Here is a 57,671-nt window from a genome sequence, read left to right as displayed (position 1 = left end):
GACGGCCGGTGGCGCCAGTACGGCACCGAGCCCGGCCAGGCCCCCGAACTTCGCGTCCACGAGCTGCCCGCCGCCGAGGGCGAGGAACGCGAGCGCGCCCTGCGCGACCTCGGCGAACGCCTCGCCGAGGGCTTCGACCTGGCCGCCGGACCGCTGCTGCGCGCCGCGCTCTGCCGCTTCGCCGGCGACCCCCGCCCGGTGCTGCTGCTGGCCGCGCACCACCTGGTGGTCGACGCGGTGTCCTGGCGGATCCTGCTGGAGGACCTGGAGCGCGCCCACCGTGCGGCGGCCGCGGGCCGGCGGCCCGACCTCGGCGCCAAGAGCACCTCCTTCCGGGCGTGGGCCGAACGCCTCGCCGCGCACACCGCGGCCGGCGGCTTCGACGCGGAACTCCCGTACTGGCAGCGCCTGGCGGACGGTGCGGCCGCCGCGCTGCCCACCGACCTCGACGGCGCCAACACGGCCGGGGCCGAGGAGTCGCTGACCTTCGCCCTGGACACCGAGGACACCCGCCGGCTGCTCCAGGACGTCCCGGCGGCCTACCGCACCCGGGTCAACGACGTCCTGCTCTGCGCCCTCGGCCGGGTGCTGGCCCGCTGGACCGGACGGAACCGGGTCCTGGTCACCCTGGAGGGCCACGGCCGCGAGGAACTCCTCGACGGCGTCGACCTGTCCCGCACCGTCGGCTGGTTCACCGCGATGTACCCCGTCGCCCTGGACGTGCCCCCGGACACGGACACCGGCACCGCCCTGAAGGCCGTCAAGGAGAGCCTGCGCGCCGTCCCGAACGGCGGCCTCGGCCACGGCGCCCTGCGCCACCTCAAGCCGGAGCCCGGCCTCGCGCTGCCGCAGATCGGCTTCAACTACCTGGGCCGGCAGGACCGGGACGCCACCCCCGGCGGCCTGCTGCACGCCCCGGCCGGCCCGCTCACCGGCGGCATGGACCGCACCGCCCACCGCCCCCACCTGCTGGACGTGCTCGGCCTGGTCGCCGAGGGCCGGCTCTCCTTCACCTGGTCCTACTCCCGCGAGGTGCACCACAGCGGGACAGTCGCCGGGCTGGCCGCCGAACTGCTGGACGAGCTGCGGGAGATCGTCCGCCACTGCGCCGAACCCGGCGCCGGCGGCCGCACCCCCTCCGACTTCCCGCTGGCCGGCCTGGACCAGGCCGCCGTCGACCGGCTGGCCGGCACCGGCCGGGACGTGACGGAGATCCAGCCCCTCACCCCTACCCAGACCGGCATGGTGGTGCACGGCCTCGACGAGGCCGAAGCCGGCCTGTACGTCGAGCAGATCACCTTCGTCCTGGACGGCGCCCGCGACCCCGGCCTGCTGGCCGCCGCCTGGCAGCACGTCGTCGACCGCACACCGGTGCTGCGCACCTCGGTGGTGCTGCGGGACGTTCCCGTGCCGCTCCAGACGGTCCACCGGCAGGCGACGCTTCCGGTCACCGAACACGACTGGAGCGATCTGGGCGCGGCCGAGCGCGACGCCCGGCTGGAGGACCTGCTCGCCGAACGGCGGGCCCACCCCCTGGCCCTGGACCGGGCCCCGCTGCTGCGGCTCGACCTGATCCGGATCGGGCCGAACCGGGTCCGGGTGGTCTGGGCCTTCCACCACGTGCTGCTGGACGGCTGGAGCGTCTTCCACGTCCTCGCGGACGTGCTGGCCGCCCACGCCGCCCTCGCCCGCGGCGAGCGGCCCCGACTGCCCGAGCGCCGGCCCTTCGCGGACTACGTCGGCTGGCTCGCGGAGCGCGACACCGGCGCCGCCGTCGAGCACTGGCGCGCCGTGCTGGCCGACCTCACCGCCCCCACCCCGCTGCCCTACGACCGCCGCCCCGCCCCGGGCGACACGGCCCGCTCCGGGGACTGGCTCTCGCACCGGCTGGACGAGGCGGACACCGAGCGGCTCCAGGAGTTCGCCCGCCGCCACCGGCTCACCCTCAACACCGTGGTGCAGGGCGCCTGGGCGCTGCTGCTGTCGCGCTGGAGCGGGGAACAGCGCGTCTGCTTCGGCACCACCGTCTCCGGCCGGCCCGCCGACCTGGCCGGCTCCGACGGCATCGTCGGCCTGTTCATCACCACCCTGCCCGCCCGGGTCGCCGTCGACGGCCGCCGGCCCTGCGCCGACTGGCTGCGCACCCTCCAGGAGGAGCAGGCCGAGGACCGCCGCTTCGACCACCTGCCGCTGGCCCGGATGCACGGGCTCAGCCAGGTCCCGCCGGGCACCGAGCTGTTCGACAGCCTGGTGGTCTTCGAGAACTACCCGGTCGGCGACGCCACGGCCGGCGCGCACGGCCTGCTGGTGCGCGAACTGGACGCCCGGGAGGCCACCAACTACCCGCTCACCGTGGTGGTCTCGCCCGGCGAGCGGCTCGCCGTGGAACTCGGCCACGACCCGCGCTTCCTCGACCGGGAGACCGCCCGGCGCCTCGCCGACCAGCTGCTGCACACCCTGTCCGCGCTGGCCGACTCGGACGGCACCACCCCGCTGGACGGGCTCGACCCGCTGCCGCCCGGCGAACGCGAGCGGCTGCTGCGCGGCCCGGCCCGCCCGGAGACCGGCCCGGTGTCCCCGACGACCCTGCCCGCCCTCGTCGAGGCCGCCGTGGACCGGTGGCCGCAGGCCGTCGCGCTGAGCGCGGCCGGCCTGGAGCTGACCTTCGCCGAGGCCGAGGTCCTCGCCAACCGGCTGGCCCACCGGCTGATCGCCCGCGGCGCCGGCCCCGGGCGGCTCGTCGCCCTGCTGCTGCCCCGCTCGGCCGACACCGTGCTCGCCGAACTCGCGGTGGCCAAGACCGGCGCCGCCTTCCTGCCCGTCGACCCGCACTACCCCGAGGAACGGATCGAGGCGATGCTGCGCGACGCGGCCCCCGCCCTGACCCTGGACGCCAAGGAGGTCGCCGAACTCCTCGCCGCCGAGCCGGCCGGAGCCCCCGGCCACCGGCCCACCGACGCCGACCGGACCCGCCCGCTCGACCCGGACGACCCCGCCTACGTCATCTTCACCTCCGGCTCCACCGGCACCCCCAAGGGCGTCGTCGTCACCCACCGCGGGCTCGCGGCCTTCGCCGCCGCCGAGGCCGCGCACTACCGGGCCGCCCCCGGGGACCGGGTGCTGGCCTTCGCCACCCCCAGCTTCGACGCCTCGGTGCTCGAACTGTGCCTGGCCCTGCCGCACGGCGCCCGGCTGGTGGTGCCCGAGCCCGGCCCCCTGCTCGGCGACCGGCTGGCCGGGCTGCTGCGGGCGGAGCGGATCACCCACACCCTGCTGCCGCCCGCCGCCCTGGCCACCCTGCCGGCCGACACCCCCGGCAGCCTGCCCGACCTCAGGACGCTGATCGTCGGGGCCGAGGCCTGCGGCGCCGACCTGGTCGCCCGCTGGGCCCCGCACCACCGGATGATCAACTCCTACGGCCCCACCGAGGCCACCGTGGTCGCCACCTGGTCCGCGCCGCTGACCGCGGACGGCGCCGCCCCGCCGATCGGCCGCCCGCTGCCCGCCACCGGCGCGTACGTCCTCGACGACCGGCTGCGGCCGGTGCCCGACGGCGTCCCCGGCGAACTGTGGCTCAGCGGACCGGCCCTGGCCCGCGGCTACCTCGGCCGCCCCGGCCTGACCGCCGCCCGCTTCACCGCCGACCCGTACGGGCCGCCCGGCGGCCGGATGTACCGCACCGGGGACCTGGTGCGCCGCGACCGCCACGGCGAACTGCACTACCTGGGCCGCACCGACCACCAGCTCAAACTGCGCGGCCACCGGATCGAGGCGGGCGAGGTGGAGGCCGTGCTGACGCGCCACCCGGCCGTGCTGGACGCCGTGGTGAGCATCCGGGAGGACGAGCCCGGGCTGCCCCGGCTGGTCGCCCACCTGCTGGCCGCCCCCGGCGCCGAACCGCCCACCGGCGCCGAACTGCGCGCCCTCGCCGCCCGCTCGCTGCCCGGCCCCATGGTGCCCGCCGCCTTCGCGGTGCTGGAGCGCTTCCCGCTCACCGCGAGCGGCAAGACCGACCGCGCCGCCCTGCCCGCCCCCGGACCGGAGGAGGCCGGGCCGGCCGAGCGGGTCGCGCCCCGCACCCCCACCGAGGAGGCGGTGGCGGAGATCTGGGCCGAGACCCTGCACACCGACGTCGGCGCCACCGACGACTTCTTCCAGCTCGGCGGCGACTCCGTGCGCGCCCTGCTGATCGCCTCCCGGGCCAACGACGCCTTCGGCGTCACGCTCACCCCCCGCGACGTGCTGGTCTCCCGCACCGTGGCCGCCCTGGCGGACCTGGTCGAGGACCTGGTGCTGAGCGAACTCGAAGCCGCCGCCCTGGGCGGACCCGACGAAGCCGCCACCTCCGGCCGCCCCGACGACGACGAACGGTGAGGAGCCGACCATGACGACTTCGAAGCGAGACCGCGCCGCCGCCCTGCCCGCCGACCTGCGCGAGGCCCTGCGCAGGCGGCTGGCCGGCCGGGCCGGCACCGCGCAGACCGCCGCCGACCGGGCCATCCCGCGCGCCGACCGCAGCCGGCCGCTGCCGCCCTCCTTCGTCCAGCAGCGGCTCTGGTTCCTGGACCGGCTGCGCCCCGGCGACCCGCGCTACAACAGCGCCGTCGCCCTGCGCTTCACCGGCGCGCTGGACCGCGCGGCCCTCGCCGCGGCGCTGACCGCCGTGGTGGCGCGCCACGAGGCGCTGCGCACCACCTTCGCGGAGAGCGACGGCCGGCCGGTGCAGACCGTCCTTCCGGCCGGGCCGGTGGAGCTGCCGGTGCGCACACCGGCCGACGGCGAGAGCCTGGACGCGATCCTGCTCCAGGAGTACTCCCGGCCCTTCGACCTCGCCGGCGGGCCGCTGCTGCGCGCCCTGCTGGTGGCCGAGGCACCGCACGCCCACGTGCTGCAGCTGACCGCCCACCACATCGTCACCGACGGCTGGTCCATGGGCGTCGTCCTGGACGAACTCTGCACCGCCTACGACGCCCTGGCCCGCGGCGCCGAACCCGGGCTGCCCGAGGTCGCCGCCCAGTACCCCGACTTCGCGGTGTGGCAGCGCGAGCAGCTCTCCGGCGACCGGCTGGAGAAGCAACTCGCCCACTGGAAGGAGAAGCTGGCCGGCGCGGTGCCGCCGGAACTGCCGCTGGACCACCCCCGGCGCGGCGAGGAGGCCGGCCCCGGCGCCCTGCACACCTTCACCGTCCCCGCGCCGCTCACCGCCCGGCTGCGCGAACTCGCCGCCGAACGGCAGGGCACCCTCAACACCGCGCTGGTGGCCGGCACCCAGGCGCTGCTGGCCCGCTGGTCCGGCCAGGAGGACGTCACCGTCGGCTCCCTGATGGCCGGCCGCACCCGCACCGAGCTGGAACGGGCCGTCGGCTGCTTCGTCAACACGGTGGTCCTGCGCACCCGGGTGGCGCCCGACGCCTCCTTCCGCGAGCTGCTCGCCGCCGCCACCGAGACCGGCAACGACGCCCTCGCCCACGGCGACACGCCGTTCGAGCGGATCGTCGAGGCGGTCGGCGCGCCCCGCGAGGCCGGCCGCAACCCGCTGTTCGACGTGCTGGTGCTGCTGCACCCCGCCCCGGCCGCGGCCGGGGCCGGCGACCCGCACGGACTCGCCACCGTCCCGGTCACCGTGCCCCGGCAGGCCGCCACCTTCGACCTCAGCGTGGAGTTCGTCCCCGACGGCGAGGCGCTCACCGGCGTCCTGGAGTACCGGGCCGACCTCTTCGACGCCCCCACCGCCCGCCGGACGGCCGACCAACTGCTGCGGCTGCTGGAGGGCGCCGCCGCCGAACCGGACCGCCCGCTCGCCACCCTGCCGCTGCTCTCCGCGCGGGAGACCGAGCGGATCACCCGGGACTGGAACGCCACCGCGCTGCCCGTCGAAGCGGTGAGCCACCCCGAACTGTTCCGCCGCCGGGCCGCCCTGACCCCGCACGCCCTCGCCCTGGTCGCCGGGGAGGAGCGGCTCGACTACGCGACCCTCGACGCCCGCGCCGAACGGCTCGCCCGCCACCTGATCGCCCGCGGCGCCGGCCCCGAACGGCTGGTCGCGCTGCGGCTGCCGCGCACCGCCGACCTGGTGGTGGCCGTCCTCGCGGTCTGGAAGGCCGGCGCCGGCTACCTGCCGCTGGACCCGGCGCTGCCCGAGGAGCGCGTCCAGTACCTGTTGGAGGACGCCCGCCCGGCCCTGCTGCTGGACGAGGAGACCCTGCGCGCCCTGGCGGACACCGACCCCGGCGACACGGACACCGGCGACGACACCGGCGGCACCGGGCCGCTCGCCCCGCCGGACCTGTCGACCACCGCGTACGTGCTCTACACCTCCGGCTCCACCGGCCGCCCCAAGGGCGTCACCGTCCCGCACCGCGCCCTGGCCCACCTGCTCGCCGCCCACCGGGCCGGCTTCGTCGCCGACGCCGGCGGCGGGCCGCTGAACGTCGCGCTGACCGCCTCCCTCTCCTTCGACACCTCGCTGGAGGGCCTGCTGCTGCTGGCCGACGGCCACCCGCTGCACCTGGTCGACGAGACCACCCGGATGGACCCGGCCGCCCTGGTCGAGTACGTCGTGCGCCACCGGATCGACTTCCTCGACCTCACCCCCTCCTACCTGCGCCAGCTGCTGCCCGCCGGACTGCTCGACGACCCCCGCCACCGCCCCCGGGTGCTGATGCTCGGCGGCGAGGCGGTCGCCCCCAGGCTCTGGCGCGAGCTCGCCGCCCGCCCCGAGGTGGCCGCCTACAACTACTACGGCCCCACCGAGTGCACCGTCGACGCGCTCGCCTGCCGGATCGACGGCGGGGACCGGCCGCTGGTGGGCCGCCCGCTGCCCAACGTCCGCGCCTACGTCCTGGACGGGCGGCTCCGGCCGGTGCCGCCCGGGGTGAGCGGCGAACTCCACCTGGCCGGCGCGCAGGTCGCCCGCGGCTACGCCGGCCGCCCCGGCCTGACCGCCGCCCGCTTCACCGCCGACCCGTACGGGCCGCCCGGCAGCCGGATGTACCGCACCGGCGACCTCGCCCGGTGGACCGCCGACGGGCGCCTGGAGTACCTCGGGCGTGCCGACGACCAGGTCAAGGTGCGCGGCCACCGGATCGAACCCGGCGAGATCGAGGCCGCCCTGCTCGACCTGCCGGAGGTCGCCGCGGCCGCCGTGGTCGCCGTCCCCGACGCCCACGGACAGAACCGGCTGGCCGCCTACCTGGTGTTCGCCGACGGTACCGCCCGCCCCTTCGCCGAACTGCGCGCCGCCCTGCGCCGGGTGCTGCCCGACCACCTGGTGCCGTCCTCCTTCACCGTGCTCGACGCGCTGCCGCTCGGCACCAGCGGCAAGCTCGACCGCCGCGCCCTGCCCGCCCCCGAAACCGAGGCCCGGGAAGGGGAGTTCGTCGCCCCGCGGACCCCGGAGGAGGAGACCCTCGCCGCCATCTGGGCCGAGGTGCTCGGCGTGCCCCGGGTCGGCGTCACCGACAACTTCTTCGAACTCGGCGGCGACTCGATCCTGAGCATCCAGGCCGTCTCCCGGGCCCGCGCCGAAGGCCTGCGGATCGGCTCCCAGGACGTCTTCCGCCACCAGACCGTCGCCGACCTGGCCGCCGCCGCCCGCACCGCCGGCGCCGGGGCCGCCGTCGAGCGGCACCGGGAGGAGGGGCCCGCCCCGCTCACCCCCGTCCAGGAATGGTTCTTCGCCGCCCACGGCCCGCTGCGCCACTTCACCATGTCGATGCTGCTCGACCTGCCGCACGATCTGGACGAACCGGCCCTGGAACGGGCGCTGACCGCCCTGGTGGCCGCCCACCCCGCGCTGCGCACCCGCTTCACCCGCACCGGGGCCGGCCGGCGCCAGGAACCGGTCGCCGACGCCGCAGGACCGCTGACCGCCCTCGACCCGGGCGCGGACCGGACCGCGGCCGCCGAGGCCGCCCGCGCCGAACTGGACCCGGCCACCGGCGCCCTGCTGCGCGCCGTCCTGTTCCGCCCCGCCGGCGGGGAGCGGCCCCAGCTCTTCCTGACCGCCCACCACCTCGCCGTGGACAGCGTCTCCTGGCGGGTGCTGCTCGCCGAGCTGCCCGAGGCCTACCGGCGGGCCGCCGCGGGCGCCGCCCCCGAGCCCGCGCCCGAGCCCACCGCGTTCACCGACTGGGCCCACCGGCTCGCCGCACTCGTCCGGGCCGGCGGCCTGGACGCGGACCTGCCGTACTGGAGCGCCGAGACCGCCGCCCCCGTCGAGCCGCTGCCCGTCGACCTGCCCGGCACCCCCACGGCCGGCACGGTGCGCACCCTGCGCAGCCGGCTCGACCGGGCCACCACCGCGGCGCTGCTGCGCAAGGTCCCCGAGGTCTACCGCACCCAGGTCAACGACGTGCTGCTCAGCGCGCTGGGCCGGGCCCTCGCCGACTGGACCGGCACCGGGCGGGTCACCGTCGCCCTGGAGGGCCACGGCCGCGAGGACCTCTTCGACGACCTCGACCTGTCCCGCACCGTCGGCTGGTTCACCACCCAGTACCCCGTCACCCTCGCCCCGGCCGGCCCCGCCGACGCCCCCGACTGGGCCGCCACCCTCAAGCAGGTCAAGGAGCGGCTGCGCGCCGTGCCCCGCCGCGGCCTGGGCTACGAGGCCCTCGCCCGGCTCGGCTCGCCCGCCGAGGGCGCCGGGGCCCTGCGGGACGTCCCGCTGCCGCAGGTCTGCTTCAACTACCACGGCCAGTGGACCGCCCCCGAGGCCGGCGACTTCGCCCCCGCCGGGCCGGCCCCCGGCCCGGACCTCGCCCCGGACGAGCCGCCGGCCCACCTGCTCGACGTCTCCGCCGTGGTCGCCGACGGCGAACTCGAACTCACCTGGCACTACAGCGACGTGGTCCACGAGGCCGACACCGTCCGGCGGCTGGCCGAGGCCGTGACCACCGCCCTGGGCGCCATCGTCGAGCACTGCGCCCGCCCCGGCGCCGGCGGTCGCACCCCCTCCGACTTCCCGCTCGCCGGGCTCGACCAGGAGACGCTGGACCGGCTGGTCGGCGACGGCCGGGACGTGACGGACCTGCTGCCGCTCACCCCGCTCCAGGAGGGCATGCTCTTCCATCGCCTGGTCGGCGGCGAGGACGACGTCTACCTGGACCAGGCCGCCCTGCTGCTGGAGGGCGTCGCCGACCCGCACGCCCTCGCCCTGGCCTGGCAGCGGGTCGCCGACCGCACGCCCGCGCTGCGCACCTCGGTGGTCTGGGAGGGCGTCCCCGCCCCGCTCCAGGTGGTGCGCCGGGGCGTCCGGCTGCCGGTGACCCACCTGGACCTGCGGGCCGCCGACCCGGCCGAGCGCGCCGAACGGCTGGCCCGGCTGCGCGCCGAGGACCTCGCCCTCGGCCTGGACATCGCCACCGCCCCGCTCACCCGGCTCACCCTGGTCCGGCTGCCCGAGGCCCGGGTCCAACTGCTGTGGACCTCCCACCACCTGATCCTGGACGGCTGGAGCCTCGCCCAGGTGCTCACCGACGTGTTCGCCGAGTACGCGGCGCTCACCACCGGCGCGGCGCCCGCCCCGGAGGTGCGCCGGCCCTTCGCCGACTACGTCCACTGGCTCGCCGGGCAGGACGCCGGGGCCGCCCGGGCCCACTGGCGGTCCGTCCTGGACGGCTTCGCCACCGCCACCCCGCTGCCCGCCGACCGGGTGCGGCACGAGGCCCACCGGGCCCGCTCGGCCGGCAGCCACAGCGCGGCCCTGTCCGAGGAGGTCTCCGAGCGGCTCGCCCGCACCGCCCGCCACGCCGGGCTGACCCTGGGCACCGTGGTCCAGGGCGCCTGGGCGCTGCTGCTCTCCCGCTACAGCGGCGAACCGGACGTGCTGTTCGGCACCACCGTCTCCGGCCGGCCCGAGGAACTGCCCGGCGTCGAGTCGATGATCGGCATGTTCATCAACACCCTGCCCACCCGGGTCCGGGTGGACGGCGCCCGCACCGCCGCCCACTGGCTGCGGGAACTCCAGGACGACCAGGCCGAGGCCCGCCGGCACTCGGCGGTCTCGCTCGCCGAACTCACCGGCTGCAGCGACGTCCCGTCCGGCAGCGCGCTGTTCGACAGCATCGTCGCCTTCGAGAACTACCCCTTCGACGACGCCCGGGCCGCCGGCACCGGGGTGCGCCTGGCCGAGGTCTCCTCCCGGGACGCCACCAGCTTCCCGCTGGTGCTGCGCGCCTACCAGGGCGGGCAGGTCGGCTTCGACCTCGGCTACGACCCCGGCCTGTTCGACGCCGCGACCGTGCGCGCCCTCGCCGAGCGGCTCTGCCTGCTGCTCACCGAGCTGGCCGCCGGACTGGACCGCCCGCTGCGCGCGCTGGCCTGGACCACCGCCGAGGAGCGGCGCCGGCTGCTGGTCGACTGGAACGGCACCGCGCAGGGCCGGCCCGGGCGCAGCCTGGTCGAGCTCTTCGAGGAGCAGGCCGCCCGCACCCCGGACGCCGAGGCCGTCACCTGCGGCGAGGAGCACCTCGACTACGCCGAACTGGACGCCCGGGCCGACCGGCTCGCCCACCGGCTGGCCGGGTTCGGCGCCGGCCCCGAGCGGTACGTCGCCCTCGCGCTGCCCCGCACCGCCGAGCTGGTGGTGGCCGTCCTCGCCGTCCTCAAGACCGGCGCGGCCTACCTGCCGCTCGACCCGGGCCTGCCCGCCGAACGCAGAGCCGAACTGCTGCGCGACGCCGCCCCGGTGGCGCTGGTGACCCAGGAGGTCCCGGACGGGCCGACCGGCGTCGACGTGCCCGTCCTCGCCCTGGCCGACCCCGGGGTGCGCGCCGACCTGGCCCGGCGCCCGGCCGGCCCGCTCGGCCCGCGGGGAGGCCCCGGCCACCGCCCGCTGCCCGACAGCCCCGCCTACGCCATCTACACCTCCGGCTCCACCGGCCGCCCCAAGGGCGTCGTGGTGCCGCACGCCAACGTGGTACGGCTCTTCGAGCGGACCCGGGAGCTGTTCGGCTTCGGCGCCGAGGACGTCTGGACGCTCTTCCACTCCTACACCTTCGACTTCTCCGTCTGGGAGCTGTGGGGCCCGCTGCTGCACGGCGGCCGGCTCGTGGTGGTACCCGAGGACACCGCCCGCTCCCCGGAGGACTTCCTGCGGCTGCTCGCCGACGAGCGGGTCACCGTCCTCAACCAGACCCCGTCCGCCTTCCACCAGTTGGCCCGCGCCGACGCCCGGCTCCCGGACGTCTCCGCCCGGCTGGCACTGCGCACGGTGGTCTTCGGCGGCGAGGCGCTGGACGTCACCCGGCTCGCCGACTGGTACCGGCGCCACCCCGAGGACGCGCCGCGCCTGGTGAACATGTACGGCATCACCGAGACCACCGTGCACGTCACCCACACCGCGCTGGACCTCGCCACCGCCACCGCCGGCGGCCCCGGCCCGATCGGCACCGGCATCGCCGACCTGCGGCTGTACGTGCTCGACGACGACCTGGCTTTGCTGCCCCCGGGCGCGGTCGGCGAACTGTACGTGGCGGGCGAGGGGCTGGCCCGCGGCTACCTCAACCGGCCCGGCCTGACCGCCACCCGCTTCCTCGCCGACCCGTTCGGCGCCCCCGGCACCCGGATGTACCGCACCGGCGACCGGGCCCGCCGGCAGGCCGACGGCACCCTGCGCTACCTGGGCCGCGCCGACCAGCAGGTCAAGATCCGCGGCTACCGGATCGAACCCGGCGAGATCGAGGCCGCCCTCCAGACCCACCCCGGCGTGGGCCTGGCCACCGTCGGCGTCCACGAGGACACCGCCGGCACCCGCCGGCTGGTCGCCCACGTCGTCGGCGCGGACCCGCGGCGGCCCCCGGGCGCCGCCGAGCTGCGCGCCCACCTGGAACGGCTGCTGCCCGCCTACCTGGTGCCCGCCGCCTACGTGCCGCTGGCCGCCCTGCCGCTCACCCCCAACGGCAAGCTCGACCGGCGCGCCCTGCCGGCGCCCGGACCGGACGGCTACGCCGCCGGCCGCGAGCGCACCGCGCCGCGCACCCCCGCCGAGCGGCTGGTCGCCCAGGCCTGGACGGAGGTCCTGGACGCCGGCCCGATCGGCGCCGAGGACGACTTCTTCGCCCTCGGAGGGGACTCCATCCTCGCCGTGCGGGTCACCGCCCGGCTGCGCGCCGCCTTCGGCTCCGCCGACCTCTCGCCCCGGCTGCTGTTCACCCACCCCGTGCTCGCCGACCTCGCCGAGGCGCTCGGCGAGCCGGGCCCGGGCGCCGCACGGACCGCCGTCCCCGCCATCCCCGCCGCCGACCCGGGCAGCGAACCGCCGCTCTCCTACGCCCAGCAGCGGCTCTGGTTCCTCGACCGCTTCGAGCCCGGCAGCACCGAGTACACCTCGCTGTCCGTCCTGCGGCTGCGCGGCACCCTCGACCGGGCCGCGCTGGGCGGCGCCCTGGACGCCCTGGTCGAGCGGCACGAGGCACTGCGGACCACCTACGCCGAACGCGACGGCCGGGCCCGGCAGGTGGTGCGCCCGCCCCACCCCGTCGAACTGCCCCGCGAGGACGTCCCGCCGGCCGACCTGGACGCCCGCCTGGAGCGGATCGCCGCCACCCCCTTCGACCTCGAAGCCGGCCCGGTGCTGCGCGCCCGCCTGCTGCGCACCGCCCCCGACGAGCACGTCCTCGCCCTGGCGGTGCACCACATCGCCACCGACGGCTGGTCGATGGGCGTGCTCGGCCGCGACCTCGGCGAGCTGTACGCCGCCGCCCTCGAAGGCCGCCGCCCGCGGCTGCCCGCGCCGCCCGTCCGGTACACCGACTACGCGGCCTGGCAGCGCACCCGCACCGCCGCCGCCGAGGCCGACCTCGACCACTGGCGCCGGACCCTGGACGGCCTGGCCCCGCTGGAGCTGCCCACCGACCGGCCGCGCCCGGCGGAGCGCACCCGGGAGGGCGCGCTGGTCACCTTCACCCTGCCCGCCGGGCTGACCGCCCGGCTGCGCGAGCGCGGCCGGGAGGCCGACGGCACCCTCTACACCGTCCTGCTGGCCGCCTGCCAGGTGCTGCTGGCCCGCTGGACCGGGCAGACGGACATCGCCGTCGGCACCGTCACCTCCGGCCGCGAACAGGGCGAACTCCACGACGTGGTCGGCATGTTCGTCAACACCCTGGTGCTGCGCGGCGACATCCGCCCCGAGCTGTCCTTCCACGAGCTGCTGACCGCCACGCGGGCCACCGTCCTGGACGCCCTGGCCCACCAGGAGGTGCCCTTCGAACGGCTGGTGGACGTCCTCCAGCCGGAGCGCGACACCAGCCGCACCCCGCTGTTCCAGGTGATGGTGGCGCTGCACAACCTCGGCGCCGAGGCGCCCCGGCTGCCCGGCCTGACGGTGGAACCCCTCACGCCGCCCGTCCGCAACGCCACCTTCGACCTCTCCTTCGACTTCGCCGAGCACGACGGCGGCCTGACCGGCTACCTGGAGTACAGCACCGGGCTCTTCGACGCCCGTACCGCCCGGCAGCTCGCCGACCGGCTGACCACCCTGCTGGCGGCCGCCGCCGACGCGCCCGACACGGCCGTCGGGGCGCTGCCGCTGATGACCGGGGAGGAGCGGGAGCAGGTGCTGCGGCAGGGGCGCGGCGAGCCGCTGCCCGGGCCCGACACCACCTTCACCGCCCTGTTCGAGGAGCAGGCCGCCCGCACCCCGGACGCCACCGCGCTGGTCGCCCGCGACGCCACCCTGGACTTCGCCGCGCTCAACACCCGGGCCAACCGCCTCGCCCGCCACCTGGCCGCCCTCGGCGCCGGCCCGGAGCAGGTGGTCGCCGTCCGGCTGCCGCGCACCTCCGACCTGCTGGTGGCGCTGTTCGCGGTGCTCAAGGCCGGCGCCGTCCTCCAGTTCGTCGACCCGGACCTGCCCGAGGAGCGGGCCGCCCTGCTGCTCGACGACACCCGGCCGCGCACGGTGCTGACCGAGCACACCCTGCGCGAGGTGCCGTGGGAGGCCCTGCCCGGCCACGACCTCACCGACGCCGAACGGACCGCCCCGCTGCTGCCCGGGAACGCCGCCTACCTGATCCACACCTCCGGCTCCACCGGCCGCCCCAAGGGCGTGGTCGTCGAGCACCGCCAGCTGGTCAACCTCTGCCGCGACCACCGGGAGGGGATGCTCGCCCCGCACACCGCCGACGGCGGCCGGCTGAAGGTCGCCCTCAGCGCCTCCCTCTCCTTCGACACCAGCTGGGAGGGCCCGCTGCTGCTGGTCTCCGGCCAGGAACTCCACCTGATCGACGAGGACGTCCGGCTGGACCCGCAGGCCTTCCTCACCCGGATCGTCGACCGGCGGCTCGACGTCGTCAACGTCACTCCCTCCCTGCTGCGCGAACTCGCCACCGCCGGACTGTTCGCCCCCGCCCCCCACCACCCCCGGCTGCTGCAGCTCGGCGGCGAGGCGATCCCCGCCGCCACCTGGCGGGACCTGTGCGCGGCCCAGGCCGAGTACGGCATCAGCACCTACAACCTGTACGGGCCCACCGAGTGCACCGTCGACGCCGCCTACGCCCGCTGCGCGGACCACCCCGGACGCCCGGTGATCGGCCGTCCGGGCCGCGGCGTCACCGCCCACGTGCTGGACGGCGCGCTGCGCCCGGTACCGCCCGGCATGCCCGGGGAGCTGTACCTGGCCGGGGAACAGGTCGCCCGCGGCTACCTGAACCGGCCCGGGCTGACCGCCGCCCGCTTCCTCGCCGACCCGTACGGGCCGGCCGGCACCCGGATGTACCGCACCGGCGACCTGGCCCGCTGGACCGTCGACGGGGAGCTGGAGTTCCTCGGCCGGGCCGACGAGCAGGTCAAGATCCGCGGGTTCCGGATCGAACCCGGCGAGGTGGAGGCCGCCCTGCTGACCCACCCCGACCTCGCGGACTGCGCCGTCGCCGCCCGCGAACAGGGCGGCCGGACCCTGCTGGTCGGCTACCCGGTGCCGGCCGGCGACCGGGTGCCGCCCGCCGAGGAACTGCGGGCCTGGCTGCGGCGCACCCTGCCCGACCACCTGGTGCCCACCGCGTTCGTCCCGCTGGCCCGCGTCCCGCGCACCGTCAGCGGCAAGACCGACCGGCGGGCCCTGCCCGCCCCGCCCGCCCAGCCGGACCGCACCACCCCGTACGTCGCCCCGCGGCCCGGCACCGAGCAGCGGCTCGCCGCGATCTGGGCCGAGGTGCTTGGCATGGAGCGGGTCGGCGCCCGGGACAACTTCTTCGCCCTCGGCGGCGACTCCATCCTCAGCATCCAGATCGTCTCCCGGGCCCGCGCCGCCGGCCTCGCCCTCACCACCAAGGACGTCTTCCGCTACCAGAACGTCGCCGAACTCGCCCTGTGCGCCGGTGAGTCGTCGGTACGGACGGAGGTGGACGAGGCCGAGCCCGCCGAGGCGCCGCTCACCCCGATCCAGCACTGGTACCTCGACGGCCGCCGGGCGGGCGAGGCGCTGCGCTTCACCATGACCCAGCGGCTGGCCCTGGCCCCGGGCACCGACCCGGCCGCCCTGCGGACCGCGGTGCTCGCCCTGGCGGAGCACCACCCGGCGCTGCGCACCCGCTTCCGCCGGGGCGGGTCCGGCTGGCACCAGGAGGTCCTGGCGCAGGCACCGGACGGCGTCTTCACCCACCACCCGGCCGGCACGGAAGCGCAGGTGCAGCGCGCCGCCGACGAGGCGCAGCGCTCCCTCGACCCGGTCGAGGGCCGGATGCTGCGCGCCCTGTTCTTCGACGGCGGCCCGCACCGTGACGAGGGCCGGCAGCCCGACCAGCCCGACCAGCCCGACCAGCTCGTCCTGACCATCCACCACCTGGCCGTCGACGGCGTCTCCTGGCGCATCCTGCTCGCCGACCTCGAAGCGGCCTACCGCGCCGCCCGCACCGGCGCACCCGTCCGGCTGCCGGAGCCGGGCACCTCCTACACCCGCTGGGCCGCCCGGCTGGAGCGGCACACCCGCTCCGGCGCCCTGGACGGCGACAGCGCGTACTGGACCCGCACCGGCGAGGCCCCGGCCGGGCTGCCCGAGGGGCGGCCCGGCCCCAACACCCACGGCACCGCCGCCACCGTCACCGTCACCCTGGACGAACGGACCACCGAGGCGCTGCTGCGGCACGTCCCGGAGGTCTACCGCACCCAGGTCAACGACGTCCTGCTCAGCGCGCTGGGCCGCACCCTGGCCCGCTGGTGCGGCCGCGACTCCGTACTGATCGGGGTGGAGGGCCACGGCCGCGAGGACCTCTTCGCCGACCAGGACCTCTCCCGGACGGTCGGCTGGTTCACCGCCGAGTTCCCGCTCGCCCTGCACGTCGACCCCGGGGCCGGCTGGCACGACACCCTGCGCTCGGTCAAGGAGCAGCTGCGCGCCGTCCCGCTGCGCGGACTCAGCCACGGCGCCCTGCGCCACCTGCACCCGTCCGCCCTGCCGGCCGGCGCGGCCGCGCCGCTGATCGGCTTCAACTACCACGGCCAGTGGGACAGCCGCAGCACCGCCGCCGACGGGCTGCTGCGCGGCTCGCTGCCCCCGGCCGGACGCGACACCGACCCCGACGAGCCCCGCCCCTACCTGCTGGACGTCATCGGGGCGGTCCAGGACGGCCGGCTCGAACTGGGCTGGACCTACCCCGCGGCCCGCTACGACGAGGCCACCGTCCGCGCCCTCGCCGAGCAGACCCTCCAGGCGCTGCGCGAGCTGGCCGAACACTGCGCGAGCCCCGGCGCCGGCGGCCGCACCCCGTCCGACTTCCCGCTGGCCGGCCTCGACCAGGAGCGGCTGGACGCCCTGGTCGGCGACGGCCGCGACACCGAGGACGTGCTGCCGCTCACCCCCCTGCAGTCCGGCATGCTCTTCCACGGCCTGGTCGACGAGGACGGCGCCTACGTGGACCGGATCGCCGTACGGCTGGCCGGCGTCGCCGACCCGGCGGCCTTCGCCGCGGCCTGGCAGCAGGTCGCCGACCGCACCCCGGCGCTGCGTACCTCCGTGCACTGGCGCGGCCTGCCGCACCCCGTCCAGCTGGTCGCGCGCCGCGCCGCCCTGCCCGTCCGCCACCTGGACTGGCGCGCGCTGACGGCCGAACAGCGCGCCGAGGGGACCGAACGGCTGCTCGCCGAGGAGCGGGCCGCCGGGCTGGACCTGGGCACCGCGCCGCTCAGCCGGCTGGCCCTGGCCGCGCTGCCGGGAGAGGAGGTGCTGCTGCTCTGGTCCACCCACCACGTGATCCTGGACGGCTGGAGCACCGGACAGCTGCTCACCGAGGTGTGCGAGGAGTACGCCGCGCTCACCGGCGGACCGCAGGCGCCCCGCCCGGTCCGGCGCCCGTTCGCCGACTTCCTGGCCTGGCTGCGCGACCAGGACGGACAGGCCGCCGAGGACCACTGGAGCGGCGCCCTGGCCGGGTTCACCGAACGGACCGCGCTGCCCTACGACCGCCGGCCCGCCGGAGCGCACCGGGCCCGGGCCACCGCCGCCGTCCACCGCGTCCTCGACGAGGCGCTCTCCGCCCGGCTGCGGGAGAACGCCGCCGCCGCCGGACTGACCGTCAACACCCTGGTCGAGGGAGCGTGGGCGCTGCTGCTGGCCCGCTACGGCGGCACCGCGGACGTCGTCTTCGGCACCACCGTCTCCGGACGGCCGGCCGAACTGCCCGGCGTCGAGACGATGATCGGCCTGTTCATCAACACCGTGCCGGCCCGGGTCCGGCCGCCCGCCACCGGCGGCGTGCTGCCCTGGCTGCGGGACCTCCAGGACCGGCAGAGCGACGGCCGCCGCCACGACCACCTGGCGCTGCCCCGCATCCAGGCCCTGAGCGAACTGCCCGCCGGGGAACCGCTGTTCGACAGCATGCTGGTGTTCGAGAACTACCCCGTCGACGAGTCGGCCGCGGACCGCACCGGCGTGCGGGTGGTCGAGGTGCGCGCCGAAGACGCCACCACCTTCCCCTGGTGCCTGCGCGCCCACCTCAGCGGGCAGCTCGCCCTCGACCTGGCCTACGACCCCGCCCTGTTCGACGACGGCACCGTCCGGGACGCCGCCGAACGCCTCGCCCTGTTGCTGACCGGCCTCGCCGACGGCCTGGACGGAGACCTCGCCGCGCTGGACCCACTCACCGCGGCCGACCGCGAACTGCTGGCCTCCTGGCACACCACCGCCCGCCCGCCGGCGCCGCGCAGCCCGCTGGGGATCTTCGCCGAACAGGCCCGCCGCACCCCCGACGCCCCCGCCGTGCGCGACGGCGAGCACGAACTGACGTACCGCGGGCTCGCCGACTGGTCCGACCGGCTGGCCGCCCGGCTGCTCGCCGACGGCCTGGCCCCCGAGGACCGGGTGGCGCTGGCGATGGACCGCGGCACCGAACTTGTCGTCGCCCAGCTGGCCGTCCTCAAGGCGGGCGGCGCCTACCTGCCCGTCGACCCGCGCGCCCCCGAGGAGCGCCGCCGCACCCTGCTCGACCGGGCCGGCGCCGCCCACCGGCTGACCGCCGAGCAGGTCGCCGCCGCACGGACCGGTGCGGCCGCCCCGCACCTGCCGCCCGCCGACCCCGACCGGCTGGCGTACGTGATGTACACCTCCGGCTCCACCGGCGAACCCAAGGCCGTCGCCGTCCGGCACCGCGACGTGGCCTCGCTCGCCACCGACAGCCGCTTCACCGACGGCAGCTGCGCCCGGGTGCTGCTGCACTCGCCGGTCGCCTTCGACGCCGCCACCTTCGAGGTGTGGGCACCGCTGCTGAACGGCGGCTGCGTGCTCGTCGCCCCCGCCGGCCCGGTGGACGCCGCACTGCTGCGCCGCCTCTCCGGACCGGACGGACCGACGGCGCTGTGGCTCACCGCCGGACTGTTCCGGCTGCTCGCCCAGGACGCGCCGGACTGCTTCACCGGCCTGCGGTCCCTGTGGACCGGCGGCGACGTGGTGCCCGCCGCCGCCGTACGCCGCGTCCTGGCGGCCTGCCCCGGACTGACCGTCACGGACGGCTACGGTCCGACCGAGACCACCACCTTCGCCACCGCCCACGCCCTCCCGGACGCCGCGGCCGTACCCGACACCGTCCCGATCGGCCGCCCGCTGGACGACCGGCGGGCGCACGTCCTGGACGGCCGGCTGCGGCCCGTCCCGCCGGGCTGCGCGGGCGAGCTCTACCTGGCCGGCGAGGGCCTGGCCCGCGGCTACCTCGGCCGCCCCGGCGCCACCGCCGCCCGCTTCCTCGCCGACCCCTCCGGCCCGCCCGGTGCCCGGATGTACCGCACCGGGGACCTCGCCCGGCGCCGCCCCGACGGCACCGTCGAATTCCTCGGCCGCGCCGACGACCAGGTGAAGATCCGCGGCTTCCGGGTCGAGCCCGCCGAGGTGGAGGCGGCCCTCGCCGCCCACCCGCGGGTCACCGACGTCGCCGTGGTCGTCCGGGAGGACCGGCCCGGCGCCCGCCGGCTGGTCGCCTACCCGGTCGGCGCCGTCGACCCCGAGGAGCTGCGGGCCTTCGCCGCCCGCACCCTGCCCGACTACCTCGTCCCGGCCGCCGTCGTCCCGCTCCCCGCCCTCCCGCTGAGCCGCAACGGCAAGGTCGACCGCGCCGCCCTCCCGGCTCCCGAGGAACGGCCCGGCCACGGGCGCCGCGCCCGCGTCGAACCGCGCACCGCCGCCGAACACCGCACCGCCGAGGTCTTCGCCGAGGTCCTCGGCATCCGCCCGCCCGGCACGGACGAGGACTTCTTCGCCCTGGGCGGCGACTCCATCCTCAGCATCCGGCTCGCCGCCCGCCTCACCGAGGCCTTCGGCGCCGACCTCGGCCCCCGCGCGGTCTTCGACCACCCCACCCCGGCCGGCCTGGCCCGGCTGCTCACCGAGGCGTCCGGCACCCCGGCCCGCCCGCCCGTCGTGCCGGTGCCCCGCACGGGCGCGGCCCCGATGTCCCACGCCCAGCAACGCCTCTGGTTCCTGGAGGAGTTCACCCCCGGCGTCGCCGAGAACGTCGCGCTCGCGCTGCGACTGCGCGGCACCCTCGACCCCGGCGCCCTCGGCGCGGCCCTGGACGCCCTGACGGCCCGGCACGAGTCGCTGCGCACCACCTTCGACAGCATCGACGGCCACGGCGTGCAACTGGTCAACCCGCCGCACGTCGTACCGCTGCCGCTGCACGACCTCTCCGGCCGTCCCGCCGGCGAACGGCCGCAGGCCCTGCGCGACCTGCTCGCCGCCGAACGCGCCCGCCCCTTCGACCTGCGCCGCGGACCCCTGCTGCGCGCCACCCTGGCCCGGCTCGCCGACCACGACCACGTGCTGGCGCTGACCCTGCACCACATGGTCACCGACGGCTGGTCCAGCGGCGTGCTGCTGACCGACCTGGCCCACCTCTACCGTCTCGAACTCGACTCCGCGGAAACCGAGTTGGCGCCACTACCGGTGCAGTACGCCGACTACGCCCACTGGCAGCGCACCGAAGGCGCCCCCACCGGGGAACAGCTCGCCTACTGGAAGCGCCAACTGACCGGCGTGGTACCGCCGCGGCTGCCCACCGACCGGCCCCGACCCGCGGTGCGCGCCGCCAACGCCGCCAACGCCGCCACCGTCCGCCTGGAGCTGCCCGCCGACACCGCCCGCCGGCTGGCCGAGGTCGGCCGGGAACGCGGCGCCACCCTGTTCACCACCCTGGTCGCCGCGGCCCAGGCCTACCTGGCCCGGCTCAGCGGGGACACCGACATCACCGTCGGCACCATCACCTCCGGCCGGCACCGGCCCGAGATCCAGCAGCTGGTCGGATTCTTCGTCAACACCCTGGTGCTGCGCTCCCGGGTGGAACCCGGCCAGTCCTTCGACGCCCTCCTCGGCGAGGTGCGGCAGACTGTCCTGGACGCCTTCGCCCACCAGGACGTGCCCTTCGAGAAGGTGGTCGACGAGGTCCAGCCGGTGCGCGACACCAGCCGCAGCCCGCTCTTCCAGGTCCACGTGGTGCTCCAGAACGCGCCGTCCGCCGAACTCGACCTGCCGGGCCTCGACGTGACCGGCATCGAGCCCGACGCCGTACGGACGGCCTTCGAGCTGGTGCTGGAGTTCGTCGAGACCGGGAGCGGCGCGCTGCACGGCCTGCTCACCTACAACACCGACCTGTTCGACCCGGCCACCGTCGAGCGGATGGCCGGCCAGCTCGCCACCCTGCTGACCGCCGTCGCCCAGGATCCGGCCCGCGCCGTCGGCGCGCTGCCGCTGGCCGGACCGGACACGCCGCCCGCCGAGACCGGCGGCACCTTCCGCCCGGTGCCCGAAGCCACCCTGCCCGAGCTGTTCGAACGCCGGGCCGCCGCCACCCCCGACGCACCCGCCCTGCACGACGGCGAGCGCGAACTCAGCTACGCCGAACTGGACCGGGCCGCCAACCGGCTGGCCCACCACCTCATCGGGCGCGGCGTCGGGCCCGAGCGGCTGGTCGCCCTCGCCCTGCCCCGCTCGGCGGCCATGGTGGTCGCCCAGCTCGCCGTCGCCAAGGCCGGCGGCGCCTTCCTCCCGGTCGACCCGGACTACCCGGAGCCCCGGCGGGCGTTCATGGTCCGCGACGCCGCCGCCCACCTGGTGCTCGACGACCCGGCCGGGGTCTGGACCGCCGAAGGCCCGGACACCGCACCCACCGACGCCGACCGCACCACCGCCCTCACCCCCGCCCACCCGGCCTACGTCGTCTACACCTCCGGCTCCACCGGCACCCCCAAGGGCGTCCTGGTGACCCACGCCGGCCTCGCCGTCTTCGCGGCCGCCGCCGCCGAGCAGTACGCCGTCGGCCCCGGCGACCGGGTGCTCCAGTTCGCCTCGCCCAGCTTCGACGCCTCCGTGCTGGAACTGTGCATCTCCCTGCTCTCCGGGGCCGCCCTGGTCACCGGCGAGGAAGGACCGCTGGTCGGCGAACGGCTCGCCGAGGTCCTCGCCGCCCGCCGGATCAGCCACACCCTGATCCCCCCGGCGGCCCTGGCCACCGTGGAACCCGCAACCGCCGCCGCCCTGCCCGACCTGCGCACCCTGGTGGTCGGCGCCGAGGCCTGCCCGGCCGACCTGGTCGACACCTGGGCCCCCGGCCGACGGATGATCAACTCCTACGGCCCCACCGAGGCCACCGTCGTCGCCAGCTGGACCGGCCCGCTCACCCCCGGCACCGGCACCCCCGCGATCGGCCGGCCCAGCGGCGCCACCCGCGCGTACGTCCTGGACACCGCCCTGCGGCCGGTGCCGCCCGGCGTCACCGGGGAGCTCCACCTGGCCGGCCCCGGCCTCGCCCGCGGCTACCTCGGCCGCCCCGGCCTCACCGCCCAGCGCTTCCTGCCCGACCCGTACGGCGCCCCCGGCGACCGGATGTACCGCACCGGGGACCTCGCCCGCCGCGACGCCGACGGCCAACTCCGGTTCGCCGGCCGCGCCGACGAACAGATCAAGCTGCGCGGCTTCCGCATCGAACCCGGGGAGATCGAGAGCGCCCTGCGCCGCAGCCCCCTGGTGCGCGACGCCGTCGTCACCGTCCGCGCCGACGGCCCCGGCGGCGGACGGCTCGTCGGCTACGTCGTGCCCACCGACGCCGCCACGGGCGCGCCCGCCCTCGAACTCCGCCTCCACCTGGCCGAAACCCTGCCGCCCCACCTGGTCCCCGCGGCCTTCGTCCCGCTGGCCGCCCTGCCGCTCACCCCCAACGGCAAACTCGACCGCCGGGCCCTGCCCGACCCCGGGCCCGCCCACGCCACCGCCGGCCCGGGCCGGGCACCGGAGACCGACCTCGAACGCCGGATCGCCCGGATCTGGGCCGACGTCCTCGGCCTCGACGAGGTCGGCGCCGACGACAACTTCTTCCTGCTCGGCGGCGACTCCATCCTCAGCATGCAGGTGGTGTCCCGGCTGCGCCGCGACGGCCTCCACCTGGCCACCCGGGACCTGTTCAGCCACCAGACCGTGGCCGAACTCGCCACCGTCGTGCGCACCGCCACCGAACGCGCGGACGACGGCCCGGTGACCGGCGGCCTGCCGCTCACCCCCATCCAGGAATGGTTCCTGACCACCCCGCGCGCCGCCCACCACCACTTCAACCAGTCCACCCTGCTCGAACTCGGCGCCGACCCCGACCCGACGGCACTGCGCGCCGCCCTCGACGCCCTGCTGGAACACCACGACGCGCTGCGCATGCGCTTCACCCGCGACGCGACCGGCTGGCACCAGTTCAACCCGCCGCCCGCCCCCGCCGAGGACCTCCTGATCCGCTACGACCTGACCGGGCAGAGCGCCGAGGCCGCCGACGCGGCCATGGCCAAGGCCGCCGACGAACTCCACGCCGGCTTCGACCTGGCCCGCGGCCCGCTGCTGCGCGCCGCCCTGTTCACCGGCCACCCGGAGCACCCCGCCCTGCTGCTCCTGGTCGCCCACCACCTGGTCGTCGACGCCGTCTCCTGGCGGGTGCTGCGCGACGACCTGGAGAGCGCCCACCGGCAGGCCGTCCGCGGCGGGGCGATCACCCTGGGGGAGCGCGGCACCTCCTTCCGGGACTGGGCGCACCGGCTCGCCGGCCATGTCGCCGAGGGCGGCCTGGACCACGAACTCCCGTACTGGGAGGAGGCGGTGAGCGCCCGGACGGCCCTGCCCGGCGGCCCGGCCGACCTCGGCGAAACCGCCGACGGAGACGGAGACGGCGACGGCGACGGCGACGGCGCCGAGAGCGCGGCGGTCACCGTCGAACTCGACGAGGCGGACACCGAGGCACTGCTGCGCGCCGCCCCCGCCGCCTACCGCACCCGGGTCAACGACGTACTGCTCGCCGCGCTCGCCCTCGCCCTGGCCCGCTGGAGCGGACAGCAGCGGATCGCCCTGGACCTGGAAGGACACGGCCGGGAGGACCTGGTGGAGGGCGTCGACCTGTCCCGCACCGTCGGCTGGTTCACCACCGTCCACCCCGTCACCTTCCACGTCCCCGACGCCGACCGGCCCGATCCGGACCGCGACTGGCGCGCCCTGGTGAAGTCCGTGCGCCGACAGCTGCGCGCGGTGCCCGGCAACGGCCTGGGCTTCGGCGCCCTGCGCACCTTCGGCACCCCCGAGATCCGCGAGCGCCTCGCCGCCGGCGGGCACGGCCAGATCGTCTTCAACTACCTCGGCCAGTGGGACGCCCGGCCCGAGACCGCCGGCGACGGCCTGGTCCGCGCCGAACTCGGCTCCTTCGGCCAGGACCACGACCCCCGGGACGGCGGCTCCCACCCGCTGGAGGTGGTCGGCGCGGCCCAGCACGGACGCCTCGCCTTCACCTGGCACCACCGGCCCGCCGTGCACGACACCGGGGCCGTCCGCCGGGCGGCCGAGGACTTCGCCGCCGCCCTGCGGCAGATCGCCCGGCACGCCCGGGAAGGACGGTGACCACACCACCCACCCACCCACCCACCCACCCGCACCGACCGACCGACCGATTGACCGACCGATTGACCGACCGGCGGACCGACCGACGGACCGACCGACGATGACGAAGGAGCCCGACATGGACGAGAACACCCGCTACCAGGTGCTGCGCAACGACGAGGAGCAGTACTCCCTCTGGCCGGCCGACCTCGACGTACCGGCCGGCTGGCAGCCCGTCGGAACCGAGGGCACCGAGGCCGAGTGCACCGCCTACGTCGACGAGGTCTGGACCGACATGCGCCCGAAGAGCCTGCGCGAGCGCATGGAGAACGCCGGAGCCTGACCGCCGCGGGACGGGCAGCCGGTCGTGCCCACGCCGACCGGCCCCGTCCCGGCCGCCGCACCACCCCACCACCGCACCACCGCACCACCGCGCCGCTTCACCGCTGCACGACCGCACCACCGAGCCGCCGCACCACCACGACCCGAGGAGAGCACCATGACCCCTCCGCTGCGCACCGAGCACCTGGACTTCATCCCCTACCGGACCGAGGACGAGGACGCCTTCGTCTCCCTGCTGCGCAACGCGGACGTGTGCCGCTGGATGGGCCAGGACCTCGTGCCCGAGCCGGACATCCGAACGCTGTTCCGCGCGATCCTGACCGACGTCTACCCGCGGAACCTCTTCGACGTCTGGGGCCTCTGGCTGGACGGGGCGTACGCGGGCCACGCCGAGGTCAAGCGCGCCGGGAACGTCGACGGCCACGAGCTGGTCACCGCGCTCGCCCCGGAGTTCTGGGGCCGGGGCCTGGGCGCCGAGGTGGTGCGCGGCCTGATCCGCTACGCCGGTGACGAGCTGGGGCTCAAGGAGGTCTACGGCATGGTCGGCGCCGAGAACACCCCGAGCCTGACGATGTGCCACCGGCTCGGCTTCCGGCACCTGCGCGACGTCGTCGGCGACGACGGCTCGGTGACGAAGCTGCTGGCCATCTCCACCACCGACGAGGCCTGACCCCTTCCCCGCCCGGGCCGAGCCCGACGGGGCGGTGGGGCCAGGCCCCGGGGGCCGGCCCCGGCCCGGGGCCCCACCGGGGGGGGGTGGTCAGGCGGGGTTTTAAACCGCGCGACCTGACCCCTGCCCCGCCCGGGCCGAGCCCGTCGGGGCGGTCGCGCCGGCCCGGGCCGGCGCGACCGGTCCAGGGCCGACTCCGCGTCCTGGGGATCAGCGGTTCTTGAACTCCTCGATGGCGGTCCGGGTCGCCCGGTGCATCGCCTCGCTGCCGGCGTGCCCGGAATCCTCGATGATGTGGAGCCGCGCGCCCGGCCACGCCTTCGCGAGCTCCCAGGCGGTCTGTACCGGGCAGCCCATGTCGTGCCGGCCGTGGACGAGCACTCCCGGGATCCCCGCCAGTACGTGGGCGTTGCGCAGCAGTTGGTCCTCCTCCAGCCAGGCGCCGTTGCCGAAGAAGTGGGAGCAGATCCGGACGAAGGCGATCCGCGCGTCCACCTCGCGGTCGCTGTACATGCCGGGCGAACCGTTGGGCTCGTTCGAGACGACCGCGTCCTCCCAGGCGAGCCAGTCGGCGGCGGCCTTCTCCCGGACGGCACGGTCGGGGTGCTCCATCAGCCGCGCGTACGCCGCCGGCAGGTCGCCGGCCCGCTCGTCCGCGGGGACACCGTCGCGGAACCGGTCCCATGCCTCCGGGTGGAACCGCCCGGCACCCCGGTAGAGCCAGTCGATCTCGGCTCGTCGGGCCGTCGTCACGGCCTGGACGACGACCTCGCCGACCCGTTCGGGATGCTGCTGCGCATAGGCCAGGACGAGGGTCGATCCCCAGGAGGCACCGTTCAGCAACCACCGCTCGACGCCGAGGTGATCGCGCAGCCGCTCCATGTCGTCGATCAGGTGCTGCGTGGTGTTCAGGCTCATGTCCGCCGCCGGGTCGCCGGCGTGCGGGGTGCTGCGGCCGCAGTTGCGCTGGTCGAAGCGGACGACACGGTAGCGCTCGGGGTCCCAGGCCCGTGTCGGCCGTTGCGGCGCGCCCGCCCCCGGGCCGCCGTGGACGTTCAGCGCCGGCTTGCCGTCGGGGCTGCCGAGCTGCTCGTAGTAGATGCGGTTGCCGTCGCCGGTGTCGAGGAATCCGGTGTCGTAAGGGGCGGTCGGAGGATAGAGCTCAACCATGACCGTCGATCGTACGGGGGCTGCCACAACGGGCGGAAGGCTCCGTCGCGCCGTCCCGGGACGGTTCGCCCACGGACCTGCTCCAACACCGAGGGGCGGCTCGGCGACGGCACCACCGCCCGCTACGAGGACATCCTCGGCAAGGGCTTCACCGCCGTCACCACCGGCCTCGGCGGTGATACCGCCCACGCCTTCCGATCTCCCCGGTTCGCCGGCGCCCCGCGTCCGTGGCCGAGCGCCACGCACGCGGGGCGGCGCCGTCCGCCGGCCGTGCCGATACGGCGGCGAGCCTCCCCGCGCACCGCTCGCCGGTCGCCGACCCGAAGGCGCCGGCCGGGAGCGGCCGCCCGGCCGTTCGGGCCGAACGCCGGGCCGGTCAGGCCTCCGCGGCGCCGACCAGCGGGCGGTGGCAGGCCACCGTGCGGCCGGGTGTCACCTCCCGCGGCCGGGGCTCCTCGGTGGCGCAGCGGCTGTCCGCCAGCGGGCAGCGGGTGCGGAAGCGGCAGCCGCTGGGCGGGGCGAGGGGGGAGGGCGGGTCGGCGGGGAGCAGGCCGGTGTCGCGCAGCGGGCGGCCGGGTTCGGGGACGGCGGCGAGCAGGGCGGCGGTGTAGGGGTGGGCCGGGGCGGCGAGGACGGCCTCGGTGGGGCCGCGCTCGCAGATCCGGCCGAGCTGGAGCACGGCCACCTCGTCGCTCACCGCCCGGACCACGCCGAGGTCGTGGGAGATGAAGAGGCCGGCCAGTCCGCGCTCCTCGGTGAGGTCGCGCAGCAGGTTGAGCACGGTGGCCTGGGCCGAGACGTCGAGGGCGGAGACCGCCTCGTCGGCGATCAGGACGCGAGGTCCGGCGGCCAGCGCCCGGGCGATGGCGACCCGTTGGGCCTGTCCGCCGGAGAGCTGGTGGGGCCGGCGGTCGCCGAACAGGGCGGGCGGCAGGCCGACGGCCTCCAGCTGCCGGGTCACGATCTCCTCCCGGTCCCGCTCCCGGTCCCGGCTCCGGTCGCGGGCCGGGCCGGGGTGGGCGTCGAGGGGTTCGGCGACGAGGTCGCGAACCCGGCGGCGCGGGTTGAGGGAGGAGAGCGGGTCCTGGAAGACCATCTGGAGGCGGGGCCGGACCGCCCGCAGGGCCCGCGGGGAGAGCGTGGCGAGGTCGGTGCCGTCGAGGGTGACGGTGCCGGAGGTGGGTGGGGGCAGGCGGAGCAGGGCCTTGGCGATGCTGCTCTTGCCGGAGCCGGACTCGCCGACCAGGGCGAGGGTGCGGCGCGGGTACAGGGCCAGGTCGACGCCGCTGACGGCGTGCAGCGGGCCGGAGCGGGTGCGGTGGACGACGCCGAGGCCGGTGGCCTCCAGGACGGCCGTACCGGTGTCGGCGGTTCCGGCGCCGGCGGTGTCGGGTGCGGCGGTGTCGGGCGCGGTGGTCATGCCGCGGACTCCAGTTCCTCGGGAGCGGTGCTGTCGGCCGCGGTGAGCGGGAAGTGGCAGTCGGCGGTGTGTCCGTCCGCCGCCGTGCGGGTGGGTGGCGCGGTCGTGGTGCAGAGTTCGGTCGCCCGCTCGCAGCGCGGGGCGAAGGGGCAGCCGGGGATGGGCCGGGTGAGGTCGGGCGGTGAGCCGGGGATGGCGGGCAGGGCGCGGCGCAGCGGGCCGGTGACGCGCGGGACGGAGCGCAGCAGCGCCGCCGTGTAGGGGTGCCGGGGGTGCCGGGTGACGGCTTCGGTGGGGCCGGTCTCGACGATCCGGCCGCCGTACATGACGGCGATGCGGCGGGCCCGCCCGTACAGCAGGCCGATGTCGTGGGTGATCAGCAGGGTGGCCAGGCCCCGGTCGACCCGGTGCTGGTCGAGCAGGTCGAGGACGGTGCGCTGGACGGTGACGTCGAGGGCGGTGGTGGGTTCGTCGGCGAGCAGCAGGGCGGGTTCGCCGGCCAGGGCGGCGGCGATCCCGACGCGCTGGCGCAGGCCGCCGGAGAGCTCGTGCGGGTGGGCGCGGGCCCGCCGGGCGGGGTCGGGGACGTCGACGGCGGCGAGCAACTCGGCGGCGGTGCGAAGCCGTTCGCGTCGGGACAGGCGGCGCCGGTTGGTGATCGACTCGGTGACCTGGTCGGCGATCCGGACGACCGGGTTGAGCGAGGTCATCGGGTCCTGGTGAACCATGGCGATACGGGTGCCGAGCAGTTCGGCGCGCCGGGCGGGGGTGGCGGCGAGCAGGTCCTCGCCGTTCAGCCGGATCTCGCCGGTGGCGACGGCCCTGGTGGTGCGCGACTCGACGCCGAGGACGGTGCGGGCGAGCACGGACTTGCCGGAGCCGGACTCGCCGACCACGCCGAGGCACTCGCCGGCCGCGATGGCGAGGCTGACGCCGTGCAGGACGTGCAGGGCCCGCCCGTCGGGGGTGTGCAGGACGGTGTCCAGCGAGCGGACGTCGAGGACGGGGGCGGAGGTCATCCGCGCGCTCCCTTCGTGGCGGTGGGCTTGGCTGTGGTGGGCTTGGCTGCGGCGGGAGCGCCCGAACGCAGGTGCTCCCCGAGGTAGTTGAGGGCGAGGACGGTCAGGCAGAGCACCGCCGCGGGCGCCAGCGAGATCCACGGCGCGCTGCCGAGGGTGGTGCGGCCCTCGGCGATGATGCCGCCCCAGGAGGGCTCCGGCGGGCGCAGCCCGAAGCCGAGGAAGCTGAGCGAGCCCTCGGCGACGATGGCGACGGTGGTGGCGGTGAAGGCGAAGGTGAGCGCGATCGGCAGGACGTGCGGGACGATCTCGCGGCGCAGGATGCGCAGCGGGGCGGTGCCGATCATGCGGGCGGCCTGGACGAAGCCGCGCTCGGCGAGCGAGAGCACGACGGCGCGCACCACCCGGGTGAAGTGCGGGACGGTGAACAGTCCGATCAGGCCGCCGATGACGGTGAGGCCGGGGCCGCGCATCGAGACCACGATCATCACCAGGATCAGGCTGGGCACGGACATCAGCAGGTCGGTCGCGAAGCCGATGGCCTTGTCGACCGGGCCGCGGAACCAGCCGGCGGCGAGGCCGAGCGCGCCCCCGCCGAGCAGCCCGACCAGGACGGTCAGGGCGGCGACGGTGAAGGAGGCGCGGGCGCCGGCGACGGTGCGCTGCAGGATGTCCCGCCCGGAGCCGTCGGTGCCCAGCCAGTGGCCGGGGCCGGGGGCGGCGGAGGGGTGGGCGAAGTCGCCGTGCAGCGGGTCGAAGCCGGGCAGCAGGGGCAGCAGCAGGGCGGCGAGGGCGACCGCGGCCAGCCAGGCCGCGGCGGCGAGCACGCCGGCCGGCGGGCGGCGGCGGGCGGTGGGGGTCCCGGCGGTGTCGGTGCTCCCTGCGGTCCCGGCTTCGTTCCCAACGGTCCTGACGGACCCGGCGGCGCTCTCGGCGGTCACGGTGGTGGTCTCAGCGGCGCTCATGGGCGATCCTCGGGTCGATCGTGCGGTACAGCAGGTCGACCGCGAAGGTGGCCGCGACCACGGCGACGGCACTGACCACCACCACGGCCTGGACGACCGGGAAGTCCCGGCCGGCGATGGCTCCGGAGATCAGGCTGCCGACGCCGGGCACCGCGAACAGCGACTCGACCAGCACCGAGCCGCCCAGCGAGGTCCCGATGCCGATCCCGATCAGCGTCACCAGCGGCAGGCTGGACGGCCGCAGGGCGCGGCGCAGCAGCAGCCGGGTGGTGCCCATCCCGCGGCTGCGGGCGGCGGCGATGTACGGCTGGTCGAGGGTTTCGAGCAGCTGTCCGCGCAGGGTGCGGGTGAACACGGCGGCCTCGGTGAGGCCGAGGGTGAGGGCGGGCAGCACCAGGTGGCGCAGGTTCTCGGCCGGGTTCTCGGTGAACGGGGTCCAGCCGGTGGCGGGCAGGACGCGCAGCTGGACGGCGGCGATCCAGATGAGCAGCAGGCCGAGGGCGAAGCCGGGGACGGCGAGCCAGCAGAAGGTGGCGGTGGTGGCGAGCCTGTCGAAGGTGCCGCCGGGCCGCCAGGCGGAGAGCAGGGCGACGGGCACGGCCAGGCAGAGCGCCACCAGCTGGGCGGCGAGGAAGAGTTCGAGGGTGACGGGGACGCGGTCGGCGAGTTCTCCGGTGACGGCCGCTCCGGTGGACAGCGAGTGGCCGAGGTCGCCGTGCAGGGCGTCGCCGATCCACTGCCAGGTGGCGGCGAGCACGTTGCGGTCCAGGCCGAGCCCGGCCTCGTAGGCGGAGATCTGCTCGGGGGTGGCGGTGGGGCCGAGGGCGGCGACGGCGGGGGAGCCGGGCATCAGGTGGGGCAGGGCGAGCGCGCCGACGGTGACCAGCAGCAGGACGGCCGCGGCGCGGCCGAGCTGCCCGCCGTACCGCAGGGCGGTCCGGGCGCCGGGGGTCACCGCTTCACCCACAGGGTGGCGGGGGAGACGTTGAGGACGGTGCGCCTGGACAGGTCGGGCAGTCCGCCGACCTTGGCGGTGCCGAGGAAGCCGACGGTGTTCTCGGTGAGGAAGACCATCGGCGCCTCGCCGACGACCCGCGCGGCGGCCTGGCCGTAGGCGGCCGAGCGCTTGGCCGGGTCGGTCGAGGCGCGGCCCTCGGTGATCGCCTTCTGGGCCTCGGGGTCCGACCAACTCATGAAGTTGTAGGGCGAGTTAGGCAGGTAGAGGCTGCCGAGAGCGGTGTCGGTGTCGCCGAACATGCTGGTGATGAAGTCCATCACCTGGAACTTGCGCTGGAGCATCGCGGTGCCCAGGCCCGCGTTGTCGAGCGGCTTGACGGTCATCCTGATCCCGGCCTCGCCGAGCATCTGCTGGAGCACGGTGGCGCGCTGCTGGGCCTCGGGGCGGCTGTCGACGAGGTACTCGAAGGCGAGGTCGGGGTGGCCGGCCTCGGCCAGCAGGGCACGGGACCTGGCCGGGTCGTGGGCCGGGTACCCGGCGGCGGTGCGGTACGGGGAGCGGGAGCCGATCGGCCCGTCCGCGACGGAACCCTGACCGAGGAAGACGACCTTCTCCAGGGCCTCGCGGTCGATCGCGTACTGCACCGCCCGGCGGACCCGGACGTCGTCGAAGGGCGCGGCCTTGGTGTTGAACAGCACGGTGCTGGTGGAGCCGGGCCCGGTGGCGGTGCGCAGCCCGTCGGCGGCGGCCTGCTTGAGCTGGCTGGGCGTCTCGGTCCAGATCAGGTCGGTGTCGCCGGAGCGCAGCGACTGGTAGCGGCTGTCGGCGTCGGGCAGCACCCGGTAGACGAGCTTGTCCGCGTGGCCCTTGGCGCCCCAGTACGCGGGATTGCGGGCCAGGGTGACGGAGACTCCGGGCTGCACGCTCTCCACGGTGTACGGGCCGGAGCCGACGGCGGGGGAGTCGCCGGACGGGGCCTCGGAGACGTAGCCGAGCGAGCGGGTGAACAGGTTCGGGAAGGCGGCGTCGGGCGCTTTGAGGGTGAAGGCGACGGTGGTCGGGCCGGTGACGGCGGTGGAGCCGATGGCGGCCGCGTCGAGGGCGCAGGCGCACTTGCTCTCCGGCTTGGCGAGCCGGGTGACGTGGTCGGCGACGGCCTGGGCGTCGAGCGGCCTGCCGTCGCTGAACGTCACGCCCTCGCGCAGGTCGAGGGTCCAGACCGTGGCGTCCGCGTCGGGGGTGAAGGACTTGGCGAGGTACGGCTGGACGGTGCCGTTGTCGCCGTTGACCATCAGCGGGTCGTACAGGGCGTTGGCGAGGACCATCATCGGCATCTGGATCAGCGTTCCGTCGGCCGGGTCGAGCTTGGCGAACGGTCGGTCCAGGCCGATCTTGAGGGTGCCGCCGTCCACGGCCTGCCCGTCGGCCGCCGCGCCGGTGTTCCCGGCGGCGGCGCCGGTGCCGGACAGGGCGTCGTCGGAGGCGGAGCAGGCGGTGAGCGTGAGCGCGGCCGTGCAGGCCGCGGCTACCAGGAGGTGGGTGTGCCGCTTCATGGTTCCTCGGTTCGGGGGTGCGGGGGCGGCCAGGGGGAGTGCGGCCGCCGACGTCCACACCATTTCGGAAGTGGCAGTACTGCCAAAAGGCAGTTGTGCAAACTTCGGATGACGAAACCCGGAAGAGTCGTCTCCCGCCTTGAGCGAGCACGGTCGGACGTGATTCGGTACTGACAGCCGCCCCCTCGGCGGCCCCACCGACGCCCGGACCGGGCACTCGCCCGGGACCGGAACGGACCGACTCGGATCCGACTCGGAACCGGCTCGGACACCCAACTCACCGAACAGGAGCGGAAGAACGATGCAGGGGACGGACACCGCGGCGGAGCCGGGCATGCGCGACCGCAAGAAGGCGCGCACCCGCGACAGCATCCGCTCCGCGGCGCTCGACCTCTTCGAGGAGCAGGGCTACGAACGCACCACCGTGGACCAGATCTGCCGCCGCGCCGACGTCGCCCACCGCACCTTCTTCCGCTACTACCCGGCCAAGGAAGCCCTGCTGTTCGGCTGGGACTTCGGCCACGTCGTCCTCGACGCCTTCGCCGCCGCCCCCGCCGAACTCCCGCTCTGGGCCGCGCTCGAAAACGCGCTGACCGTCACCGGCGGACGGCTGGAGGAGCCCGTCGAGCACACCGAGCGCCGCCGGCGGCTGCGCAGGGGCCTGCTCGAAGTGCACTCCGTCCACAACTACGCCCTGGTCGTCATCGACGCCTTCATCGAACACGCCGTCACCATCGCCGCCGAGCGGCTCGGCACCGACCCGGACACCGATCTGCGCCCGACCGCGTTCGGCGCGATGTTCGGCGGCATGGTGCGGCGCCACATCCTGATCGGCCGGGAGAGCGGCACGCTGGCCGACTGGGTCAAGGCCTACCGTGACGTGCTCGCCGCGGCGGGCTGACCCGAGCTCCGTCACCGTTCCTGGTCCCGTTCCCGGGAGTGCCGCCGGCCGCCCGGACGGCACCGCATGCCCTCTTCTCCCTCGTCACCATCCTCGCGCGGTGCTGCCGCGCGCCTTCGTCACACCCCTCGCCACACCCTTCGCACATCCCGAAAGGCCCCCGCATGTCCCTGGTCAACTTCCGCGACCCCGCCGTGCTCGCCGACCCCGCGAGCCGCTGGATCCGTCCCGGTGCCCTGTTCCGCTCCGCCCAGCCCTTCCCCGCCGCCGACTCGGACGTCGTCGCCCAGCTGCGCGAGCACGGCGTCACCACCGTCGTCGACCTCCGGGGCGAGGCCGAGAGCAGCCCCGAGGACTGGGCCGCCGCCGAGGCCGCCGGCATCGCCGTCGTCGCCGCCCGGATCGAGCCCACCAACGACGAACTGGCCCAGGCCATGCGGACCATGACCACCGCCGAGGACCTCGGCGCCTTCTACCTGCTGATGGCCGAGTCCGCGCCGCAGGCCCTGGCCGCCGCCGTCGAGGCCACCGCCCGCCCCGGCGGGGTGCTGGTGCACTGCGCCGCCGGCAAGGACCGCACCGGGCTCCTCACCGCGCTGCTGCTGGAGCTGCTCGGGGTTCCCGCCGAGGAGATCGTCGCCGACTACGCCCGCACCAACGAGGCGATCCAGCAGATCTGGGCCGGCCTCGCCGACCGCAACCGCTCCGCCCTCAACGAGGTCGAGGCCGGCCGACTGGTCGTCCCCGCCCCGCTGCTGGAGGCGCCCGCCGGGGCGATGAGCGCCTTCCTCGACCTGGTCCGCACCAAGCACGGCGGTGCTGCCGCCTTCCTGGCCACCTGCGGGGTCACCGCGGAAACCCTGGACGCCTTCCGCACCAAGGCCGCCGCCCGTACCGAGGCCGCCGCCGGTACCGTGACCGCGGTCCGTACCGTCGTGTCGAACGCCGCCGAGGTGACGGCATGACGACGACCCTGCTGCACCACACCGACGGCACGCCCTTCCGCGACCTCAACCACAACGGCACCATGGAGCCCTACGAGGACCCGCGGCTGCCCGTCGAGGAGCGGGTCGAGGACCTCCTCGGCCGGATGACCGTGGAGGAGAAGGCCGCGCTGATGCTGCACGGCCGGATGCTCCCCGGCGAACACCCGCCGTTCCCCTCCGGCGCCGGCCTGATCACCGAACGCGGCCTCACCCACTTCGCCATGATGGCCGTCCCCGACCCGCGCGCGATGGCCTCGTGGAACAACCACGTCCAGGACCTCGCCGCGGCCGCCCGGCTGGGCATCCCCGTCACCCTCTCCTCCGACCCCCGGCACGGCTTCACCGCCAACCCGGCCACCGCCCACACCGGCGGCGGCTTCAGCACCGGCCCCGAGCCGATCGGCCTCGCCGCCACCGACGACCCCGAACTGGTGCGCCGCTACGCCGACCTGATCCGCCGCGAGCTGTGTGCCGTCGGCATCCGGGTCGCCATCCACCCGATGGCCGACCTCGCCACCGAGCCCCGCTGGGCCCGGATCAGCGGCACCTTCGGGGAGGATCCGGGGCGCGCCTCGCGCATGATCACCGCCTACATCGAGGGCCTCCAGGGCGAGCGGGTCGGCCCGGACAGCGTCGCCTGCATGACCAAGCACTTCCCCGGCGGCGGCCCGCAGGCCGGCGGCGAGGACTCGCACTTCGCCGCGGGGCGCCGACTGGTCTATCCCGGCGGCGAGTTGGAGACCCACCTGCGCCCCTTCGAGGCGGCCTTCGCCGCGGGCACCGCGCAGATCATGCCCGCCTACGCGATCCCCTCCGGCAGCGGCCTCGCCGAGGTCGGCGCCAACTTCAACCGGGACGTCATCACCGGCCTGCTGCGCGGGCGCTACGGCTTCGACGGCGTGGTCTGCACCGACTTCAACGCCATCACGGGCATGAGCGTCCCCGGCGTGGTCACCCTGCCTCCGCGGCACTGGGGCGTCGAGGAGCTGTCCGTCGCCGAGCAGGTCGTGCTCACCCTCGACGCGGGCGCCGACCAGCTCGGCGGCGAGACCGACCCGGAGCTGATCCTGGCGGCCGTCCGCTCCGGCGCCGTCACCGAGGCCCGGCTCGACGAGTCGGCCCGCCGCATCCTGCGCGACAAGTTCCGCCTCGGCCTCTTCGACGACCCGTACGTCGACGTGGAGGCGGCAGCCGAACTGGTCGGCACGCCGGAGGGCCGGGCGCTCGGCCGCGAGCTCCAGCGCCGCTCCGTGGTCCACCTGGCCGGCGAGCCCCGTACCGCCACCGGCGCCACCCGGCTCTACGTCGAGGGCATCGACCCGCAGGTCGCCGCCGGGTACGGCACCCCGGTCGAGCGCCCCGAGCAGGCCGACCTCGCCGTCGTCCGCGTCGCCACCCCGTACGAGCGGCGCGAGGGCATGCTCGAACAGCATTTCCACAGCGGTTCGCTGGAGTTCGAGCCGGCCGAGGTCGAGCGGCTCACCGCCCTGGCCGCCACCGTTCCCACGGTCCTCGCCGCCCAGCTGGAACGGCCCGCCGTGCTCACCCCGCTCGCCCCGCACGCGGCCCTGCTGATCGGGGAGTTCGGCGCCGCGGACGAGGTCGTCCTGGACGCCGCCCTCGGCCGCGCCCCGATGACCGCGACCCTCCCGTTCGACCTGCCCGCCTCCGACGCCGCCGTCGCCGCCTCCCGCGAGGACGTCCCCTTCGACACCCGCGCCCCGCTCTTCCGCCACGGCCACCGCGCCCCCGCCGGAAGCTGACCCACCCCGCCCCGGGGAGCGCCCCCGGGGCGGGCCCTCGTGCGCCGGCGCTCGGTCAGCAGCATCGAGCCCCTTCCGAACCCGGCCGGAGCCGAGGTTCACCTCGGCCGGATGCGAACATGGCACGGAGCCGGGGGAGCGACCAGCGACCATCATTCGGCCGGGCCTGCTCGGTCACGCTTGTACGGGGTGCGGTGTCATGGTGAAGGACTGGCGGGGCGACAGGATCGGCAGTGCGCTGCAAGGTACGAACCCCACGGTGCTCCGGCGGCTCGACGCCGGCTTCGCGGTGATCGGCGACGTGCAGTTCCTGCCCGGGTACTCGGTTCTGCTGGTGGACGAGCCCGGTGTGCAGCGTCTGTCCGATCTCCCGCGCGGCAGACGAACGGCCTTCCTCGCGGACATGGACCGGCTGGGTGAAGCCGTGGAGCGGGTCTGCCGGCGGCTGGACCCGGAGTTCCGGCGCGTGAATCTGGAGATCCTCGGCAACACCGACAATTTCCTGCACGCGCACGTGTGGCCGCGGTTCGAGTGGGAGAGCCCGGATCGCGTCCGTCGCCCGGTGTGGCTGTATCCCACGGAGAACTGGCGCGATCCCGCGAGCGCGCTCGGACCGGAGCACGACGGCCTGCGGGAGGCGATCGGGCGCGAGCTCGACGGCTTGTCCGCGCCGCCTGTCCGTCCGGAGGGCCGGGAAGGAGTGTGAGATCCGACCCTGGGACCGACGGCATGCCCCCGGGTGACAAGCTGTGGCCGTAGGGATCCGGAAGGACCGCGATGGTCCGCCTCACCGCCGACGGCCGGGGCCTGCGCGCCGTACCCGCCGTCCAGCCCTCGCGCGACGCGCTTCACCGGTCGTTCCAGAACGAGCGGAGCAGGGCTGCCTGGAGCGGTGCCCAGTCCGCCAGGCTGCGGTCCAGGCCGTGCAGCAGGAGCACCGGGGGGCCGCTGCCCGTCGCGGCGCAGTGGACGGTACGTCCCGCGACGTCGATGAAGTCGGTGGCGGGTGCGGTGGCATTCTTCGGTGGCACGTTGTGTCTCCTGCCGCGTTTCACCGGGTCGGGGTCACGTCGATGATCACGCCGTCGCGGGGGCCGTCGTGGCCGGGAAGGTCGGGCACGTGGCGGGCCAGGTCGAGGAAGAAGCGGTCGGCGTCGATGGCTGTCTCCGGCGGGTGGACGCCGAGGTGGCCACCGGTGCCGTCGAGCAGTTGCGCGAGCCCCAGCGCCAGGGGCAGACCGGTTGCCTCCGCCATGTCGTTGAGCAGTGCCGAGGCGCCGGGTGTATCGGCGAGCCGGGCGAGGGCTGTGACGCGGCGGCCGTCGCGGGTGCCGGTGGCGGCCGCGAAGAACGGGGGCAGTGACCCGGGCCCCTTGCGGGTCATGGCACCGGCGGTGGCCCGCAGCGCGCGGGACACCGAGGGCTTGGCGAGTTCGGCTGCCGCGGTCTCGTTGGTGAGTTTTCCGGCGTCGATGTCGCGGCGCAGGACGTCGAGGTAGGCGATCGTGCCCGGGGTGACGACCATGAGGTTGGCGGCCTCGCCGGCCGGCCGGAAGCTGCGGTGCAGGGTGACCGGCTCGGGGTGGCCGACGGTGTAGGCCGTGCCGGTGTGTCCGGCGGATACGGAGAGGGCGACCGGCTGGAGCGGCCGCCGGTGAACGAGCCGTCCGCCGCTGACCATCACGACTTTCCCGCTGATCTGCTCCATCCAGTGCACGGCGGCCGCGCTGGGGCGCCCGTCGGGGTCGCTCAGCTGCTCGTCGTCCCCACCGCCGCCGGAGACGTCGACGGGCCAGGCGGTGTACAGATCCTGGACATGGTCCAGTTGCCGGACGGCACGGGTGGCCAGCAGATTGCTGACGCCGGGGCTGGCGCCCATTCCCACCACGGCACGGACCCCGGCGGCCCGGGCCTCCTCGTCCAGGCCGAGCATCTGCAGGGTCGGCTCCCAGTCGTCGCAGATGTCCAGGTAGTGGGTGCCGGTCGTGATCGCGGCTCGCAGCACGGTGAGGCCGAAGCGGTAGTACGGACCGACGGTGTTGAGGACGGCGTCCGCGTCCTCCAGCGCGGCGTGCAGGGCGCCGCTGTCGGTCACGTCCACCTTCAGCGCCCGCATCGGCGCGCCGCCCGTGCCGTCCTCGTCGAGCCGGCGCACCAGTGTCCGGGCCGCCTCCAGGTTCCGGTCGGCCACGACGATCTCGGTGACGCCGGGGAGTCCGGCCGCCACGCGTACCGCTACGGCACCCATTGCTCCGGGGCCTCCGAGAGCCAGAATCCTCATTCGCCACTCCATCTATCGACTGAATTGCGATCGTAGTGCATACGATAGCATTCAGTTCGAACATTCTTCTGGATGGAGGGGAACCATGACCGACCCGCACACCACGGGCCCGGCCCCGTACGAAGCGGCCGGCGCCTCACCCGGACACGTGTCCGTCGTCATCGTCGGCGCGGGATTCGCAGGCCTCGGCACAGCCATCCGGCTGCTGCGGGAGGGCCACCGCGACCTGCTGATACTGGAGCGGGCCGACGAGGTCGGCGGCACGTGGCGGGACAACGCCTATCCCGGATGCGCCTGCGACGTGCCCTCGCGCCTGTACTCGTTCTCGTTCGCGCCCAACCCCACCTGGAGCAGGCGCTTCGCACCTCAGGAGGAGATCGAGCGGTACCTGAAGCGCTGCGTCGACCGGTACGACCTGGCGCCCCGCCTTCGGCTCGGCTGCGAACTGCGGCGCGCCACCTGGGACCCCGATCGGCTGCGCTGGGAACTGGACACCAGCACCGGACCGCTCAGCGCCGGGCTGCTGGTGATGGCCCAAGGGCCCCTTTCGGAGCCGGCCGTCCCCTCGCTGCCCGGCCTGGACGGCTTCACCGGAGAAGCGTTCCACTCCGCCGGATGGAAACACGACCTGGACCTGTCGGCCAAGCGGGTGGGCGTGATCGGCACCGGCGCGAGCGCCGTCCAGTTCATCCCCCACCTGCAGCGCACGGCCCGCCGGGTGACCGTCTTTCAGCGCACTCCGTCATGGATCGCCCCGCGCCGGGACCGGCCGGTACCGGCATGGCAGCACCGCCTGTTCCAGCTCGCCCCGACGGCGCAGCGACTGGCGCGGGGCTGGGAGTACACGGCACGGGAGGCGACGCTGCCGGCACTGCTCGGCAACCGCACCATGGCCGCGCTGGGGCGCCGGGAGGCACTGTCCCACCTGCACCGCCAGGTCAAGGACCCCGAGCTGCGCTCCAAGCTGACCCCGGACTACGCACTGGGCTGCAAGCGGGTCCTGCTGTCCGACGACTACTACCCGGCCCTGGTCCAACCCAACGTCCACGTCGTCACCGACCCGATCGCGAGCGTCGGACCCAACACGGTCCTCACCACCCCGCGCGGCGGCACCCGGGCCGGCGAGGTCGGCGGCACGTCCGACGGCACCACGCATCCAGTGGACGTACTGATCTTCGGAACCGGGTTCCGTGTCACCGACGCCTCCTACGCGCAGCGCGTCATAGGCGGTGACGGACGGTCCTTGAACGAGGTCTGGCAAGGCAGCCCGCAGGCACACCTCGGTACCACCGTCGCGGGATTCCCCAACCTGTTCCTGATGGCAGGACCCAACACGGGCGTGGGGCACACCAGCCTCATCCACATGATCGAGTCGCAGATCAACTACCTCGTCAGCACCCTGCAGCTGATGTGGAGCCGCGGTCTGGGCTCCGTGGACGTGCGCGCGGAGACACAGCGCGCGTACAACGCCGAACTGCAGAACCGGATGGCCCCCACGGTCTGGGCCGCGGGCGGTTGTTCCGGCTGGTACCAGGACCGCACGGGCCGTGTCACCACCATCTGGCCCGCATCGACCTGGCAGTTCCGCCGTCGCACCCGAGCCATCGACCCGGACGAGTACATCCTGACGGCGCCGCGCGTCGCCCCGGACCGGTCCGTCTCCGACGGGTCCGTCCGCGCGGGCGTCGGCGAAGCGCAGCCGGGGTCATGACGGATCCGCACCGCCCCCGAGCGATCGGTTGCGCCTGCGGCCACCGGAGACTTCTGTCGAGGGAGGCGCTGGTGTCCAGGGAGGCGCTGGTGTCCAGGGAGGCGCTGGTGTCCACGCCCCCTGCCCCCGCCACCCGGCTCTTCGCCTTCGAGGCGGTGAGCACCCTGCTGTTCGCGGTGCCCATGCTGCTGGTCACCGCGTCGGACCGTCCCAGAGTGCCCGAATGGGCCCAGTTACTGGGGCTCGCCCTGCTCCTCACGATGATCGCGGCGCTCGTGCACACGTGTCGGCTGACCACCGCCGAAGGGCTGAGACTGATCACCAGTGGGGCCGTCGGGCAGGGCGAGAGGGCAGCCAGGCAGCTGCACCAACAGTCCGGAGCGGAACGGCGGTTGGGGTGGCTGCTGGTCCTGTATCCGGCCGTGCTGGCGATCCTGCTGCCGGTCCCCGACACCTGGGTACGTTTCTGGTTCTGGTCCACGGTGCTGCTCAGCCTGTTCTCGATGCTCTCGCTCGGCCGGCTGCTGCGCGGCGCGGGCCACGCGGACTGCCGGCGAGGAGGACTGCTGAAGACCGCGGGCCCGTAGCACCGGACGCTCGGGCCCGCGCGGGGCCGAGTCCTCGACGAGGTTTCCGTTCTCGACCCGCAGCTGTCGCAGCGGGTCGAGCCCCGTTCGCGCTTCGGGGTGTTCCTGCGCGGGCGGGAGACGGGCCGGAACCGACGGTGGCCGCGCGGGCTGCGGTCACAGGCAGCGGAGCAGGGCCGGACGGTCCCTCGTGCGGACGGCGGGGAGCCAGGCGGTGGTGGGTCCTGGCAGGCGGATGCGGTACCAGAGGGTGGAGACGAGGTCCTCCTCGTTGATGACGGGGAGGCCGGTCGGGAGTTGGCAGTCGGCGTCGAGGGTGTCGTTGTGCCAGACCCGCACGGGGACGACGTTGTCGGCGGTGTAGGGGCGCAGGGGGTCGACGGCGAGGCCGAGGCTGCACTGAGGGTCGCGGTCGGTGCGGTCCTGACAGCCGCGTTCGGTGTTGAAGACCCGGACGTGGGCGGGTTGTCCGGACGGTCCCGGGTGCGGCCAGAGGGCAGTGCCGGTGACGGCGACCGTGGCGCAGGAGACCAGGGCCAGCAGCGCGGTGCGAGGGCGCGGGGTCGGGCGGCGCGCGCGCCGGCCGGGGCGGTGGGCGCGGATGCGGGCGAGCAGGCTCTCCGCGGTGTGCGGGGCGCGGGCGGCGTGGGTGGGGGCGAGACAGTCGGCGGCCAGGGCGCGCCAGAACGGGGGGACGGCGGCGGCCAGCCGCAGGGCGGCGCGGCCTTCCGCGTACTGCTGGGTGGTGGCGCAGCGGGCGGCGGAGGTGGCGCCGGGGAACGGTCGGCTGCCGGCGGCGAAGACCTCGTGGATCACGATGCCGAGGGCCCAGATGTCGGCGGTGGTGCGAATTCTGATGCCGTGTTCGCCGAGCGGTTCCTTCCAGCGCTCCGGCGGGAGGTAGTCGGGGGTGCCCATCGGGGAGCCGTGGCCGTGGGTGCCGGTGAGTTCGATGGCGAGGCCGAAGTCGGAGAGCCGGACCTCTCCGTCCGCGCCGATGAGGACGTTCTCCGGCTTGAGGTCGGTGTGGACCCAGCCGGAGCGGTGCAGGTGGGCCAGGCCCTCACAGATGCCGGTGACGATCCTGGCGCCGTCGGCCTCGTCGATGCCGATGGCGAGCAGGTCGCGCAGAGTGCACCGGGCGCGTTCCATGACCAGGACGATCGCGCCGTCGAGCGAGGGCTGGTCGGGGGCGGCCAGGACGATGGCATCGAGCAGCCGCACCAGCCGGGGGTGCGGGGCGGTGCGGCCCAACGCGGCTTCGCGCCGGGCGGCTTCGGCGACCTGGCGGGCCTGGCGGGGCGCGAGTCCGGCGGTCAGCAGCACCTTGAGGGCGACCGTGTCATCCGCCCCGCCCCCGCCGTCGGCCCGGTGGGCGGCGTATACCGTTGCCCAGCCGCCCTCACCGATCAGCCCGGTGACGGTCCACTCTCCGACCCGGTGGCCGGTCGGCAGGAGTTCCTCGCCGTCCCCGGGGAAGGCCGGGTTCCGCGGCACAGCCGGCCCCCTACCGTCCGGACCGGCCGGGGCCGGGGTCCGGCAGGAGCGCGAGGTGCTCCTCGCGGACGATGCCGAACTTCAGGGCGAGTCCCACCACGGCCTCGCGTTTGCCGCTTCGGCGGTCCGCGCGGTCGTCGTCGGGCAGGTCGATGCGGAGCTTCTCGGCGGCGAGGTAGTCGAGGTGCGAGCTGACCGCGCGGGCGGTGAGACGGGCGCAGGAGGGGTGGCCGTGCAACCGCGCGACCACCTGCGGGGTGGTGGGCACGGTGGCGAGGGAGTGGTCGCGCAGCCATGGTTCGCAGAGTGCGACCAGGACCAGGAAGTAGGTGGCGGTCTCGTCCAGCGAGTACGCCGTCATGGTGCGGCTCTCCCAGGAGCCGCCGCGGGCGTCCAGATCCAGGTAGACGTGGTCGGGCGCGAACACCTGGAAGGACAGCGGGGTTTCCCGCCGGGAGGGCAGCACCACCCGGGAGAACTCGAAGGGGATCGGCGCGCCGACCCGCCGTGGCGGTACCCGCAGGTACTCGCCGGCGCCCTCCGGGTTCTCCACCAGGTAGGCGTGGGAGTTGCTGAGGTTGCTCAACTGCCAGTGGTCGTCGGTCGCGTGGATCTCACCGGCCAGCCGGGAGACCGACTCGTCGCCGAGACGCAGCTCCACCGGCCTGTGAGCGGATCCGCGGCCGAAGCGCGCCCGCTCTCCCGGACCGAGTCGTAAGGTCGCCGTGTCGCCGCCGTTCCCCGCCGGCAGGTGGACGATAATCCCGCGCACCGCTCCTCCGTTCCGCGCACCGCTCCCCGTCCCGTGCGCCGACTCCTGCCGGACGGACGGTTCCTCTTCGCGTACGACAATAAACCGGAGTGGCAGGGTGCTTGACAAGGTGGCAGCGGAGTGTACGGATGTTCGGTCAGAGCATCGGCGCCCCCGGACGCAGCGGTGCCACCGGGCGGTCGCCGAAGGCGGCCCACGGTCGCCAGCCGCCGCCGGGACGGTCCTGAACGCGGGCGCGAAGCCGGCCGTCCTCGGTCACCGCGAAGACGTGCAGCCGTCCGGTGGAGTCGGCCGCGGCCGAGGGCGGCGCGGCGAGCACGAGGCCGGGCTCGCCGAAGTCCTCGCCGAACACGCCCGTGGGCTCCCAGGCTCCGGCGGGCGCCGACTGCCGGCGGTGGGCCAGCCGTTCGCCGCCGGGGGAGAGGGTGAAGGCCTCCAACCGGCCGTCCGCGCCGGCGATCGTCAGTGGCGCCGCGGTGGACCAGCCGAGCAGCGGCTGCCAGTCGTCCCAGCCGCCGCTGGGCACCGACTGGCGGCGCTGGAAGGCGGCCGTGCCGGAGGGGGCGATCGCGGTGACGTTCAGCCGCCCGGTGCCGTCGGGGGCCACCCGCGGCGCGGCCCCGGCCGGCGTCCCGAAGCGTTCCCAGGCGGACCAGGCGCCGCCGGCCGAGGTCTGCCAGCGGTGCAGCAGCGCCGCGCCGCCGGGCGCGAGCACGAACACCTCCAGCCGGCCGTCGGCGTTGACGATGACGACGGGCGGAGCGCCCACCGGGCCACTGAAGCCCGCGTCCCAGTCGTCCCAGCCGGTCGAGCCGGGCGAGGCCTGGCGGCGGCGGGCGATCAGGGCGCCGTCGGGGGCGGCGGCGAAGACCTCCAGCCGGCCGTCGGCGTTACGGGCGACGGCGGGGGCGGCACCGGCCGGGCCGCCGAAGACCTCCCAGTCCGTCCAGCTGCCGTCCGTCCGCTGGACGCGGTGGTGCAGGTCGGCGCCGTCGGGGGCGAGCGAGAACACCTCCAGCCGGCCATCGGCGTTGCGGCCCAGCACGGGCACCGCGCCGGCGGGCGTCCCGAACACCTCCCAGTCCGACCAGATGTCGGAGTCCGGGTCGGTCTGGACGCGGCGCAGCATCGACCGGTCGGCCGCGTCGAGGGCGAACACGTTCAGCCGGCCCTGGACGTCCGGGGCGGCGACCGGGTTGTCCGGGCTCTGCCAGGGCGGCGGGGTGGACCGCCAGTCCAGCGGGGCCAGGTACAGGCCGCGGCGGAACCAGCCGGCGGCGCTCGCCCACCACCGCCGCCCGTCGGTGACCACCTCCACGGCGTGGCCCGGCAGATGGCCGGCGCGGCCGTCGAGGGAGAAGCGGAACGGGTCGCGGGAGGCGAGGACGTCGGTGCCCTCGTAGCCGTTGCGCGGTCCGAGGAACAGGTAGTACCAGCCGTCCCGGGCCACCACGAAGGGCGACTCGGTGATCGAGACGCCGTCCGCGGCGGTGGCCGCGTCGGCGAAGGCCACGCCGGGCTCGCTCCAGGTCAGCAGCTCGGTGGAGCACCGGTAGCAGACCTGGTGGTGCCCGCCGGGGGCGGACAGTTCGGTGTAGTACATCACCCACTGGTCGCCGATCCGCAGCACCATCGGATCGCGGGCAGCGGTCCCGCGGAACAGCGGCCCGGACGGCAGCCTGGTCCAGGTGGACAGGTCGGTGGAGGTCGCGGCGTTGATCGCCGCCCCGGCCCGCCCGCCCGCCGCGTAGAACATCCAGTGGACGCCGCCCGATTCGACGACGTGCGGGGCCCACAGGTGCTCCTCGCCGAAGTAGGACGGGTCGACGGTCAGCGCGTCCGGGTGGCTGCTCCACGGCCCGGTGGGGGAGGACGCCGAGGCGTGCGCGAGCGAGACCTCGGCGGCGCTGTCGGGCGCCTGCCCGGGCGGTGCGCTGTCGCCGACGATGCTGAACAGGTGCCATCGGCCGCCGGCCTGGACCAGGGTGTGGTCGTTGAGGTAGCGGCGGTGCGTGGTGGAGGGGTCGTAGACCTGCTCGAACGGGCCGGCGCCGACCCACAGGTGGGGCGGTTCGGCAGCGCCGGCGGATGCCGCTGAGGCGGTACGGCCCGGGAGCGGGAGCACGAGTGCTCCCGCTCCGGCCGCCCGCAGCAGGCCGCGCCTGCTGATCGGGTGCATTGCTGTGCTCCAGGGGGTTGTCGGCGTGGTCAGCCGACGGCGGGTCCGTGGGTGGTGTTCAGCCAGGTCCATTCGGACCAGGTGGAGAAGCCGGTCTGCCACTTGTGGTGGACCCCGTCGGTGTTGGAGCCGAACACCTCGATCCGGCCGTCGGCGTTGTTCGCCGCGCCGATCTCGGTGCCGCCGGTGCCGAAGGTGTCCCACTGGCCGTACGGGGCGTTGAGGCCGGTCTGCCAGATGTGCTGCGCGGTGCTGCCGTTGATGGCGAACACCTCCACCCGGCCGTCCGGCGAGCGTCCACTGGCGAGCCGGGAGTCGGCGGGGCCGCCGGTGGCTTCCCAGCCGGACCAACTGGTGGGGTCGGTCTGGTACTTGTGGTAGACGCCGGCGGGTCCGGAGGCGAAGACCTCCAGGCGGCCGTCCTGGTTGTGGCTGACGGTGAGGTCGTGGCCTCCGGTGCCGAAGTCGTCCCAGGCGGACCAGGTGCCGTTGACGGCGGTCTGCCACTGGTGCTGGAAGGTGGTGCCGTTGAGGGCGAACACTTCGAGGCGGCCGTCGGGGGCCTTGCCGAGTTCGATCTCGCTGGTGGCGGGGCCTCCGCCGGTGGCCTCCCAGCCGGACCAGCCGCTGTTGGGTGCGGTCTGGTAGCGGTGGAAGACGCCGACCGGGCCGGAGGCGAAGACCTCCAGTCGGCCGTCGGCGTTGGGGCCGACGGCGAGGTCGTGGCCTCCGGTGCCGAAGTCCTCCCAGCCGGACCAGGCGCCGGAGGGCTGGAGCTGGTAGCGGTGCTGGAGGGTGTTGCCGTTGATCGCGAAGACCTCCAGCCGGCCGTCGGCGTTGGGGCCGATGGCGAGTTCCGCGCCGGCGGGGCCGCCGAGGTCCTCCCACTCCGACCAGCCGCCGTTGATCGCGGTCTGCCAGGCGTGCGAGATTCCGTTCGCGCCGGCGGCGAACACTTCGAGGCGTCCGTCCGCGGACCGGGCCGAGACCACCCGGCCGGACTCCGCCGGATACTCCAGCGGCGCGGGGCCGGGTTCGTGGTGGCCGAGCCGGTCCACGGCGGCCCGCGCCTCGTCCATGTGCCGCAGGTGCGCGCCAGCGCTGTAGGTCGACCACTGGTGCCAGTCGAGGCCGCCGTTGGAGATCTTGTAGGCCGCGTCGGCGTTGCACTGGGCGTCGTAGGCGCACGCGTCGGAGACCTCGCTGTGCCAGTGGTCGTTGATCTCCCACAGGCCGCGGTCGGTGGAGGTGTCCGGAGTGTTGCCCTGGGTATTGGAGGCCAGCGGGTTGCAGCTGGACTCGGCGAGGCCGACGGCGATCGCGGTCACCAGGGCTTCGCCCCGGAAGCCCGCCCGGTAGCCGACCTCGGCGCACAGGTCGCTGCCGGTGGCGGCCGGCGCGGAGGGGGCGGCGACCACCAGGCCCGCCGTCACGCCCAGCGCGGCGAGCGCGGACAGCAGGGTGCGTTGCGCTCCGGTCACGTGAGGGCTCCTCGGCCGACGGCGGGTCCGTGGGTGGTGTTCAGCCAGGCCCATTCGGACCAGGTGGAGAAGCCGGTCTGCCACTTGTGGTGGACCCCGTCGGTGTTGGAGCCGAACACCTCGATCCGGCCGTCGGCATTGGTGGCGGCGCCGATCTCGGTGCCGCCGGTGCCGAAGGTGTCCCACTGGCCGTACGGGGCGTTGAGGCCGGTCTGCCAGATGTGCTGCGCCGTACTGCCGTTGATGGCGAACAACTCCACCCGGCCGTCCGCGGTCTGCTGGCTGGTGAGCCGGGAGTCGGCGGGGCCGCCGGTGGCTTCCCAGCCGGACCAACTGGTGGGGTCGGTCTGGTACTTGTGGTAGACGCCGGCGGGTCCGGACGCGAAGACTTCGAGGCGGCCGTCCTGGTTGTGGCTGACGGTGAGGTCGTGGCCTCCGGTGCCGAAGTCGTCCCAGGCGGACCAGGTGCCGTTGACGGCGGTCTGCCACTGGTGCTGGAAGGTGGTGCCGTTGAGGGCGAACACTTCGAGGCGGCCGTCGGGGGCCTTGCCGAGTTCGATCTCGCTGTTGGCGGGGCCTCCGCCGGTGGCCTCCCAGCCGGACCAGCCGCTGTTGGGTGCGGTCTGGTAGCGGTGGTAGACGCCGTCGGGGCCGGAGGCGAAGACGTCGAGTCGGCCGTCGGCGTTGGGGCCGACGGCGAGGTCGTGGCCTCCGGTGCCGAAGTCCTCCCAGCCGGACCAGGCGCCGGAGGGCTGGAGCTGGTAGCGGTGCTGGAGGGTGTTGCCGTTGATCGCGAAGACCTCCAGCCGGCCGTCGGCGTTGGGGCCGATGGCGAGTTCCGCGCCGGCGGGGCCGCCGAGGTCCTCCCACTCCGACCAGCCGCCGTTGATCGCGGTCTGCCAGGCGTGCGAGATTCCGTTCGCGCCGGCGGCGAACACTTCGAGGCGTCCGTCCGCGGACCGGGCCGAGACCACCCGGCCGGACTCCGCCGGATACACCAGCGGCGCGGGGCGGGGGCCGCTTCCTGGGACACAGGGCACGGTGACGCCGCGCTCCGCGAGATAGGGCTCCGGGTCCGTGCGCATGGACGCGTTCGGGTCGGCCCAGACCCGCAGGTGCAGGTGCGGGCCCGTGGAGTTGCCCTCGCTGCCCATCAGCGCGATCTGCTGGCCGGCCGTCACGTCGTCGCCCTCGAAGACGTCCCGCCGCTGCATGTGCCCGTACTCGGTGATGGTCCCGTCCGGGTGCAGGATGCGGATCCACTGGCCGTAGTCGGGCGTCGTGCCGGAGAGGACGACCCTGCCGTCGCCGGCCGCGTAGATCGGGGTGCCGTAGTCGTTGGCGATGTCGATGCCGTTGTGCTCCTGGGAGTAGTGCTGGGAGATCTGACCGCGGGCCGGGCAGGCCGCCGCGAACCCGGCGGCCGGGGCGGGAGCGGCCGCGGCGGGAGCGGCCGGCACGGTGAGCGGCAGCAGCAGGGCGGCCGCGGCCAGGGCCGACCGCGAAGTGAGGGAGACCATCGGAGCGCCCCTCACGCCTTGCGGAGGCGGCCGATGATGCCGTCGATGTCACGCTGCATCATGTCGGGGCGGATGAAGTGGCCGCCCGGCTCCTCGTGGGCCTCGTACGGGATGCCGGCGCCGTCGAGCAGGGCGCGGAACTCCCGCTGACCGGCCAGCACTTCGGTCTCGTTGAAGGTGTCGAAGGGGTTGGTCGGGTCGGGGCTGGTGCCGGCGACCAGGAAGATCCGCTTGTTGCGGTAGCTCTCCAGACGCTCGACCGGGTTGTCGGCGGTCACCCTGGCCTGGTCCCACAGCGGCATGCCGTAGATGCTGCCGCCGGCCAGGTCCTGGACGGCGGAGGAGACGTTGGCCCAGTGCGCGAGCGCGCCGCTGTGGAGGCGCAGGCTGGCCGGGCCGGAGTGGGCGCTGACCGAGGCGAAGTGGCCCCAGTACTTGGCGGCGTACTTCAGGGCGCCGAAACCGCCCATGGAGAAGCCGGAGACGGCGCGGCCCTCGGGCTCGGCGAAGGTGCGGAAGTTGGCGTCGACCCAGGGGATCAGCTGGTTGACGTGGAAGGACTCCCAGTTGCGGGGGCCGACGTTGGTGCTGACCGGGTTGGAGTACCAGCCGGCCTGCCCGCCGTCGGGCATCACGACGATCAGCGGCTTGCCGATGGTCCAGTCGCGGACGCCCCGGCGGTCGAACTCGATGAAGTCCTGGAGGCCGCCGTGCAGCAGGTAGAGGACCGGGTAGGTGCGGCCGCTGGTGTGGTAGTCGTCGGGAAGCAGCACGTTGACGGCCGGCTCCCAGCCGATCTCGGCGGTCCGGAAGCGGTAGTACCACATCCGGGCGTCGCCCTCGTTGCGGTCGGAGATGTGCAGACCGAAGCCGTCGTCGGCCGCGTGAGCGGCAGAGGCAGTCGCGAGGACGCTCGCGCCGCCGAGTGCCAGCGCGGCGCCGAGCCCGCCGGTGGACTTGAGGATGCTCCTGCGGGTGGGGTGGTTCGCGGTCACCGTGACCTCCTGAAGGCGCGTGACGGCGGCCCGTCCGGACCGCCGGATTTCCGACGGTTCGGACGGTAGCGACGCGCCGCGGGGCACGGAACCCGGAACCATACGGACTGACAGCGACGGCTCCGGGCATGGAGACTGAGGGGCTGTCGTCCCGACTTGAGGACCGTGTTCCCGCCCGGTCATATCGGTGAATCAACCCAGACCATCCCACCGAGTTGGTGGATGCGGTACTGGAGCGAGACCGGAGCGCGCGGGTGACGAGCGACTGTTCGACGTGCTGGCGGGCCACCCGGGCCGGTCAGTGGCAACTCATCACGGGCCGCGCTGGGGGTCAAGGGGTCGCAGGTTCAAATCCTGTCGTCCCGACCAGCATTTCCGCAGGTCGGAGGCCGTTCCTATCGAAATGATAGGAACGGCCTTTTCCTTTGGTGGTCGCAATGTGGTCGTGAATGCTCGTTCACATCGCCTCGCTGAGCGCGTTTCCGCAGGTCTGGCCCCTCCGACCAGGTCGTGACGGGGCATTTGTTCATTCATCCGGGAATCCGCGTGCCGTCGATCGCGGGCTGGTCGCCTCTTCGGCGCGGAAATGGGCCAGGATTCGCGGGAAATGAGCATGCCGACAGATCCTGCGGCGTCATCCGCTTCGACGGGCCGCATGTTTATCGGGCGGAGGCGTTTGAACCCGGGTTGCGGGCTCCTCGACGGGTTCGGGCGAGACCAGCGGTGCGGGGGCATCACGGAGACCGGCGTGTTCGAGAGATCACCGGATGGGAGGTTCCTGGTCGGTGCAATGGGCAGGCTCGGCCTTCTTGTGCCGGGACTCGTCGGCTGCCCTCGGTGTCCATCGGTCGCCGCCTCATCCGGCGCGTGGTCCGGTGCCGGCCAGGTCGGCGCGGACGCTGTCGCAGATGGTGAGCACCTCATCGTGTGAGGGGTGGTCAGGGTCGTGTTCCTGCGGTCGGGCGGCCGAACAGCAGGTCGTAGCCGGGCGGCAGCTGGAGCAGGACGCGTCCGGTGAGGTCCTCGCCGGCGGCGTCGGCCACCGTGGACAGGACGGCGCCGATGTCCCACAGGGCCGTGGCGTCGGTGGCGCCCTCGATCCAGGCCGCGGTCGCGCGCACGAAGCGCTCGGCGTCGAGGGGCTCGGCGGCCTGTAGCGGATTGAGCAGGATCAGGGCCATGGTCTCGGGCAGTCGGGCGGCCAGTTCGGCCCGGGCATCGCCGACGAGATGGGCGCCGAGCATGGCCAGGACCACCCGGGTGACCCGCTCGGCCTCCTGCGGGGTGTCGTACTCACCGCGTTCCCGGACCTCTTCCAGGAACGCCTCCCATCGAAGAGTCACCGCGGTTCTCCTCCGTCTCAAGGGCCGGCGCGACCGTGCCCGGTCAGGGCTCGACGGCCAGGCGCCGGTGCTGACCGGTGAGCTTGAGCAGCCGGACCACGCAGCGGCTGGTTCCGCGCAGGATCAGGTGCCTGCCGCTGCGGTCGGCCTGGTTACGGGCCCGGACCAGGGCGCCCAGGCCCGCGCAGTCCATGAACGTCACCTCCGACAGATCCAGCACCACCTCCCGGTGCGTCTCGAGCGCGGTGGCCAGAGCACGGCGCAGCGAGGGTGCGGTGTCGAGGTCGATCTCGCCGTTGGCCCGCACGATGAAGGGTTGGTTGCTCTGGCCGTTCATGGCGTTTCCGCGTCGCTACGGGTAGGCCGGCCCGGGCGGGGCCGCCCGGCGGTCGGGGGAGGGTGTGTGTTCCGGCCGCCCCTTCGATCGAGGGGGTGGGATCAGGGGCGGCCGGAACGGCATCGGGGAACGGGTCAGGCCTTGATCTGCTTGCGGCTTTCGCTGTGGCTGATGGCGACCTTGCGGGGCTTGGCCTTCTCGGCGACCGGGATCTTCAGGGTCAGCACGCCGGCGTCGTAGTCGGCGGTGATCCCGGCGGGGTCGAGGGTGTCGGAGAGCATGACCTGGCGGGAGAACACGCCGAGGGGGCGCTCGGACAGCTCCCACTTGATGCCCTCGCCCTCCTGGCGCGGGCGGCGTTCGGCCTTGACGGTCACCATGTTCCGCTCGACGTCGATGTCGATCGCGTCCGGGTCCACCCCGGGCAGGTCGAAGCAGATCACGTACTCGTCGCCGGCCCGGTAGGCGTCCAGCGGCATCGGCGTCGGACGCGACCAGGTGCCGGTCGTGTTGAGGAACTGCTGGGTCAGGCGGTCCAGCTCGCGGAACGGGTCAGTGCGCAGCAGCATTGCGAAACACCTCCATGGATCGAACGGGTGCCAGTGCGCTTCACCTGACTCCTTTCTAGCTTGTCATCCGTCCGATGACAAGTCGTGGTGTCGCTTGTAGAGTGACTGCATGAGTGAGAAGTCCCGCAGAGCCGCCTCCGACGCCTCCCCGCCGGCCGGGCCCGCCTCGTTCCTGGCGGCCGCGGCGGCGCTGGCCGCCATCGACGACGCCGTCCGCACCGCCCAGAACCCCGCCTCCCAGCCCCCGACCGCCCCTGACGAGCACGGCGGCCCCGAGCAGGCGCTGGCCGCGCTCGTCCTGCTGCGCGAACTGCGCGGCCGGCTCGCCGGCTGGGAAGCCGGCCTGGTGGAGAGCGCCCGGGAGGCCGGCGCCACCTGGGCCGACCTCGCCCACCCGATGGGCGTCGCCAGCCGCCAGGCCGCCGAGAACCGCTACCTGCGCCTCAAGCCCGCCGCCGGCGACGCTTCGCGGTCCGGTACCGGCGCCGAACGGGTCAAGGCCGTCCGCGACCGGCGGGCCGCCGACCGATCGGTCACCGTCTGGGCCCGTGACAACGCCGCCGAGCTGCGGGTCCTCGCCGCCCAGATCGCCACGGCCGCACTCGCTCCCGGCGCCCGTCCTGCCCAGGTCGCCCTGACCGCCGCCCTCGGTGCCACCGACCCCGCCGACCTCATAGAGCCCCTCGCCGCCGCCCGCCCCCACCTCGGCTCCGGCCAGGGCGACCTCGCCACCCGCCTCGACACCCTCACTCACCACACCACCCGGCTCCGCGATGACAGCGACCGACGCCGCGCCTGACCCTGTCGCCGCCGCCGAGAGGCGCTGGCAGGACCTCCTGGACCGGATCCACGACCTCGAAGCGCGAGTGGCCGCCACCACGAGCACCGTCAACGCCGCCCTCGACGCCCGCCTCGCCCGGCTCGATGCCCTGCGCCACCACCTCGCCCACCCCAACTGGCCACTGCCCGCCTCCGATCCGGGCGGTCCGCAGACCACACCGGCGAACAACCGGCCTGCCTGACGAGGCCGGGAGCCACCGCAGCCACCCCGGCCGGTCGGGGACCTCAACTACTCCGATTCCTGATCGCTGCAGCAGGCCGAGCAGCCGACCGGCTCGGCGCCTTCGCCTCCCCACCGCAGTGCGTTCGCCGGTTCGAGGACTCCGCCGACGAAGCCGTCAAAGCGCTCTCCAGCGCCCCGAAGTCGCCCTGCAGGATCTTCGCCCGGTGGAGATGCAGATGGGTGGGCCGTGCGGGCGGGCCATCCCCGCGCGAGACGAACAGCGCCGCGCCCGGATCGCCGCCCCGCCGTGACACCCCGCGGTTCGAGTATCCCCGTTCCCGCCCCGGCGGGGAGCGCCGACCCGGCCTGCGGTGAGCACCTGCCGCTCACCGCAGGCCGGTCTCGTCGGCCCGGCGGGCGGGTCAGGTGTCCGTGGTGGGCTCCTGGCGGTTCTGGGGGCGGCGGAGTTCTTCGTTGAGGCGCAGGGCTTCCTCGAGTTGGTCCTCGAGGATGACGATGCGGCAGGCGGCCTCGATCGGGGTGCCCTGGTCGACGAGGTCACGGGCGCGCATGGCGATGCGCAGTTGGTAGCGGGAGTAGCGGCGGTGGCCGCCGTCGGAGCGTAGCGGGGTGATGAGGCGGTGTTCGCCGAGCGCTCGTAGGAAGCCGGGTGTGGTACCGGTCATCTCGGCGGCGCGGCCCATGGTGTAGGCGGGGTAGTCGTCGTCGTCGAGCTTGTCGGGTGTGTCGGGGCTGGCCGTTGTAGTCACTGCACCTCTCTGGTTCTCGAGGAGAACGCGTCGAGGGGCCCCGGGGCCGTGTCGGCTCCGGGGCCCCGAAGGGGAACAACACCATCTACCGGCCTGGGCCGGTCCTTGTACTTCCGCACTGCCCCGGAGGGGTGTGCGGGGATCGCGTATGCGTGACCGGAAACCACCGTCCTTGCGTTGGGGTCTGCGGTGTCCGCCCGGGCGAGTGTTCACGGGCCGGGCGATCCTGATGGCGCTTGCGCCCTCCGTTCATCCTCTGTACTGAACTGTCACTTCTCGTACTGCTGGTACTGCGCCTGCTGAACTGCGTACTGCTGATGGGTGGCCGTGGCGGCCCACCCGGTCCGGCAGCCAGCCCCGCCGGCCGTCCTGCACCTGCGCTGGCCTGGAACCCCACTGCACGGACCCCTCGACACGCGCGCCCGCAGTCTGGGCGCCTTTGCCGAGGTCCTGCCTGTCTTGCGACTGCCGGTACTGCACCCACTGAACTGCGTACTGCTCGATACCGCTGGTGGCGGCCCCTGATACCTGCGGGCCGCCCGGTCCGGCAGCCAGCCCCGTCGCCGTCGTGCGTCTGCTTGGCTTCGGGACTCCACTGCCGGACCGAACTGCGAACCTCTGTCCAACAACCCCGGCCAGTTCGTGTCTGGCCGGTATCGCCGACTGCTGTCTACGGGAGAAACGTTAGACCCGGCCGTGAGTAATGTCTACTCCGGCGCGCATAGATTTTGCGGTGCCCGCGAGTGAGGTGGTCGTCCGCTCGTCGTGGTCAGCCGGCTGTGGCCCACTGGCGGGCCTGTGCACGCAGCGGGGAGACGACGGCGGCGTAGCGGCTTCCGGGCAGGTCGGCGAACCAGTCGAAGGTGTCGAGGGCGATGCCGTGTCGGGCTGCGGCCTGGAGCATGTCGGCCGGCAGAGCGGTCACGGCGGCCTTGTCCTGCTCGGTGCCGTGGTCCGGGCGCCCCTCGGCGGCGGCATCGATGCGGTCGGCCGGAGTGCGGGTCCTGCGGTCAGGAGGCGGGTGAAGCGCGCCGGGTCGGGCACGTCGCCGCCCTCGGCGAGCAGGGCGCTGCCGTGGACGTGTTCGGCGACCGCACCGGCACGCACGGTCCGGCGGGTCAGGGGAGCCGGGCCTCGATCCGGGCGAGGTGGGCGGCGAGGATCTCCTCGAATGCGGCGCGGCGGTCCGCTCCGAGGGGGCGGATGTCGCGGGCGAAGTGGGCCAGGGCGGGGAAGCGTTCGGGGTCGGCGCCGAGTACGGCGACACGGAACTGCTCCATGCCCTGCTCGTACTCCTCGGGGGTGACGGTGCTGATGCCGGCCTCGGAGGAGATCAGCGCGGCGAGGAGGACGACGATGCGGTGGTACCGCACCGCGACCTCTTCGTCGGGCAGGCCGGACGCGCGCAGGGCCTGCAGCAGTTCCTCCATGACCATGCGGGATCCGGTGCCGCCGGACCCGTAGCGTCCCCACACCGCGGCGAGTTGGAGTTGCTCGCCGAAGGCCTCGCGCAGGCGCAGGGCCAGGGCGGTGATGCGCTGTTTCCAGTCGCCCTCGGGGCGGTGGCCGTCCATGGAGGCCAGCAGGATCCGGTCGGCCACGGCGCGCAGCAGTTCGGTCTTGTTCCGGAAGTGCCGGTAGAGGCTGGAGGAGTCGGTCCCGAGTGCTGCGGCGAGTTTGCGCACGCTGAACGACTCGGCGTCGCTCGTGCGCAGCAGTTCCGCCGCCGTGTCGAGGATCTCCTCGGTCGACCATCGCCTTCGGCCGGTCACATCCCGCCCCTCTCGTCTCTTGCCCGGAGCCAGCCTAGCTCATGCACTTGCCGTTGCACGCAGTGCGTGCATAATCGGTGCGACGCACTGTCCGACCGCAACGAGACCCCGGCACCCGGCCGGGAGGGGGAGAAGGACACATGAGTGGGAGCGCTTTCGCAACACGACCGCCGGGGCCGGACTACTCGGTGATCACGACCGGGGAACTGCTCGCCTACCGCGACACGGAGAACCGCTGGCGGGCGTCGGGCGCGGCTCGGGCCGTCCTCGGGGAACCCGATCCCGGCGCCGCGATCGCCTGGCAGTGGGTGGTGCTGCCCGACCGTGACCTCCCGGTCCGGGTGTACCGGCCGCAGTCGACGGGGGAGGGCGAGGCCGGCACCCGAACCGACCTGCCACTCGTGGTCCATGTCCACGGCGGCGGCTTCGTGGGCACGGCGACCCAGTGCGACTGGGCCAACAGCCACCTCGCCGTCGAACTGCCCGCCCTGGTCGTCTCGGTCGAGCACCGCCTCCTCGCCCCCGGCAGCCCGCTCGCGGACGCCGCCGACGACGGCTGGAGCGTGCTGGAGCACGTGGTGCGGCACGCCGTGCAGTGGGGTGTCGACCCGGCTCGTACGGCCGTCTTCGGTGAGAGCTGCGGCGCGCTGATCAGCGCCTTGACGGCGATCAGGGCCAGGGAGGCCGGCGTGGAGCTCAAGGCGCAGGTGCTGGTCAATCCGGTGGCCGACGTGACCGGAACGGGGATGTTCGACCACCCCTCGATCGCCGAGTACGCGGACAACTCGACCCCGGCCCTGCCGCTGCTGCGGCTGTTCCAGCGGCTCGCCGCCCCGCCGGGAGCCGATGCCGGTGCGGTCTCACCGCTGCACGCGAACGACCTGAGCGGGCTCGCCCCGGCGCTGGTGGTGGTGCCCACCCGGGACGCGGTCGCCGACCACGGCCGCCGCTACGCCGAGCGGCTGCGCGAGGAAGGGACCGCCGTGCGGCTCTCCGAATATGCGGGCGCCAAGCACGCGTTCCTCACCCTGCCCGGCCTGGAACCACAGGCCGAGACTGCCCGGGCGGAGATCCTCGCGTTCCTCCGCGAGGCCCTGGCCGAGTGACGGGGGAACGACCACCGGCACTCGCAGAACGCCCTCGCATCACTCCTGGTAGCAGCACCCGCCGTACTCGTCGCAGTCGTATTCGAAGCCGTCGTCTGCGCCGTGGGTGCGGCTCAGCTTCTGGTCGTCCACGGGGCAGATCGGGGTGAACGACGGATTGACCTGGAGGAACGTCGAATCCTTCAGGGAGAACACAGAATTGACGACATCGAGGCCGTGTTCGCGAATCCCTTGCTGAATGAAGTCGAATGCGTCGTAGACGTGGCCGCAGGCGCACGTGATCGGGGCGCATCTGAAGTTCGCGACCCTGACGCCCAGCTCCACTCGAATCCTTTCGGTTTCCTCAGGGGATATCGGGCGGAGCCCTGCGCGGCGAATCCGCTCCGGAGTCCAGAACCGCTCCTTGATGACGGCGGCCTGGGTGCGGGTCAGGTAGAACGAAGCCGAGATGCCACCCGTGATCGTGGCGATGACGATGTCCGCGACGGCTTCGTCGTCCGCTGAAGCCACCACCTTTCCGGTGGCGACTACCTTGTCGATTTCCGCTAACAGCTTCATGGTGCCCACTTCTTGAATTTCTGCGATTCACCTGCCCTGTGGAGGTGCCAGTTATCAGTGTGCGACGTCCCGCGACCCCTCGGCAACCGGACCGGAGAGCCACCGTGATCGGCAGGATTTCCGGTTAATGGGTTGCAGATCTCCGGGATGGGGTGTCGGATCCCGGCTATGACGATTGTGCTGGGAACGCCGACTGCGGGCGGGGTGCGCGAGGCCATGGGCGCACTGCGGGAGTGGCAGGACGACGGAGCGCCGATGCAGCTGCACGCGGGGGACATCGGCTGGAACCATCGGCTCGGAACGGCTGAGACGGCCGCAGCGGTTCGGACCTGGAGCCGGGGCGGACGGATCCTCGCCGTCGGGATGCTGGACTCGCCGACGGCGTTGCGGATGACGGTCGCTCCCGACGCGTTCCAGGACGAGGACTTGGCGCGGCGGCTTGTCGAGGACTTCTCGCTGCCTGACCGCGGCGTGCTGCCGGAAGGAACGGTGTCCGTCGAGGCGCCGCTGGGCCTGCTGCTTCACGACCTGCTGACCAAGGACGGCTGGGGCGTCGACGAGCCGTGGACGCCGCTCTTCCGCGACCTCGCGGAAGCGGTGGAGGAGCCCGGCGTGCGGATCAGGGCGATCGGCCCGGAGCAGGCGCAGGACTTCGCCGACGTTCTGCGGTCGGCGTTCAACACCTCGCGGCCCACGCGCGCGTACTGGCACGCGATGTCGGCGGGGCCGTTCGCTGCCGACGCCCGCTGCCTGGGCGCCTACGACGACCACGGCACCCCGGTGGCGGTGGTGACGGTCTGGTCGGCAGGCCCGGGGAAGCCGGGACTGGTCGAGCCGATGGGCGTCCACGAGGACCACCGCGGTCGCGGGTACGGTCGGGCGATCACCGTCGCCGGGGCGGCCGCGCTGCGGGAGATGGGCTCGTCGAGCGTTCGTGTGTGCACCCCGAGCTCCAACGTCGGTGGCGTCGCCACCTACAGAGCGGCCGGGTTCGAGGCGAGGCCGGAGATCGGCGACCGGATCCGCAAGGCCTGACGTCGGTACAGCCCGGGCCGGAGTCGGGTCCGGTTCGGCTGGTGACCGGGCGCGGCCCCGACCGGGCCGGTACCGCCGATGGCTGGTAC

Annotated in this window: 35 protein-coding genes (1 of these 35 running past the window's edge); 14 read left to right on the top strand and 21 right to left on the bottom strand. The window is 74.6% G+C overall.

The window, feature by feature from the left end; genetic code table 11:
- The 4 genes from ACWGJO_RS12520 to ACWGJO_RS12505 form a co-directional block, all read left to right on the top strand.
- Positions 1-4,374, top strand: partial view of a non-ribosomal peptide synthase/polyketide synthase gene (locus tag ACWGJO_RS12520; protein WP_452183409.1) — the final stretch only. It extends 13,284 nt beyond the left edge of the window; 4,374 of the gene's 17,658 nt are visible here — the last part of the coding sequence; its start codon lies beyond the left edge, outside the window; its stop codon occupies positions 4,372-4,374.
- 10 nt (positions 4,375-4,384) lie between these two features.
- The gene (locus tag ACWGJO_RS12515) at positions 4,385-24,340 is read left to right on the top strand and encodes a non-ribosomal peptide synthase/polyketide synthase (protein ID WP_452183408.1); all 19,956 of its coding nucleotides are present in this window, start codon (positions 4,385-4,387) and stop codon (positions 24,338-24,340) included.
- A gap of 118 nt (positions 24,341-24,458) precedes the next feature.
- The gene (locus ACWGJO_RS12510; RefSeq protein ID WP_316528801.1) at positions 24,459-24,662 is read left to right on the top strand and encodes an MbtH family protein; all 204 of its coding nucleotides are present in this window, start codon (positions 24,459-24,461) and stop codon (positions 24,660-24,662) included.
- A gap of 156 nt (positions 24,663-24,818) precedes the next feature.
- Positions 24,819-25,331, top strand: a complete 513-nt coding sequence (locus tag ACWGJO_RS12505) for a GNAT family N-acetyltransferase (RefSeq protein ID WP_452183407.1) — start codon at positions 24,819-24,821, stop codon at positions 25,329-25,331.
- A 210-nt stretch (positions 25,332-25,541) separates the two neighbouring features.
- Here the strand turns inward: ACWGJO_RS12505 and pip are convergent, their stop codons facing one another.
- The 6 genes from pip to ACWGJO_RS12475 form a co-directional block, all read right to left on the bottom strand.
- A complete protein-coding gene (gene pip, locus ACWGJO_RS12500) occupies positions 25,542-26,501 on the bottom strand; it encodes a prolyl aminopeptidase (RefSeq protein ID WP_452183406.1) in 960 nt (319 codons plus the stop codon).
- Positions 26,502-26,877: 376 nt separating this feature from the next.
- A complete protein-coding gene (locus tag ACWGJO_RS12495; RefSeq protein ID WP_452183405.1) occupies positions 26,878-27,921 on the bottom strand; it encodes an ABC transporter ATP-binding protein in 1,044 nt (347 codons plus the stop codon).
- Positions 27,918-28,940, bottom strand: a complete 1,023-nt coding sequence (locus ACWGJO_RS12490; protein ID WP_452183404.1) for an ABC transporter ATP-binding protein — start codon at positions 28,938-28,940, stop codon at positions 27,918-27,920. The genes ACWGJO_RS12495 and ACWGJO_RS12490 overlap by 4 nt, the downstream gene beginning before the upstream one ends.
- The gene (locus tag ACWGJO_RS12485) at positions 28,937-29,905 is read right to left on the bottom strand and encodes an ABC transporter permease (protein WP_452183403.1); all 969 of its coding nucleotides are present in this window, start codon (positions 29,903-29,905) and stop codon (positions 28,937-28,939) included. The genes ACWGJO_RS12490 and ACWGJO_RS12485 overlap by 4 nt, the downstream gene beginning before the upstream one ends.
- Positions 29,892-30,860, bottom strand: a complete 969-nt coding sequence (locus ACWGJO_RS12480; RefSeq protein WP_452183402.1) for an ABC transporter permease — start codon at positions 30,858-30,860, stop codon at positions 29,892-29,894. Before ACWGJO_RS12480 ends, ACWGJO_RS12485 begins: the two co-directional genes overlap by 14 nt.
- Positions 30,857-32,416, bottom strand: a complete 1,560-nt coding sequence (locus tag ACWGJO_RS12475; protein WP_452183401.1) for an ABC transporter substrate-binding protein — start codon at positions 32,414-32,416, stop codon at positions 30,857-30,859. Before ACWGJO_RS12475 ends, ACWGJO_RS12480 begins: the two co-directional genes overlap by 4 nt.
- A 301-nt stretch (positions 32,417-32,717) precedes the next feature.
- Here ACWGJO_RS12475 and ACWGJO_RS12470 point away from each other — a divergent pair, with 301 nt between their 5' ends.
- From ACWGJO_RS12470 to ACWGJO_RS12455, 4 genes are all read left to right on the top strand, one after another.
- Positions 32,718-33,317 carry a TetR family transcriptional regulator gene (locus tag ACWGJO_RS12470; protein ID WP_452183400.1) on the top strand — a complete coding sequence of 200 codons (600 nt, stop codon included), beginning with the start codon at positions 32,718-32,720 and terminating at the stop codon, positions 33,315-33,317.
- Positions 33,318-33,481: 164 nt separating this feature from the next.
- Positions 33,482-34,282, top strand: coding sequence for a tyrosine-protein phosphatase (locus ACWGJO_RS12465; RefSeq protein WP_452183399.1), 801 nt, complete (start codon positions 33,482-33,484; stop codon positions 34,280-34,282).
- Entirely contained in the window at positions 34,279-36,066 is a 1,788-nt protein-coding gene (locus tag ACWGJO_RS12460; RefSeq protein ID WP_452183398.1) for a glycoside hydrolase family 3 protein, read from the top strand. The genes ACWGJO_RS12465 and ACWGJO_RS12460 overlap by 4 nt, the downstream gene beginning before the upstream one ends.
- 199 nt (positions 36,067-36,265) lie before the next feature.
- Positions 36,266-36,772: a diadenosine tetraphosphate hydrolase gene (locus ACWGJO_RS12455; RefSeq protein ID WP_452183397.1), complete on the top strand. Its 507-nt coding sequence runs from the start codon at positions 36,266-36,268 to the stop codon at positions 36,770-36,772.
- A gap of 142 nt (positions 36,773-36,914) precedes the next feature.
- Here ACWGJO_RS12455 and ACWGJO_RS12450 read toward each other — a convergent pair whose 3' ends face one another.
- Both ACWGJO_RS12450 and ACWGJO_RS12445 read right to left on the bottom strand, forming a co-directional pair.
- Entirely contained in the window at positions 36,915-37,097 is a 183-nt protein-coding gene (locus ACWGJO_RS12450; RefSeq protein WP_452183396.1) for an alpha/beta fold hydrolase, read from the bottom strand.
- 20 nt (positions 37,098-37,117) lie between these two features.
- On the bottom strand, positions 37,118-38,347 hold the full coding sequence (locus ACWGJO_RS12445; RefSeq protein WP_452183395.1) for a saccharopine dehydrogenase family protein: 1,230 nt from the start codon (positions 38,345-38,347) through the stop codon (positions 37,118-37,120).
- Between the two features lie 85 nt (positions 38,348-38,432).
- Here ACWGJO_RS12445 and ACWGJO_RS12440 point away from each other — a divergent pair, with 85 nt between their 5' ends.
- Positions 38,433-40,058: a flavin-containing monooxygenase gene (locus tag ACWGJO_RS12440; protein ID WP_452183394.1), complete on the top strand. Its 1,626-nt coding sequence runs from the start codon at positions 38,433-38,435 to the stop codon at positions 40,056-40,058.
- Between the two features lie 71 nt (positions 40,059-40,129).
- A complete protein-coding gene (locus ACWGJO_RS12435) occupies positions 40,130-40,645 on the top strand; it encodes a hypothetical protein (protein WP_452183393.1) in 516 nt (171 codons plus the stop codon).
- A 156-nt stretch (positions 40,646-40,801) separates the two neighbouring features.
- Here the strand turns inward: ACWGJO_RS12435 and ACWGJO_RS12430 are convergent, their stop codons facing one another.
- The 9 genes from ACWGJO_RS12430 to ACWGJO_RS12390 all read right to left on the bottom strand — a co-directional run bounded on the left by ACWGJO_RS12430 (position 40,802) and on the right by ACWGJO_RS12390 (position 51,338).
- Positions 40,802-42,142, bottom strand: a complete 1,341-nt coding sequence (locus ACWGJO_RS12430; protein ID WP_452183392.1) for a serine/threonine-protein kinase — start codon at positions 42,140-42,142, stop codon at positions 40,802-40,804.
- A 10-nt stretch (positions 42,143-42,152) separates the two neighbouring features.
- On the bottom strand, positions 42,153-42,914 hold the full coding sequence (locus tag ACWGJO_RS12425; RefSeq protein WP_452183391.1) for a serine/threonine protein kinase: 762 nt from the start codon (positions 42,912-42,914) through the stop codon (positions 42,153-42,155).
- Positions 42,915-43,050: 136 nt separating this feature from the next.
- Positions 43,051-45,093: a family 43 glycosylhydrolase gene (locus ACWGJO_RS12420; protein WP_452183390.1), complete on the bottom strand. Its 2,043-nt coding sequence runs from the start codon at positions 45,091-45,093 to the stop codon at positions 43,051-43,053.
- A 29-nt stretch (positions 45,094-45,122) separates the two neighbouring features.
- A complete protein-coding gene (locus tag ACWGJO_RS12415; protein ID WP_452183389.1) occupies positions 45,123-46,574 on the bottom strand; it encodes a hypothetical protein in 1,452 nt (483 codons plus the stop codon).
- Positions 46,571-48,094 carry a peptidoglycan DD-metalloendopeptidase family protein gene (locus ACWGJO_RS12410; protein WP_452183388.1) on the bottom strand — a complete coding sequence of 508 codons (1,524 nt, stop codon included), beginning with the start codon at positions 48,092-48,094 and terminating at the stop codon, positions 46,571-46,573. The genes ACWGJO_RS12415 and ACWGJO_RS12410 overlap by 4 nt, the downstream gene beginning before the upstream one ends.
- Before the next feature lie 11 nt (positions 48,095-48,105).
- Positions 48,106-49,089, bottom strand: a complete 984-nt coding sequence (locus ACWGJO_RS12405; RefSeq protein ID WP_452183387.1) for an alpha/beta hydrolase — start codon at positions 49,087-49,089, stop codon at positions 48,106-48,108.
- A 938-nt stretch (positions 49,090-50,027) separates the two neighbouring features.
- Positions 50,028-50,432 carry a DUF2267 domain-containing protein gene (locus ACWGJO_RS12400; RefSeq protein ID WP_452183386.1) on the bottom strand — a complete coding sequence of 135 codons (405 nt, stop codon included), beginning with the start codon at positions 50,430-50,432 and terminating at the stop codon, positions 50,028-50,030.
- Between the two features lie 43 nt (positions 50,433-50,475).
- The gene (locus ACWGJO_RS12395; protein ID WP_452183385.1) at positions 50,476-50,769 is read right to left on the bottom strand and encodes an STAS domain-containing protein; all 294 of its coding nucleotides are present in this window, start codon (positions 50,767-50,769) and stop codon (positions 50,476-50,478) included.
- Between the two features lie 134 nt (positions 50,770-50,903).
- Positions 50,904-51,338 (bottom strand): Hsp20/alpha crystallin family protein, encoded by a 435-nt coding sequence (locus ACWGJO_RS12390; RefSeq protein WP_452183384.1) that lies wholly within the window; start codon positions 51,336-51,338, stop codon positions 50,904-50,906.
- 109 nt (positions 51,339-51,447) lie between these two features.
- On the opposite strand from ACWGJO_RS12390, the gene ACWGJO_RS12385 reads away from it, so the two are divergent.
- Both ACWGJO_RS12385 and ACWGJO_RS12380 read left to right on the top strand, forming a co-directional pair.
- Complete coding sequence (locus tag ACWGJO_RS12385; protein WP_452183383.1) at positions 51,448-52,137, top strand: type III effector protein; 690 nt, start codon at positions 51,448-51,450, stop codon at positions 52,135-52,137.
- On the top strand, positions 52,112-52,360 hold the full coding sequence (locus ACWGJO_RS12380) for a hypothetical protein (protein WP_452183382.1): 249 nt from the start codon (positions 52,112-52,114) through the stop codon (positions 52,358-52,360). The genes ACWGJO_RS12385 and ACWGJO_RS12380 overlap by 26 nt, the downstream gene beginning before the upstream one ends.
- Before the next feature lie 403 nt (positions 52,361-52,763).
- On the opposite strand, the gene ACWGJO_RS12375 is transcribed toward ACWGJO_RS12380, so the two are convergent.
- The 3 genes from ACWGJO_RS12375 to ACWGJO_RS12365 all read right to left on the bottom strand — a co-directional run bounded on the left by ACWGJO_RS12375 (position 52,764) and on the right by ACWGJO_RS12365 (position 54,883).
- Positions 52,764-53,045 (bottom strand): helix-turn-helix domain-containing protein, encoded by a 282-nt coding sequence (locus ACWGJO_RS12375; RefSeq protein WP_452183420.1) that lies wholly within the window; start codon positions 53,043-53,045, stop codon positions 52,764-52,766.
- An 835-nt stretch (positions 53,046-53,880) separates the two neighbouring features.
- Positions 53,881-54,036, bottom strand: coding sequence for a hypothetical protein (locus ACWGJO_RS12370; protein WP_452183381.1), 156 nt, complete (start codon positions 54,034-54,036; stop codon positions 53,881-53,883).
- A gap of 193 nt (positions 54,037-54,229) precedes the next feature.
- Positions 54,230-54,883, bottom strand: a complete 654-nt coding sequence (locus ACWGJO_RS12365) for a TetR/AcrR family transcriptional regulator (RefSeq protein WP_452183380.1) — start codon at positions 54,881-54,883, stop codon at positions 54,230-54,232.
- 140 nt (positions 54,884-55,023) lie between these two features.
- Here ACWGJO_RS12365 and ACWGJO_RS12360 point away from each other — a divergent pair, with 140 nt between their 5' ends.
- Positions 55,024-55,989, top strand: a complete 966-nt coding sequence (locus ACWGJO_RS12360) for an alpha/beta hydrolase (RefSeq protein WP_452183379.1) — start codon at positions 55,024-55,026, stop codon at positions 55,987-55,989.
- 39 nt (positions 55,990-56,028) lie between these two features.
- Here ACWGJO_RS12360 and ACWGJO_RS12355 read toward each other — a convergent pair whose 3' ends face one another.
- Entirely contained in the window at positions 56,029-56,556 is a 528-nt protein-coding gene (locus tag ACWGJO_RS12355; RefSeq protein ID WP_452183378.1) for a hypothetical protein, read from the bottom strand.
- A 159-nt stretch (positions 56,557-56,715) separates the two neighbouring features.
- Here ACWGJO_RS12355 and ACWGJO_RS12350 point away from each other — a divergent pair, with 159 nt between their 5' ends.
- Positions 56,716-57,582: a GNAT family N-acetyltransferase gene (locus tag ACWGJO_RS12350; protein ID WP_452183377.1), complete on the top strand. Its 867-nt coding sequence runs from the start codon at positions 56,716-56,718 to the stop codon at positions 57,580-57,582.
- Positions 57,583-57,671 lie beyond the last annotated feature (89 nt).

The organism is Kitasatospora sp. NPDC054795, assembly GCF_053611565.1.
The sequence above is the reverse complement of the archived record's forward strand: the minus strand, read 5'-3'. Positions and strand labels throughout refer to the sequence as shown.

Excerpts from the sequence above, each read along its gene's own strand:
- ACWGJO_RS12445 (WP_452183395.1), bottom strand. The coding sequence starts at position 38,347 with ATGAGGATTCTGGCTCTCGGAGGCCCCGGAGCAATGGGTGCCGTAGCG.
- ACWGJO_RS12510 (WP_316528801.1), top strand. The coding sequence starts at position 24,459 with ATGGACGAGAACACCCGCTACCAGGTGCTGCGCAACGACGAGGAGCAG.
- ACWGJO_RS12390 (WP_452183384.1), bottom strand. The coding sequence starts at position 51,338 with ATGCTGCTGCGCACTGACCCGTTCCGCGAGCTGGACCGCCTGACCCAG.
- ACWGJO_RS12410 (WP_452183388.1), bottom strand. The coding sequence starts at position 48,094 with ATGGTCTCCCTCACTTCGCGGTCGGCCCTGGCCGCGGCCGCCCTGCTG.
- ACWGJO_RS12505 (WP_452183407.1), top strand. The coding sequence starts at position 24,819 with ATGACCCCTCCGCTGCGCACCGAGCACCTGGACTTCATCCCCTACCGG.
- ACWGJO_RS12395 (WP_452183385.1), bottom strand. The coding sequence starts at position 50,769 with ATGAACGGCCAGAGCAACCAACCCTTCATCGTGCGGGCCAACGGCGAG.
- ACWGJO_RS12440 (WP_452183394.1), top strand. The coding sequence starts at position 38,433 with ATGACCGACCCGCACACCACGGGCCCGGCCCCGTACGAAGCGGCCGGC.
- ACWGJO_RS12515 (WP_452183408.1), top strand. The coding sequence starts at position 4,385 with ATGACGACTTCGAAGCGAGACCGCGCCGCCGCCCTGCCCGCCGACCTG.
- ACWGJO_RS12465 (WP_452183399.1), top strand. The coding sequence starts at position 33,482 with ATGTCCCTGGTCAACTTCCGCGACCCCGCCGTGCTCGCCGACCCCGCG.
- ACWGJO_RS12460 (WP_452183398.1), top strand. The coding sequence starts at position 34,279 with ATGACGACGACCCTGCTGCACCACACCGACGGCACGCCCTTCCGCGAC.
- ACWGJO_RS12360 (WP_452183379.1), top strand. The coding sequence starts at position 55,024 with ATGAGTGGGAGCGCTTTCGCAACACGACCGCCGGGGCCGGACTACTCG.
- ACWGJO_RS12490 (WP_452183404.1), bottom strand. The coding sequence starts at position 28,940 with ATGACCTCCGCCCCCGTCCTCGACGTCCGCTCGCTGGACACCGTCCTG.
- pip (WP_452183406.1), bottom strand. The coding sequence starts at position 26,501 with ATGGTTGAGCTCTATCCTCCGACCGCCCCTTACGACACCGGATTCCTC.
- ACWGJO_RS12380 (WP_452183382.1), top strand. The coding sequence starts at position 52,112 with ATGACAGCGACCGACGCCGCGCCTGACCCTGTCGCCGCCGCCGAGAGG.
- ACWGJO_RS12420 (WP_452183390.1), bottom strand. The coding sequence starts at position 45,093 with ATGCACCCGATCAGCAGGCGCGGCCTGCTGCGGGCGGCCGGAGCGGGA.
- ACWGJO_RS12455 (WP_452183397.1), top strand. The coding sequence starts at position 36,266 with ATGGTGAAGGACTGGCGGGGCGACAGGATCGGCAGTGCGCTGCAAGGT.
- ACWGJO_RS12385 (WP_452183383.1), top strand. The coding sequence starts at position 51,448 with ATGAGTGAGAAGTCCCGCAGAGCCGCCTCCGACGCCTCCCCGCCGGCC.
- ACWGJO_RS12470 (WP_452183400.1), top strand. The coding sequence starts at position 32,718 with ATGCAGGGGACGGACACCGCGGCGGAGCCGGGCATGCGCGACCGCAAG.
- ACWGJO_RS12485 (WP_452183403.1), bottom strand. The coding sequence starts at position 29,905 with ATGAGCGCCGCTGAGACCACCACCGTGACCGCCGAGAGCGCCGCCGGG.
- ACWGJO_RS12495 (WP_452183405.1), bottom strand. The coding sequence starts at position 27,921 with ATGACCACCGCGCCCGACACCGCCGCACCCGACACCGCCGGCGCCGGA.
- ACWGJO_RS12350 (WP_452183377.1), top strand. The coding sequence starts at position 56,716 with ATGACGATTGTGCTGGGAACGCCGACTGCGGGCGGGGTGCGCGAGGCC.
- ACWGJO_RS12375 (WP_452183420.1), bottom strand. The coding sequence starts at position 53,045 with ATGGGCCGCGCCGCCGAGATGACCGGTACCACACCCGGCTTCCTACGA.
- ACWGJO_RS12475 (WP_452183401.1), bottom strand. The coding sequence starts at position 32,416 with ATGAAGCGGCACACCCACCTCCTGGTAGCCGCGGCCTGCACGGCCGCG.